Here is a 48,472-nt window from a genome sequence, read left to right as displayed (position 1 = left end):
TTCGCTCGACTTGCATGTATTAGGCACGCCGCCAGCGTTCATCCTGAGCCAGGATCAAACTCTCCAATAAAGTTAGTTTGTCTAGCATCTAAAATAAAAATTGACGTTTCACGTTGTTTGTTTCGTTCAGTTTTCAAAGAACTACTTTGTCGCTCAGAAGCGACTTTATCAATATAACATTTCGTTACACTTTCGTCAACAACTTTTTTCAATAAGTTGTTTTTCGTTTGTTTTGTTTGTTACCTTTCGTGGCAACGAATATAAATATACCAGTTTGATTATTAAAATGCAATAGTTTTTCTAATAAAATTTTTAACTTAGTAAAAAAGTATAAAAACAGCACATTTCTTCTATATAAATATAATTTCTCGCACTATCAAGATTTACTATACCCACGCAACTCATGCTCAAATAAAAAAAGCTTTGGAGAAATCTCCAAAGCTTAGTCTTGTTTATGGCGCATAGCAGGGAATAATAATACATCACGAATAGATGGTGCATTTGTTAATAACATAACTAGACGATCAATACCGATTCCTAATCCACCCGTAGGAGGCATACCGTACTCAAGAGCTTCAATATAATCGTCATCCATCATGTGAGCTTCGTCATTACCTTGTTCGCGCTCTTTTAATTGCGCTTCAAAACGTTCTTTTTGATCGATTGGATCATTTAACTCAGTGAATGCATTTGCATGTTCACGCGCAACGATAAATAATTCGAAACGATCTGTAAATCTTGGATCTTCATCATTCTTTTTCGCAAGCGGCGAGATTTCTACCGGATGACCGTAAATAAATGTTGGTTGGATTAATTTATCTTCTACTTTTTGTTCGAAGAATTCATTTATAATATGACCAACTTCCATTGTATCTTTAATTTCTACATTATGTTCTTTTGCAAGTTCACGCGCTTCTTCTACACTCATCGGATTCCAGAAATCAGCTCCAGAGTATTGCTTAATCGCATCTACCATATGAAGACGTGTCCATTCTGGTTCTAGATTAATTTCATAATCACCATACTGGATTGTTGTTGTACCCAGTACTTTTTTCGCGATATGAGCAACCATATCTTCTGTTAACTTCATAATATCTTTATAATCAGCGTATGCTTCATATAATTCAATCATCGTAAACTCAGGATTATGACGAGTTGATACACCCTCATTACGGAATACACGGCCGATCTCATATACTTTTTCTAAACCACCCACAATAAGACGCTTTAAATGTAGCTCAATTGCGATACGCATATATAATTCCATATCTAACGCATTATGGTGTGTAGTGAAAGGACGCGCAGAAGCTCCACCTGCAATTGCATGCATCATAGGTGTTTCCACTTCAAGATAACCGTTGTCATCTAGGTATCTTCTCATCTCACGAATGATTTTACTACGAGTAACGAACGTTTCACGACTTTCCATACTTGTAATTAAGTCTAAGTAACGTTGACGGTAGCGTTGTTCAACATCTTTTAATCCATGGTATTTATCTGGTAATGGACGAAGAGATTTCGTTAATAGCGTAAAGCCTGTTGCTTTTACTGAAAGTTCTCCAACGTTTGTTTTGAACACTTTACCTTCAATACCTACTAAATCACCTAAATCTGCTGTTTTAAATAATTCGTACTCGTCATCTCCAACAGCATCTTTACGAACATAAATTTGAACTTGTCCATGTAAATCTTGAACATGTGCAAATCCAGCTTTCCCTTTTCCGCGTTTTGTCATAATACGACCAGCGATAGAAACAGCGATTTCCTTCTCCTCTAATTCCTCTTTAGAGAACTCTCCATATAGACTCACTAAGTCAGTTGTTGAATTTGTGCGTTCAAATCTTTTACCGAACGGGTCAATTCCTTGTTCACGTAAATTATGTAGCTTTTCACGACGAACAATCAATTGGTCGTTTAATTCTTCGTGGTTCATGTTATCCATGATATTGATATCACTCCAGCTCTATTTAATTTTACAATATATACAGTATAGCATTTTCTACTCAACTAGAAAAACTGCCAGCAACTAACTGGCAGCTCTTCTTTCTTTCACGTAATTATAGGAAGTGTATAGAAGAATGTCAATCTCCTATGTCCATTATTAACCAACGTAAATTGTTTGTTGTTTCGCTTCCACTTCTTCTACAAATGTACCTAACACATTCGCAAGGTCTTCCCGTGTGTTACAAGCATTAATACCATTACGTACACTCGCATTACCACGAACACCTTTTAAATACCAAGCTGCATGTTTTCTCATCTCTCTTACAGCGACACTTTCATTCTTTAAGTCGATAAGACGATCTAGATGCAACATACATACATCAATTTTCTCGCGCACTGTTGGTTCCGGCATTAATTCACCTGTCTCCAAATACTTTACCGTACGATAAATCATCCACGGATCTCCAAGAGCAGCACGACCAATCATAACACCATCTACACCAATTTCATCAAGCATACGCTTTGCATCTTGCGGCGTTGCGACATCACCATTTCCGATAACCGGGATATTTACAGATTGTTTTACTTGTTTAATAATATCCCAATCCGCTTTTCCTTCATACATTTGCACTCGTGTACGTCCGTGAACCGCCACAGCTTGGCCACCAGCACGCTCAACAGCCCTAGCATTTTCTATTGCGAAAATATGTTCTTCATCCCAACCGATACGCATTTTAACTGTAACCGGCTTTTCAACAGCATCTACAACCGCTGCTACCATTTCATATATTTTATTCGGGTCTAAAAGCCACCTTGCTCCAGCATCACATTTAACGATTTTCGGCACTGGACAACCCATATTAATATCAATTATGTCTGCTGTCGTATATTTATCTACATATTTCGCAGCATCTACAAGAGTTTCTTTCTCTCCACCAAAAATTTGTAAACTTAATGGCTTTTCTCTCTCGTCGATATATAACATATCTAATGTTCTTTTATTATTAAGCAATATTGCCTTATCACTTACCATTTCAGCACAAACTAAGCCGGCACCAAATTCTTTTACTGTTAAACGGAATGCAGAGTTACACACTCCCGCCATCGGTGCTAGTACAACCGGATTTTTCATCTCGATATTTGCAATCTTTAACAATCAATCTACTCCTTCCTGTACAATCACTTTGGCATTAATTCCTCTATCGAAACATTTAATGCCTTAGCAACTTCTACTACAAAATCTTGAGAAGGCGATCTATTCCCTCTCTCAACCTCACCTAAAACAGATACAGATACCCCTAGTGCTTTAGCAAAACCTTCTTGTGTGTAACCTTTTAGCTTTCGAAAAGCACGAATGCGTCTTCCCCATTTTTCTGCTTCCATACCGTTACTCCCTCTCGCCTTTTCATTTCTTCTACTTGTGAACATGAAATGTTTTGTTTTATGTCTTGATTAATTTCTAACAACGGAACGATAACAAAAGCTCTTTCAAACATCCGCGGATGCGGAACAATAAGATTCTCTGCTTCAATATTCTCTTGATTATAAAGTAAAATGTCAAGGTCGATAGTCCTCGGCCCCCACCTAATTTCCCTTTTTCTTCCTAGGTCATTTTCTACTTTTTGTGTTACTTTCAATAATTCTTGTGGTGATAAATTGGTAGAAATTTTTATAACTAAATTTAAAAAGCAACTTTGGTCAGTATAGCCAACTGGCTCAGTTTCATATACAGATGAAATATCATCAACCTGAATATAAGGATTTTTATTTAAAAACTGAATCGCTTCGGTTAGATACGTATAACGCTCTCCAATATTCGACCCTAATGCAATGTAAGCTATATTGTTCATGGACGTTCTCTCGTAATTTCTACTGCTACAGCACGATAATGACCCGGTATCGGTGGATCCGGCTTAATTACCTTAATTGTACAGCGCGAAATACTTTCATATTGTTTTAATATATCTGCAGCAATATTTTCAGCGATACTCTCCACAAGCTTATACTTTCTATCCTCAACAACTTTTCTACATAATTCGAAAAGCTCTCCATAATTGACCGAATGCTCTAAGTCATCACTTTCCCCTGCACGCTTTAAATCCAACTCCACCGTTAAGTCAACTTTAAATCTCTGACCTAATTTATTCTCCTCTGGGAACACGCCATGATAACCATAAAACTCCATATCATGGATATAAATTTTATCCAATTACCTTACCCCCTTACCAATCATCGCATCCATCATTTTAGCCATACGCGCCATTTCTTTCACATCATGGACACGAACAAACTCACAGCCCTTTTCAATACCAAGACAAACAGTAGCTCCCGTTCCCTCAAGGCGTTCCTCTACTGGCAAATCTAATACGTGCCCAATAAAGGACTTTCTCGAAGTACCTAAGAGAACCGGATAACCTAGCACATTTAACTGTTCTAAATTACGCATCGCCTCTAAGTTCTGCTCAGGTGTTTTAGCAAAACCGATACCTGGATCTAAAATAATATTCTCATCTCGCACACCAGCATTTTTAGCAATTTTAATACTGTCATACAAATCAGCAATCATATCCGCCATTAAATTACGATAATTCATGTTATCGCGGTTATGCATTAAAATGATGGGTACATCGTAATGAGCTGCGACTTCAGCAATTTTCGGCTCCGCCTTCGCTCCCCAAATATCATTAATAATATGAGCACCAGCCTCAATTGCTTGCTTTGCAACTTCAGCTTTATATGTATCGATAGATATAGGCAATTTTACTTCTTTTGAAACTGCTTGAATCATCGGGACAACTCGCTTTATTTCTTCTTCTACTGATACTTTAGCAAAACCCGGGCGAGTAGATTCGCCACCAATATCAATAATATGAGCACCTTCACCTTGCATTTCTTTTGCGTGACGTACCGCAGCATCTACCTCGTTGTAACTCCCACCATCAGAAAACGAATCTGGTGTTACATTTAAAATCCCCATAATTAATGTCTTTTCATTTAAATTCAATGTATATTCGCCGCAGCGTAAATCATAATCCCACTTCAAACTACACATCTCCTCTTCGTAATTCATTTCTGCTCCATAATTTCTCTCTTTGCATTCCATAAAGGTACATTAAACTTTTTGTAACCACTCCTACTTTACCCGGGAAATCCTGCGCTTCTATACGATAAAGCGGAACAATTTCTTGAATGGAGTTTGTTACGAAGACTTCATCCGCTGAAAGTAGCTCATCTTTTGTAAAGAAACCTTCCTTTACTTCTATATTTAATTCTTCAGCACTCTTTATAATAAACGCACGAGTGATACCATTTAAAATCCCTGTCTCTAACGAAGGTGTATATAAAACATCACCTTTCACAAAAAATAGATTGGAAACAATACCCTCTGCAACATAACCTGCTTCAGTAAGAAAAATACCTTCCTTACTCACAACATTTCCAATTTCACGCTTCCCTAAAATATTATTTAAATAATGATGAGACTTCAGACGAAATGTTCCTTCCGGTGTATTTCGCACTTGTTTTAGAATAACACCTTCTTTTTCCACTACATCTCCTGGAGCTGTTAAAGGTTTTATAAAAACAATAACCGAAGGCTCTTCATACATTTCCGTTTGTAATCCTATTTCATCTATACCCGCTGATACATTAAAACGTACATATGCATGCTTCAATTCATTCTTAGCGAGTAAATCTTTCAAAATAAGCATCACGTCATTTTTTGTCATTGTCCATTTAATTTGCAATGTATCCAGCGCTTCTATTAAACGGTCATAATGATCATCCAATAAGAAAGGATGACCATTATAAATACGAAACGTTTCAAAAACTCCAAGACCATATAAATAACCATGATCATAAGGAGAAATTTTCGCTTCACTTGCTTCTACATACTGACCATTTACGTAAATTAACATAACGTTGCACTTGGACTGTATTTACAAATGAAATTCTGTAACAACTCTTTCCCATGAGAAGTCATAATAGATTCCGGATGGAATTGCACACCCTCTATCGGCAATGTCTTATGACGAAGTGCCATAATTTCTCCTTCCTCTGTCCAAGATGTTACCTCTAAGCAATCGGGTAACGTCTCTTTCTTAACAATAAGGGAATGATAGCGCGTCGCAGTAAACGGATTAGGAATATCCGAAAAAATCGTCTTTCCATCATGATGCATAAGCGACGTTTTCCCATGCATTAATCGTTCTGCACGGACAACCTCTCCACCAAACACTTGTGCAATGGATTGATGCCCTAGACAAACTCCAAAAATCGGAATCTTTCCAGCAAAGTATTTAATAACTTCCATACTAATCCCCGCTTCATTAGGACTACATGGACCTGGAGAAATCATTAGAAAATCTGGTTTCATATTCTCAATATCTGAAATGGTCACTTCATTGTTACGTTTAACAACGAGCTCTTGTCCAAGTTCTCCAAGAAACTGCACTAAATTAAATGTAAAAGAATCATAATTATCAATCATTAATATCATTTCTCTCACCTAACCGTTTCTTCGCTACGTTCTTTTGCACGCCATAAAGCAATCGCCTTTTTTAACGACTCTTTATATTCATTTTCTGGATTTGAATCAATTACAATTCCCGCCCCTGCTTGTACATGAGCTTTTCCATCTTTAGCAAGAAGCGTTCTAATTACAATATTCAATTCTGTATCTCCAGAATAACCAATCCAACCGATTGAACCTGTATAAATCCCTCTTCGAACAGGTTCTAATTCCTCAATAATTTCCATCGTACGTATTTTCGGGGCACCAGTAATTGTTCCCCCAGGGAATACAGCCTTCACTAAATCAAAAGCATCTTTATCTTCTTCCACCTCACCACGCACATTAGAAACAATATGCATAACATGTGAGTATTTCTCAATTACCATAAATTCATCCACTTCTACAGTGCCATATTTACAAACACGTCCTAAATCATTTCTTTCTAAATCCACAAGCATTACATGCTCTGCTCTTTCTTTTTCGTTCTCAATTAATTCTCTTGCTAATTCTTCATCCTCTTGCTCATCCGCGCCTCTAGATCTCGTTCCAGCAATTGGTCTTGTACTTACTTCAGTTCCTTGTTTCTTAATTAACAACTCTGGCGATCCACTAACAATTTGAAAATCCCCAAGCTCCAGGTAACCCATATATGGAGATGGATTAATTTCACGAAGACTTGTATAAATTTCTAGTGGGTGTGTCTGTAACGTTCTTTCTTGTCTCGTCGACAAGTTTACTTGGAACACATCACCCGCCCCAATATATTCTTGAATACATTCAACTGCCTTCATAAAGCCGGCTTCAGTAAAAGCAACTGCTTCACTTTTCTTTTCAGGACTTTCAAAGGGCACAGTCACTTCAGGCGCTTCTGTCATCCAAAGACTCTTCCACTCATTTAGCCGTTCTTTTGCCTCTTCATATTTATCTACATAATGCGTAATAACCCATAACACTTGTTCTTTTTGATCATAGACAAATACGTCATCAAATAATAAAAAGAAGATGTCAGGTATATTAATATCATCTTCCGCAAGAGAAGGCAGCTTTTCAATATAACGGATACAGTCATAACTGAAATAGCCAATTGCACCACCTTGAAAAGGCGGATACTCTGGGTTATAGTCCGTCTTCCATTGTTCCATATATTCTTGCATTAAATCTAACGGATTCCCTCGTTTTATTGTTTCCTTACCACTTTCACTTATATGTAACGTTTCATCCTTCCCTCGGATTACCGCTACTGGGTTCAGCCCTACAATGTTATAACGACCGCCACGGCCGCTTTCTAACAAAATATGTTGCGATTTACCCTGAGAAAGAAATTTATATTGCTTAAAGAAATCTAACTGATATGGAATAGAAAGCGCTAAAGATTTTCTTCGTTGCATATCAACACCCCGTCTTCTTTTATCCCACCCTCTTAGATTAACCAGCTCAAACTACATAAGTTATTTATATAGAGATTGATTATACTCGAAGGCTAGTGAAAATAATTTAATTATACTACCTCTTATTTTACATGAAGTTTTCTAGTCATTCACTCTTTTCCTATTTCCAATCCCAAAAGAAAAAGCACCCTTTTTCAAGGATGCTTTTTCAATCGCGTTTAATTATGATTCAAATTGATAAAGTGGTGTACTTAAATAACGTTCACCGTTACTCGGGATAATAACAAGTACCTTTTTCCCTTTACCTAACTTTTTCGCAACTTCTGTTGCTGCATAAATAACTGCGCCTGAAGAGATACCAACTAAAATACCTTCCTCTTTAGCCACTCTTCTCGCATATTCAAATGCTTGCTCTGTTTTCACTTGAATAATTTCATCATATACTTCTACATCCAACGTCTCCGGAACAAATCCCGCCCCAATTCCTTGGATTTTATGTGGACCTGGTTTCCCACCAGATAATACTGGTGAATCTGCAGGTTCTACTGCATAAATTTTAATATCTTTATACGCTTCCTTCAGTACTTCACCAGCACCAGTAATCGTTCCACCTGTACCAATACCTGCAATAAACGCATCTAATTGGTCACCCATTTGTTCAATAATTTCTGGACCTGTTGTTAAACGGTGAATTTCTGGATTCGATTGGTTTTTGAACTGTTGTGGTATAAAGTAGCCATGCTCTTTTGCTAATTCAGTCGCTTTACGAATTGCTCCACCCATTCCTTCAGGCCCTGGAGTCAATACTAATTCCGCACCGTAAGCACGTAATAAATTACGACGCTCAATACTCATTGTTTCTGGCATTACTAAGATTGCATTATATCCTTTAGCAGCCGCTACCATCGCTAAACCAATTCCTGTGTTACCACTTGTCGGCTCAATGATTGTATCGCCCTCTTTTAATAATCCATTTTTTTCAGCATCTTCAATCATAGCTAATGCGATACGATCTTTAACGCTACTCCCCGGATTCATAAATTCTAATTTTAAGTATATATCTGCGCTGTCTGATTCTACGATGCGGTTCAACTTAACGATCGGCGTTTTCCCGATTAATTCTGAAACTGATTGTGCCACTCGCATTCCTGTCACTCCTAACACCGAGTATTTTTATTGGTTTTATCTATATTTAGATTTTGTCAGAAAATTCCCTGTTTGTCAATTCATTTGGAGGATTGCTCCTCTTAATTCCCTTATTACAAATTCTCGATTAAATTTGTAATATCTTCTTTAGAGAACTTGTATCGTTCATTACAGAAATGACAGTGAACTTCTGTCTCTTCCTCTTCTTCACGAACTTGCTCTAACTCTGTTTTACCTAAACTAATTAATACACTCTCAATACGCTCGCGTGAGCATGTGCAATTAAATTGAACATCCATTGTTTCTAATACTTTTACTTTATCTTCTCCAAGAACTGCATATAGTAGCTCTTCCGGAGAAAGTCCTTGTTCAATCAACGTTGATACAGGTGGAATCTTTTGTAAACGGTCTTCAATAAATGAAATCGTTTCATCTTGCGCACCCGGCATAATTTGAAGGATGAATCCACCTGCCGCTAATATGCTATCATCTCCATTTACAAGAACACCAACACCTACAGAAGAAGGCGTTTGTTCAGAAACTGCAAAATAATACGTAAAGTCTTCTCCTAATTCTCCTGAAACGATTGGAGATTGACCAATAAACGGCTCACGCATTCCAATATCTTTAATTACAGTTACAAACCCCTCTGTACCTACCGCTTGATATACACGTAACTTCCCTTGTTCTGTTCCTTCAAAATCAACATGCGGATTCGTTACATAACCACGTACATCTCCATTTGCATGAGCATCTACTAAGATAGGACCAATCGGACCGTTACCTTCTACCTTAATCGTTAACTTTTGCTCACCTTTTAACATTGCGCCCATCATTGTACCCGCAGTTAAAGAACGCCCTAGTGCCGCTGAAGCTGTTCTCCATGTATCATGACGTCTTTGCGCCTCACTTACTGTATTTGTTGTACGTACACTATACGCACGCACTTCTCCATCAAACGCTAACGCTTTTACTAAATAATCTTTCATACGTATTTATTCACCTTTCTCATGCTGTAAATTTGCATTACGTTCATATAACATGTATAAACCTTTTAACGTTAAAAATGGATCTACAATATCAATTACATTCGATTCTTCGGAAATTAATTTTGCTAATCCACCTGTTGCAATAACTTTAGGTTCTTGTCTAGCTTCTTCTTTCATACGCTTAACAATACCTTCCACTTGTCCAACATAACCATAAAGAATACCCGATTGCATCGCACTTACTGTATTTTTCCCAACTACACTGCTTGGTTTTGTAATTTCGATACGAGGAAGTTTTGCTGCTCTGCTATATAAAGCCTCTGCTGAAATCATAATTCCTGGCGTAATAACTCCACCCATATAATGCTTTTCTTCGTTAATATAACAATATGTAGTAGCCGTACCAAAATCAACAATAATAAGCGGACTTCCATATAAGTGGATTCCTGCTACTGCATTTACAATTCGGTCTGCGCCTACTTCACGCGGATTTTCATATTTAATATTTAGCCCTGTTTTTATCCCAGGCCCTACTACAAGCGGTTTAATTTTAAAATATTTTTCACACATGCGCTCTAAAGCAAACATAATTGGTGGTACGACTGAAGACACAATAATACCTTTCACATCTTCAAACGAAAGACCTTCATGCTCAAGCAATTGCTTTACAAGCATTCCATATTCATCTTCTGTCTTATGACGATCTGTTTCCATGCGCCAATGCTGACGAAGTTCCCCCTCTTCAAACACACCTAGTACAGCATTTGTGTTCCCTACATCCAATACAAAAATCATATTCTCACCACTTATCTTATTTAATCTATATTTGTGCAGTATGTATAAAACTTATAAAAACATCATATCACACATACTTATATAATCAGCTTTCCTATCCTCATCATTTTACAAAAAGATTGCTCTCTATTTCAATTTTTAATACTAGTTTTACTTAAATTACTTTATCCACTAAGTTCTCAATAGTAATTAACAAAGGTTTTAACAAACAAAAAAGGAGTGACGATAGTCACTCCTTCGTTTCTTACTTATCTTCTTTATCTTCATCGTCTTTCTTCATGTTGATGTTTACTTTCACATCATCTGAAGATGTTGGACGTTCTGGCAATCTGCCGTAATCACATAAATGATTGATTTGCTCAGCATCTAACGTTTCTACTTCAAGTAACGTTTTTGCAATAAGATCTAGCTTATCACGATTTTCAGTAAGAATGTCTTTTGCACGAGCATAACATTCTTTCATAATCGTTTGCATTTCTACATCGATATCGTGTGCAATTGCATCACTGTAGTTTTGCTCTGAATGGAAGTCTCTTCCTAAGAACACTTGACCACCTTGCGAACTACCAAATTGCATTGGTCCAAGCTTATCACTCATACCGAATTCTGTAACCATACGTCTTGCAATGCCCGTCGCACGTTGGAAGTCGTTGTGAGCACCTGTACTCACTTCACCAAATACAATCTCCTCAGCTACTCGACCACCAAGTAAACCAGTGATTTTATCAAGTAACTCTGGCTTTGTCATGAAGTAACGATCTTCTTTCGGAAGCATTACTGCATATCCACCAGCTTGACCACGAGGGACAATTGTTACTTTATGAACGACATCAGCTTCATCAAGAACAACACCAATTACAGTATGACCCGCTTCATGGAAAGCAACGATATTACGTTCTTTTTCAGAGATAACACGACTTTTCTTAGCCGGACCTGCAATAACGCGATCCGTTGCTTCATCAATGTCACTCATATCAATTTTCTTCTTATCTTGACGCGCAGCTACTAAAGCAGCTTCGTTTAATAAGTTTTCAAGATCAGCACCAGAGAATCCTGGCGTACGAGTTGCAATTGCTCTTAAGTTGATATTTTCATCAAGCGGTTTATTACGAGCATGCACCTTCAGTACAGCTTCACGGCCATTTACATCTGGACGATCTACTGTAATTTGACGGTCAAAACGACCTGGACGTAATAATGCTGGATCAAGAATATCAGGACGGTTTGTCGCAGCGATGATAATAATACCTTCGTTTGCACCGAATCCATCCATTTCAACAAGTAATTGGTTCAACGTTTGCTCACGCTCATCATGGCCACCACCAAGACCTGCGCCACGTTGACGCCCTACTGCATCAATTTCATCAATGAAAATGATACAAGGAGCATTTTTCTTTGCATTTTCAAATAAATCACGTACACGTGATGCACCGACACCCACAAACATCTCTACGAAGTCAGAACCACTGATAGAGAAGAATGGAACGCCAGCCTCACCTGCAACAGCACGTGCTAATAAAGTTTTACCTGTACCTGGAGGTCCAACTAATAGGACACCCTTTGGAATACGAGCACCAACTTCAGAGAACTTACGAGGGTCTTTCAAGAATTCAACTACCTCAACAAGTTCTTGTTTCTCTTCATCCGCACCAGCAACATCTCTGAAACGAACTTTTTTCTTTTCATCATTATATAACTTCGCCTTACTTTTCCCGAAGTTCATAACACGGCTACCACCGCCTTGAGCTTGGTTTAATAAGAAGAAGAATAAAATGAAGATGATGACAAATGGAATGATTGAAGTAAAGAATGTTACCCAAGCACTTGTTTCTTCTGCTGGTTGATACTTAACTTCGGCACCTTTCGCTTTATCATTAATTTTCTTTTGTAATTCCTCAGTATTTGGTGCATAAGTAACAAATTGTTCTCCTTGGCTAGAGTTATTAAATTGTCCTTTTACCTCAAATACACCATTTTTCGGTTGAAGTTGCACATTACGCACTTCACCGCTTTCTAGTTTAGTAATGAATTTGTCGTAGCTAACTGATGTCGTTTTTTGTGTCGAACCATTAAAATAGCTCACGATTCCAATTACTACTAAGAATATCAGTAAATAAAAGATGGTATTACGGAAGATACGATTCATTCCTAACCTCCTCTCACGGCATAAACACTATAGTAAATCGTAACATAGAAAAACTTTCCTATACAATTGTGAAGCCTATATTTAATTAATTTGAGTAAACGCTTGGTTTTAATACGCCTACATAAGGAAGATTACGGTACTGCTCTTTATAATCTAATCCATATCCTACTACAAATTCATGTGGAACAGTAAATCCAACATAATCCGCTTTCAGATCAACCTTACGGCCTGTTGGCTTATCTAATAATGTAACAATTTTTACAGACTTCGCTTTACGATATTTGAATAAGTCTACTAAGTAGCTTAGTGTAAGACCACTATCAATAATATCTTCGACGATTAAAATATCGCGACCTTCTACAGAAGTATCAAGATCTTTTAAAATTTTCACTTCGCCTGTTGAAACTGTAGAGTGACCGTAACTAGATACAGCCATAAAATCCATTTCAAGATATGTATCTGTTCTCTTTAATAAATCTGCCATGAATGGCATTGCGCCTTTTAATACACCAATTGCAAGAGGTACTGTGTTTTTATAATCCTCTGCAACAATTGCACCTAGTTCGCGCACCTTTTCTTGTATTTGCTCTTCAGAAATTAATACTTTTTCGATATCTTGATTCATCATTTCATTATCCTCCCGGAAGACTCCTTGCTTTTGTAGTGAATAATCATATATTTATCCTTCTTTGCCATCTCTTTCGAAATTGCAAATGCAGATCGCTTCAACAAGGGTACCCAAATAATGGTCCCACTTGCATCACAAACGACCGGCCATTCTTCTCTTTTTTCTTTCGGTACTTTTGCTTCGATAAAAATAGCTTTTATCTTTTTCGTGCCATTCATACCTTGTATTGACATGCGATCTCCATTTTCCCTAGAACGAATACGAAGTGGATATGATATATCATTATACTTAGCAACAAATACTGTTTCATTCATGTTACTTGGTATATCTTCGCTCACCTCTGTTACAAATTCATCCCCGTTCAATAGCGTAATGGTCCCGGGTACTGATAAATCTTGTAAAAAAGGAGAAACAATTTCTTGTTTAAATCTAAAGCTACACTCCTCGTATGTACGAACAATTTTCAAATCACCTGGAAAATCAAGTGAACCTGAAGGTTGTGTCCGCTTAAAAAACTCAATCACCTTGTCAATATGTATGGAAGAAAGAGAAGATGGAATCTTATATTCATAAAGATAGTTTAATATTAGTTGAATCCCTCTTCTTTGTAAAGGCATAGACATGGATTCAAAGGCAGGAATTGATAAGCTAATTTGTTTATCACTTTTTTTTGTAATTACTTTATTCATTTTCTCAAAAGCTAATTCCTGCAAATAAGCCTCATCCTCTTGCATCTGCATGCTAAATTTTTGGAATTTCTCATGCACTTGTGGATTTTCTTCTTTCAAATGAGGAAGGACATATTTACGTAATCGATTCCTTGTATATACTTCCTTTTTATTACTCGGATCTATACGTGGCATTAAATTTAGCTTATTACAGTAATCAACAATTTCTTCCTTCGTTACCCCAAGTAACGGCCTAATTAAATACCCATTATGAAAAGGACGCTTCACTGCAATTCCTGCATATCCTTTCGGAGTACTCCCTCTTACAAGACGCATTAAAATTGTCTCGACTTGATCATCTCCATGATGTCCAAGAGCAACATATCTTGCATCATATTTCTTCATTATTCTTTCCAAAAATGCATATCTGCATTCTCTAGCAGCAACCTGTGCATTCATTCCGTATTGCTGTTGATATTGTGATACATTAATCCTTATCGTTTCACAAATAATTCCCAGTTCTTCACAAAGGCCCTGCACAAACCGTAAATCCTCATGAGATTCATCACCTCTAAACATATGATCCACATGAGCTACTACAATTTCCAACTGTTTTTCCGCTCTTTTTTCTAATAAATAATATAAAAGCGCTAACGAGTCAGGACCACCAGAAACTCCCACAACAATCGTTGAATCATTCTTTAATACATCATGCTGCTTTACAAAGTCATCTACTTTTTCAACAAATGTATCTTTCAACTTCGTAATCACCTTTCATTAAACAAGAACAGCAACGTTAGTTGCCTTGTCTACAATGGTACAACTTTTACAAACATTGTGCAAAAAAAAGATATACAAAAATTACATTTTTATCTTACATCCTCCGTGTATATTCACAAAATTAATAACATTACCTTTTTCCACAAAAAAACCTAGGTATTCACCTAGGTTTTTAAAATCAAATTATAGATAAACATTCCACTTACATTTTACTGCGCCTGCATTCCTACAATCGGAATCGTAGCCCACTTCGGCATATTTTTCTTCACTTTTGCCACTACAATAGTCATATCATCATTTATATAACCATCACAAGAGCGAATCACTTCTTCCATAATGATATCAGCAATTTCTTGCGGGTCTTCGGTTTGCAATTCTTTAATTTTTCGTTTCATCCACAATTCATGATTCTCCACATGCTGCGCTCCCTCAAAAATCCCATCGCTCATCATAATAAGAATATCGCCCGTTTTTAATTGTTCACCCACCACATCAACTTCAACATCTTCAATGATTCCCATCGGCAAATTACTTGCTTCAATTTTCAAAATATTATTTGCGCGTTTAACAAAACTCGGCGTCGATCCAATCTTTAAAAACCTTGCACTCGCATCCCGCAAATCTACCATAGCTAAATCTAACGTCGTAAACATCTCTTCTGTCGTTCTCAAAGAAAGAATTGAATTGATAGACTTAATTGCTATTTCTTCATCAATGCCCGATTGGAGTATTTTTTGTAATAATTTCACCGTTTCCTTACTTTCCATATGAGCCCTTTGCCCATTCCCCATACCATCACTAATTGCAAGTGCATATTTACCAACACTTAAATCCATCATCGCATAAGAGTCACCCGAAACAAATCCACCGCCTTTTGCAGCTGTAGCCAATCCTGTATCAAGAGAATACGTCTTCGCCGAACCAAATGATATTAAACTATGGCCATTTGGATAAGAAGACTTTTCTTCATGTTTAACGACAATATTTTCTTTAAGGATATCCGAAAGCATCGGTGCAACTAACTTTTCACATTCACCATGTTCATTAGATGCAACTGGAATTAACATTTCAATATCAATACTTCCTCTATCTAAACAATAAATATCAACATGCTCTACTTCGACACCAAAATCACGGAATGCTTGCATAATCTGTTCTTCCTGCACTTGATGATTTTCACGCTCTCGTTGTATCTCCTTAGCAAAATCCTCCATAACCTTTGATACACCTAATAGTTGCTCCGCTACTATTCTACGATTTTCCTTCATTTGTTTTCGTAATTTTTGTCCCTCATAGAAGTGATCTAATTCACCCGCTACTAAATCCGTCACTTTTTTCCCTCTCACACAATGCTTGTCCCACTCACGAACTAATTTACGATTATGTTGCAGGGTTCCTTCTTCCGTTTCATTCATTATTTGTTTCATATAATCGTACGTTTTATCAAAATTCACTACCCAGCATTGATCCTTTTTAAAGCATGTTTGACATGTTTTCGCAGTAATTGTACTCAAAAACAAATCTGCTTCTGTCTCTTTATCTTCTTCCTCTACATACCCATATACAGAAAAGCTATTAGATAAAGCAGCAAATACATTTGCAAATTGGTTGATTTTATTTGCTGTAACATCACGCATCCTTCTTAAATATTGTTGTTGGTCTTGCGAATGCTCTTGTGTACCTGGCATAAATTTAGCAATACGATCCAAAACAAGCTTCGGTGTTAATAAGAAGATAACAATCGCTACACCTGACTCAATTAAAGTTGTTACAATATTTGTCTGTTTGTCCACATATAATGTAATTAAGCTTGTCCCAATTAATAAACCTAAACTAACACCTAAACGCTTCCCTTCTTTTAACAATCCACCAAGCAATCCAGAGAAAGCAAGAAGGCTAAGCTGAGACAAGCTAGACACATTTGCTAAACTTAATATTAGTCCTGTTACAACCCCTACTGTGGATCCTGTGGCAGCACCTGCAATAAATGCAAATACTAGCACTAAATACCTTGTAAAAATATGTTGAATAGAAGCATCATATACAAACCAATCTGTTGTACCCGTTAAAACAGATGCTAGTAATATAATCAAACAAACAATTTCTTCCGTCTCTAATGCCTGTTGTTTTCCTTTCCTTTCCACTAAAAGCGGGACGCTTTGTAAAAATATCATAGTTAATACGAAACTAAGCCCAGCCTCAATGGTACTAACGAGTAAATCGTACATGGTGACAGTTTGTTGCGCAAAATATACAACAACTAAGTGTGCGGTTAATGCGGAGATAAATACTTGAAATGGAACAAGTCCAACAGTTTTACGTGTAAATCGACTAAAGAAGATATTATAAATGAAGAAGGTAAAGATAGATGCAAAGGTAAAAAACAAATTATCTATCGATACCGAAAGAGCTCCTCCCATTAGAGCTAAAAATGCTAGCGGCATCTTATCCCGCTTCATAACATAAACAGCAGCAAAAAATGGCAGTGCAAACGGTAAAATATTTGTTAATATATATGCTCGTCCCAAAAGAAAACCAATAACAACAATAATAAATCCCCATCTAAAGAAAACTTGCTCAAATTTCATTCGCAACTTACTCGTCCACTTTATTCCTCCAAGCTGACTCTCATTCATTGCCAATGCACTTGTATTCATAGTATTCCTTCCTGCTTTAGGCATATTTTTAACACCACCTGCATAGTTTAATTACTGTCATTATAAAAGATGATTGTTGGTTTTTTTGTCAAAACAACAGTTTTCACTTTTATAATCGTTCGACTTTTTATTCGAAATAACTCTACAGATATACACGGTATGTAAGTTATTTTTGAGATTTTAATTAAATATTCAGAAAATATAGGGTGATTTTGTAGAAGTGTTGTATATCTTAATTTATTTAACAAAAAAAGATCATGCAAATTTGCATGATCTTTTTAGATGACCCGTACGGGATTCGAACCCGTGTTACCGCCGTGAAAGGGCGGTGTCTTAACCACTTGACCAACGGGCCGTTAAATTAAATATAGCGGCGGAGGGGATCGAACCCCCGACCTCACGGGTATGAACCGTACGCTCTAGCCAGCTGAGCTACACCGCCATGTCGTCTTATTTAACGGACAATTAGTATCTTACATCAGATACTAATTAAAGTCAACACATCTCAAAAACTTTTTTAAAAATATTTTTAACATATAAAAAAGCACCCTGAGCCATCACTCTGGGTACCTCTCTATATGTTAAAAACTAAACGTCCTTATTATCCGCGACGCGCGCCACGGCCACCACGTTTAGACTCTGTGTTACGCTTTAAAGAAGTTAAACGATCTTCGCTATCTTTTAAGAAGCGTGCCATCTTTTGCTCAAATGTTTCTTTCGGAGCTCGGTCGTTACCGCCACCGCGATTATCTCTGTTGAAAGAGCGATTATTACGTTGTGGACGTCCAGAACGTTGTTGATCACCACCGCGTTGGTATTCACCGCGTGGACGATCTCCTTCTGTTTTTTCACGTTCTTTCGCTTTTTTGATAGATAAACCAATCTTTCCATCTTTTTCAACATTAATAACTTTTACTTCTACTTGGTCGCCCACTTTTAAGTGATCGTTAATATCTTTTACATAGTTATCAGCAACTTCACTAATATGAACAAGACCCGTTAAGCCCTCTGGCAGCTCCACAAAAGCCCCAAAATTTGTAATACCTGTTACTTTACCCTGTAACTTGCTGCCTACCTCGATTGACATAAAAAAAATGCTCCTCCTTAGTGGTTAAAAAGTCAAATTTTACTTTATTATATATAATCCTAAAATATAGTGTCAATAAGACATACTCTACTTAGAAACAGGAAAAATTATCTCCCCTTTACCAGAGAAGAAATAATCCCTTCTAGCAATCTTTAATACGTACTCTTCATCATTTAACTTTTGAACTTCGTCTTTTAGACTTTTTTCTTTATTCGTTAATGAATCCAGTTCTTTTTTCATGTCCTTAACTTTTGCTTCTTTTGCTTTAATGGAACTGTTTTGTTGATAAAACGTTACACCAATACTCGCAATAATTGTAAAAGTAAAGACAAGAAAAACCGCTAAACGGCGATAAAGTCGCTTCCTGTTCTCATCCGTTTGTATTATATGCTCTTTAACAGGATTTGGACTCTGTTTTTCGATTGTTCTTTGTCTCAGTTCCCTCATTTCCGAGGTCCCCCTAACTTCTTTTTTATATGCTCCCATAGTTGGAAGATATGTCCCTTCAATTTTGCTATATATTGCAGGAACCCTATATGTTTCACTATAAAAAGTTTAACACGATTAGGGAGAAGTTTCCATATGAGCGAAGCAATAAATCGAACAGGCCAGAAAAAAACTTTCCATATGAAAAGTAATATCCAAATCACCATTTTCCATAACACATGTCCAATTGAAAGCAGTATACGAAATAAGAATAATATAAATGCAATAAATAGCTGCGCTATAATAATAACAGGTTTTATCATGAGTAGCTGTATAATTCGAACAAAAAAATATGTTGTTTGCATAAAAATATAGATGAGAAAATTTAACAGCTTCATGTATAGTGCCTTCAGTAAGCTTTGATATGCCGCAAAACCACATAATAATGCCAAAAACACATATATACGTAGCTCAGCTTCATTTACGAGAAGCAATACATAAAAGACGGATAATGCTTGGACAATCCAAAATAATATATCATGTATAAATACAAGCCAACGTTTACGTTCTTGGCGCTTTAAAAAACGTTGATATGTATCTAAAGACGCTCCAATCCAAGCACCCATTCCAATCATTGAAAGCATTGTATACAACTGAATTGTTAAGCTCATTTAAACAACTTACTAAAGAAACCTTTAGTTTTTTCCCCTTGATTTTCATCAATATACAGCATCTCATTAACTTTCCCTTTAATCGACACAATACCTTTTTCCACATCTAAATTTTTCATTTGTAAATTTTGACCACGAATTGTTAAAAAACCCATTACGGTCTCTAGTAAAAACTCTTCGCTATCAAAACTCTCTACCTGCTTCACACCGGTAATATCAATTATACGCCTGCCACGCATAATAATGTCATGCTCTACAGAAACATTTTGTTGATTAGAAGACGTAGGTGAGTAACCATTATTCACGTAAATCCCCCCATAGGTTTTTACTAGCTAATAGTAATGTATGAGGGGATAAATGATTTTAGAACAAGCCTTCTTCCGCTTTTACTTTTTCTTCACGAACTAAGCTATACATATTTGCTGCATCTTCTTTTTTAGTTGTTTCTTTTAATTCATTTATTTTCACAGTCACTATTTTTTGACCAAAACGAATTGTTAATTCGTCAGCTACTTTCACATCAGAACTTGCTTTTGCCACTTGACCATTAATAGATATTCTTCCTTGATCAGCTACTTCTTTCGCTAATGTTCTTCTTTTAATTAAACGTGATACTTTTAAAAACTTATCTAGACGCATATCAAATCCCCCTATTAACGCTCTGTCTGTTTCGCTTCTTCCCATAAAACATCTAACTGTTCTAATGATAAATCTTTCATCTCTTTATTCATTTCAGCTACTTTTGCCTCCATGTATAAAAAACGACCAGTAAATTTCTCATTAGTTGAACGTAACGCCTCTTCTGGATCTATTTTGTAATGACGAGCTATATTAACAAATGCAAATAGTAAATCACCAAACTCACCCAGCATCTTTTTCTCATCCATATTTGTAACCTCTTGTTGGAACTCTTGCCATTCTTCCAAAGCTTTCTCTATCATCGGTTGCACATCAACCCAATCAAATCCAACCTTACCAGCTTTCTTCTGAATTTCATAGGCGCGTAGTAACTGCGGCAAACTTTTGGGAACACCATTTAAAACAGATTCTTTCACGAATCCTTTTTCTTGTTTTTTAATTTCTTCCCAATTTGCAATCACTTCATCAGCGCTGTTTACATCCGTATTTCCAAACACATGCGGATGGCGACGAACCATTTTCTCAGATAGAGTTCGAATGATATCATCTATAGAGAACCAACCTTCATCTTCTCCGATTTGAGCATGAAGCATAACTTGTAATAATATATCACCTAATTCTTCTACTAAGTGATCATCATCCTCTTCATCGATTGCTTCCAACACTTCATAAGCTTCCTCAATTAAATATTTCTTTAATGATTGATGTGTTTGCTTTTTATCCCACGGACAACCATTTGGACCACGAAGTTCCGCAATAATTTCTCTAAGAACATCAAACTGTTGATACAAGGACGCACGCTCCTGAACTGGCGGCACGTACACACTCGTTAAATTATTCAATTCCGTTTCATGATCTAACATGTACAACGGTACCTTCTTTACTTGTTCAAATGAAGTTCCTGCAGCTGTTACGATATACACTTCATAATCATCTGGTAACATCTCCATTAATGTTAATTTCACATCAGATGCAACGAATGCATCATATACTTGGCAAAAGATTAAATGTTGACGCAGTTCTAATTGCCCTCTTTCAAATGATGTAGCATCAAGTAATTGGAATCCTTCAATCGGATCAATCTTTAGACTTGCAAACATAGGATCAAGGAAACTTTGTCCACCCTCAATTCGCACTTCAACATTTGAAACTTCTCCTTTTTCCAACAGTAGCTGAACTGTTCTTTCTGCTACAAGTGGATGCCCGGGAACAGCATAGATAATTTCTGTACCTTCAGCTTGTTCTAGCAATTTATTCGCAATTGTTTCATATACAATTTCAAACGTATCATGTGCTTCATATACAGCATCAAAAGACGTATATTGTACGCCTTCTTTCTCCAATTCTTCTATAACTGGATGTTCTTTCGTTCTAACAAACAGATGGTCTGCTTCTTTTATTTTTCGATATACACCCATCGTTAGCTGATCTAATTCACCAGCTCCTAAACCTAAAATAGTAATGATTCCACTCACAACCAGTCACCTCTATCCACTCTTCTTCAATGAACCTTCTTTTTTCTCTTGTTTCATAACGGTTCCTAATTCTTTTTTTGTAAATACACGTAATTTCAAAATAAAAAACATATATGTCAATCCGCCAATGGCTACACCTAACAACGCTTCAAGTGTCGCGCTTCCTCTATGTTCCGTATCAATTACTAATCCAGACATCTGTAACACACGTGTGAATATCATTAATACAAATCCCATACAGATACCACTAATTACTATCCCTAACATATTTCGCTTATTGATAAGTGACCCTGATACAGCTCTCGTAAGCAACAAAGTATTTAGTCCAGAGATTATAATTAACGCACATAAAGTCGCAAAGGCTGCACCTTTCACACCCAAATAAGGCATGAATATATAATTTAACGCTAACTTTAAGCAACCTCCAAATACAACAAATAATGCTGGCTTAAACGTTTGCCCCAATCCTTGTAAAATAGAAGCTGTCGTAATTGACAATGAACTAAATAAAATAGATAACGATAAAATAGATAAAACATCTGATCCATCACTGTTTTCAAACAACATAATATTCGTAGGTTGAATAATACAAGTTAGTCCAATAGCTGCTGCAAGTCCAATAACACATGTTATTTTCACTGCTAACTTTACCTTTTCTTGAATAAAGGAAAGATCTCCTCTTTCCTTCGCCGCTGTAATAATCGGAATAAGTGACAACGAGAAAGAAGTCGTCACAACAGTACCTAATTGCATTAGCGGAATACTTCTATCATAAACACCCTTTAATACCTTTGCATTTTCAGCCTGTTCTCCCACACCAATAAGTAAGCTGTAAAAGGACACTGAATCAGCCATCTGTATAAAAATAAGCACTAAATTACTAACACAAATCGCTAACCCCTGCCAAAAAAGGATTTTAACTATCTTCCTTTTACCCTTAATTCTCGCTGCACTTTTGAAGAATATAGAACGAAAATCTTGACGCATATACAATATAAGTACAATAATCCCAATAAGACCACCCGCAATTGAGCCTAACATAGCCCCTGCACCAACTGTATATAAATCAAATCCGTGAGCAATTAGGAATAGCGATAAAAATACAATAATAGAAACTCGAATTGTTTGTTCTATTACTTGCGAAACAGCCGTTGGCATCATATTATTAAATCCTTGAAAATACCCTCTTGCTACAGACAAAAATGGCATCAATAAGAATGAAAATGAAATAACACGTAGTAACTTATCTAAGTGTATATCGCCCATAGCTACCGCAATTGTTTCGGCCCCAAAAAACAATGTAAAGAAGCCTATAAAACCAATTCCTAATAAGAACCAAAAAGATACACAAATAATTTCTTCTGCTTCTTTTTGTTTTCCCCGCTCTAATCGTTCTGCAACCATTTTCGAAATGATAACAGGAAATCCATAAGTAGCTAAAATTAAACAAAATCCATAAAACGGGTAAATTTGTTGGTAAATATAAAACCCAATATCCCCCGCTATATTTTGATATGGAATACGGTAAAAAGCGCTTAATACTTTTGTAACGAAACTTGCAATCGTTAATATAATAGCCCCACGCCAAAAGGCTTGATACTTCTTCGCTTCCATACAAGAAAACTCCTTTTTCTATTCTCACCTCTCGTATTATATCATAAAGAAAAGAACAAACTCCCTTCCCAACACGGGTAATAATGAGTTCCTACACGTTAAAAATATTCAACGAAAAAAGGTAGCAAAGTGCTACCTTCATTCAATATACATATATCTCCAAATAATTGATTTCTCAAAAAGAAAGATCATAATTAGGAAAGATTGCTACTTCTAAAATCAATATACCCTTACTGTTCCATTTGTTTCGCTAAGAAACTGGCAGCAGTATTAACCGCTTTATGCTCGATCTCGCTTATAATAGCTTCTTTTGAAAAAATAATGACGGCTCCAATCGGATCTCCGTTTGCAACAATTGGTCCAACTGTATAAGAATGAACCTTTTCTGTTACACCATCAATAATGGAAATATCACTTTCATCCGTCATAATAACAGACTTTCGTTCTTCCATCGTTTTTTCAATTAAATCGCCAACACTTTTATTTAAGTATTCTTTTTTCGATACACCTGATACTGCGATGATAGAATCTCGATCACACACAAGCACATTATGTCCTAAGCTGTCATATAAAGCATCAGCATATTCTTTTGCAAAATCACCTAGCTCACTAATTGGAGAATACTTCTTTAAAATTACCTCTCCATCGCGATCAACAAATATTTCTAGTGGGTCTCCTTCTCGAATACGTAAAGTTCTACGAATTTCCTTCGGGATTACGACCCTGCCTAAATCATCAATTCGACGTACGATTCCAGTTGCTTTCATTCTAATGCTGCCTCACTTTCTACTGATGATCAAAGTGGTGAATTTACCTGTTCATGTAAAAATCACCAACTGTTAGATATAGTATTTTACACATTAGTTCTTCTATGCACGTCGAATTGTATTTTTTTATCTTATTTTAGGCATTTATTACTTCTTTTTTTACATCTGGTAAGCCTTTTAATAAATTTTCAGCAATCGTTAACCACTTCGATGTCTCTAAGCCATTTGTTTTCATAACAATTTTCAATTGTGATCCTTCCATTCCTAAACCAATCATACGTCCAAAACTATTTCCGAGCATGAATAATTTTCCACCATCAATATTTTGACTTGCTTGTTCAGAAAACAGGAATGTTACTTCAAATTTATTCTGCTTAATTAATTCAATTTGTTCTTTCATTGCCAACACTTTAATATTTGCAATTTGTAATAAATAACCAACTTCTTGTGGATAATCGCCAAATCTATCGATCATTTCTTCCTGCAATTCTTCAATATCCTCAATTGCAGAAACACCTCTAAATTGTTTATACATCATAATTTTTTGCTTACTATCTGAAATATAAGCATCTGGTAAGTATGCATCTACCTCTAAGTCAATTTCAACATTAACTATATTTTCAGCCCCATCTGTTCCTCTACGCTGTTCAATTGCATCTTTTAACATTTGAGAATATAGATCAAATCCGACAGAATCAATAAATCCATGCTGTTCTGCCCCTAACAAATTACCTGCTCCACGAATAGATAAATCTCTCATCGCAATTTTGAAACCAGATCCAAGTTCCGTGAACTCTTTAATTGCTTGTAGACGCTTCTCTGCAACCTCTGACAGCACTTTGTCACGTTTATATGCAAAGTATGCATATGCAACACGATTAGAACGTCCAACACGCCCACGAAGCTGATACAACTGTGATAATCCCATACGATCTGCATCAAATACAATTAACGTATTTACATTCGGAATATCTACACCCGTCTCAATAATTGTTGTACTTACAAGAACATCATGCTGTCCTTCTAAAAATGATAGCATAACAGACTCTAATTCGCTTTCGTTCATTTTCCCATGTGCGTACGTTACGCGGGCATCTGGAACTAACATCGAAATTTCATCTGCTTTTCTTTCAATATCCTCTACACGGTTATATAGGAAGTAAACTTGACCACCTCTTGCAAGCTCTCGCTCTATCGCCTCTCGCATTAACGCTGGATTATACTCGACTACATACGTTTGGACTGGGAAACGATTTTCTGGTGGTGTCTCAATAACAGATAAGTCGCGCACACCAAGCATAGACATATGAAGCGTCCGCGGAATCGGAGTTGCCGTTAATGTTAATACGTCAACATTCGCCTTCAATTGTTTAATTTTTTCTTTATGTGTCACACCAAATCTTTGTTCTTCATCAATAATAAGAAGCCCTAAATCTTTATAAGTAACATCTTTAGATAAAATACGATGTGTTCCGATTACAATATCTACTGTTCCATCCTTTAAGCCCTTAATTGTTTCATTTTGTTGTTTCCTCGTACGGAATCTACTTAATAAGCCTATATTGATTGGATAATCTTGAAAACGCTCTCGAATTGTTTCATAGTGTTGCTGCGCAAGAATCGTTGTCGGTACTAAAATTGCAACTTGTTTTTCATCCATAATCGCTTTAAATGCCGCACGAATAGCCACTTCAGTCTTCCCATACCCTACATCACCACAAAGGAGCCTATCCATCGGGCGTCCGCGTTCCATATCTTTTTTAATCTCGTCAATAGAACGTAACTGATCCTCTGTCTCTTGGTATGGGAAAGATGATTCGAACTCTTGTTGTTCTGCCGTATCTGGCGTATATGCATAGCCTTTTGAAGCTTCGCGCTCAGCATATAGTTTAATTAGGTCATCCGCAATGTCTTGTACAGATTTTTCAACTTTCGTTTTAACCTTTTTCCAATCATTCCCACCTAATTTGTAAACTTTCGGATCCTTACCTTCAGATCCTACATATTTTTGAACTTGATCAATTTGTTCAATTGGAACGTATAGCTTATCATTACCTTGATATTTAATATTTAAATAATCTTTATGAACACCATTAATCTCTAATGTCTCAATACCTAAAAATTTACCTATACCATGATTTACATGAACTACATAATCTCCAACTTTTAATTCCGAATAACTTTTAATACGTTCAGCATTCGATAGCTTTTGTTTACGTTGTGATTTTTTAACTTTCTTATGAAAAAGCTCCTTTTCAGTAATGACAACAAGCTTTTGCATCGGCATTTCAAATCCTGCATGTAAATCACCTACAGCAATTTGTAACCTTCCAGGCAATAAAATATCTGTACCTTCTACAATATCTGCCTCAATATCATAATCACTTAAAATATGTTGTAATTTTTTCACACGTTCATCATCTGTTCCGAGTACAACAGTCGTAAAATGCCCTTCATTCCATCTATCAATTTCTGTTTTTAACAAATTCATCTGTCCATGGAAATCTTGCATTGTTTTACATGTTACATTAACAATGTTTTGCGGATGTGTGTGTGCGATATGACGCAAGAATAACGTTAAATATACAAAACTTCTTTTTTTATGATGAAGAAACCCCTCGAATGGGTGAGAGAAAGATAAATCTTGAATAATTGTTCCTTCACCAAGAAGTGATATATACCATTCCGCCTCTTCTGTTTCAAGATGTGATGCTGTTTCTTGAATACGGGAAATCTCATCTAAAATTACAACACCATCTTCTGGTAAATAATCTATCAGACTAGCAGGTTCTTTATAGAAAATAGATAAGTATTTAAACATCTGTTCTATACTTTGCCCGTTTTTCAACATCTCAATTTCATGACTTACCGTCTCAAGCACTTTAGTCTTTAGTTTATCATCAGAAAGTTTTTGCATCGTCTTAGTCAAGCCTTCTTCAAGATGCTGAATTCCTGATTTTAATTCTTCCTGTGAAAATAAAAACTCTGTTGCCGGACCAAACCTAACGTTTTCTTTTTTACCTTGAGAACGCTGTTCATCCACATCAAATAATCGAATAGAATCGACTTCTGTATCAAAGAATTCAATACGAAATGGTAGTTCTTCAGTTAAAGGATAAATATCTAATATTCCCCCACGCAAACTGAACTCCCCTGGAGCTTCTACCATCGACTTACGTTCATAGCCAATATGATGTAAAGTATGCAAGAGCGCATCTAAATCAATCTCTTGCCCTAGATTGATTTCAACTTGCTTTTGCTTCCACAATTCTTTTATTGGTAAAAATCTACGCAATCCTGCCACTGGCGCTACAATGATTCCATTCTCTCCCGCAGCCAAGCGATTTAACACTTCTATACGTTGCGCCTTCAATTCTGGACTTGCAACTCCAATTTCCGATGCTATCAGTTCATTCACTGGATATAACCACACATCTTTTTCACCAAGTAACGCCACTAAATCTTCATGTACTTTTTGTGCTTGGTATAAGTTATGTGTCACGATTAATTGTGATTTTTTTGTTTTTTTATATAAAGCCGCCATTAATAATGAACGAGAAGACGTTGCCATCCCTGATATAAGTTGTTCTTTTAACCCATCTTCTAACCCATTAATAACCGATTGTATCTCTTCATTTTTATAAAATTGCTCTAATAAACCTATCATTTTTAAAACTCCTCTCAACATAAAGAGCAAGTCATTCTATTTTATGCAAATATTTTGGAAAAGGAAAACAGAAAAATGCTTTGGACATGCCAAAGCGACAACATTTTATTGCAGAAATTTTTCATACTCATAATACTCAGGATAAGATGCGAGCGTTTCTTGACACGATTCACAAATCGTTTTTATATATATATTTCCATTCTCATGAAAATGAATCATTTCTACTACTTCTTGCTCCGTTAGTTGAAATAAAACGTCGCTATATACTTTTTCTGCGTTAATGGAGCCTACATTACCTCCGCAGTGTCTGCAATAATAATATCCTTCCATACTAGCCTCCTAAAAATTCAATTACTACTAGTATGGGTAAAACAAAAGAGAAATATTCCCAATCTCATTTTTAACTATTGAAAGTATTCATGATTTGAAGAAAAGGCTTATTTAGCCACTCTTCACATGCATCCGCTGCTTTTTCAATAGAATGGTTAACATCCGGAATCTCTTCAGATGTAAAGCGTCCTAATACATAATCGACTACCTTCATTCCATTTTTCGGGCGATCAATTCCCATACGGATACGTTGAAATTCTTGTGTTCCTAAGTGCGAAATCGTTGACTTTACACCATTATGTCCACCAGCACTACCTTTCATGCGAAGACGCAATTTACCTACAGGAATGTCTAAATCGTCGTACATAACAACGAAGTCCTCAACATCAATTTTATAATAATCCATAAGTGGACGAATACTTTCCCCAGATAAATTCATGTATGTTAGCGGCTTTAATAAGATTACCTTTTCTCCATTAACAAACCCTGCACCAAATACACCTTTAAATTTTTGTTCATTCAAAGAAATGTTCCAACGCTTCGCAAGTTCATCAATGGCCATAAATCCAATATTATGCCTTGTTAATTCATATTCTCTACCTGGGTTCCCAAGTCCTACTATCAATTTCATTCTTGTACCACTACTTTCTTTTTTCGATACGAAAAGACGTAACCAATTTTGGTTACGTCTCATTCTATCCAATTAATTGAATAATACACTCACAGATTCTTCTTCGTATACACGAATGATTGCTTCTCCGATTAATGGAGCAACTGAAAGTTCATGTACTTTGTCGATTTTCTTCTCTTCTGGTAATACGATAGAGTTCGTTACAACTAACTCTTTAATGTTTGAATTTTGAATACGCTCAATTGCTGGACCAGATAATACTGGGTGTGTACAGCAAGCATATACTTCAGAAGCACCGTTCTCAACAAGAGCGTTTGCTGCTAATGTAATTGTACCAGCTGTATCAATGATGTCATCAATTAAAATCGCTGTTTTGCCTTCAATATTACCGATAATGTTCATTACCTCTGAAACGTTCGGGCGAGGACGACGCTTATCAATAATAGCGATTGGCGCTTTTAGACGATCTGCCATTTTTCTCGCACGAGTTACACCACCATGATCAGGAGACACGATTACGATATCTTTAAGACCTTTTGTTTCAAAGTAATCAGAAAGAATCGGTACACCCATTAAGTGGTCGATTGGGATATCAAAGAACCCTTGAATTTGTGGAGCATGTAAATCTAGAGTGATTACACGAGTTGCACCTGCTGTTTCAAGCAAGTTTGCTACAAGTTTCGATGTAATTGGTTCACGAGAACGCGCTTTACGGTCTTGACGCGCATAACCATAGTAAGGAATAACAATATTAATTGTTTTCGCAGATGCACGTTTTAATGCATCGATCATAATAAGTAATTCCATGATATGTTCGTTTACTGGGAAGCTTGTAGATTGAATAATGAATACATCGCAACCACGGATACTTTCTTCAATGTTAATTTGAACTTCTCCATCACTAAAACGATCAACAGAACATTTTCCTAGTCCTACTCCAATATGCTTTGCAATCTGCTCAGCAAGTTCCTTATTAGAGTTTAAAGAGAATACTTTCAAATTAGAATTTAGATATTGAGTCGACATCTAGATTAACCCTCCACATTATTATGATTTTTTCTTATTCAGCAATTGATCAACATAGTCTTCTTTGTTAACTTGACGTGCACGTGCTACCGATAATGCTTTTGATGGAACATTCTCTGTAATTGTAGAGCCTGCCGCCACATAAGCACCATCTTCAACTGTTACTGGAGCAACAAGGTTTGAATTACATCCAATAAATACCCCATTACCAATCACAGTTTTGAATTTATTCTTACCGTCATAGTTCACCGTAATTGAACCACAACCAAGATTCACGTCTTCTCCAACTTGTGCATCCCCGATATAACTCAAGTGTGAAGCTTTACTTCTATTACCAAAGACAGTTTTTTTGATTTCCACGAAGTTTCCAACGCGTACTTCGTCTCCAATAACTGAATCTGGGCGAATATGTGCAAATGGACCAACCGATACTTCTGTACCAAGCTTACTATCATGTACAGTAGATTGTCGAATTGTCGTACGATCTCCAATTTCACTATCGCGAATTACTGTATGCGGTCCAATTTCACAATCAGAACCAATTACAGTGTTCCCCTCAATAATTGTTCCTGGATGAAGAACTGTATCGCTACCGATAATTGCATCAGCAGAAATATAAGTGTTACTTGGATCAATAATTGTAACACCATTTACCATGTTCTTTCGGTTGATACGGTTTTTCATAATAATTTCCGCTTGCGATAGAGCGACTCTGTCGTTAACACCTAACGTTTCATCGAACTGCTCTGTTTGATAAGCTGATACGATATGACCTTCATTTTTTAAAATCTCAATAACATCTGGAAGGTAATATTCACCTTGCACGTTATCATTTGAAACTTTAGAAAGTGAAGCAAATAAAGCCTTATTATCAAAACAATACGTACCTGTATTGATTTCTTTAATAGCTAATTCTTTCTCATTTGCATCTTTATGCTCAACAATCTTTTCAACATGACCATTCTCATTACGAACAATACGGCCATATCCAGCAGGCTCTTCTATGTATGCTGTTAGCACCGTCGCCATTGCTCCTGCTTCTTTATGTTGCTGAAGTAATGCTTCCATTGTTTCAGCAGTTATTAGAGGCGTATCACCACAAATAACTAAAGTTGTTCCTTCTTCATTTGCAAGTACACTTGCAGCTTGATCTACAGCATGTGCTGTACCAAGTTGTTCTGCTTGTAATGCAAATTCACTTACGTTCCCTAGCTGTTCTTGTACCATTTCAGCACCATGTCCAACAACCGTTACAAGTTTCTGCAATCCTAATTGAGATACTTGATCGACTACGTGTTGTACCATAGGTTTTCCACATACAGGATGCAGCACTTTGTATAGCTTAGACTTCATACGTGTGCCTTTACCTGCAGCTAGAATCACTGCAAATCTGTTTGACATATAGACCCTCCATCGCAACCTATTTATCCATTAAAGATATTATCCTAAATCATCATATATTTCAAGAAACACATTTTAACTATTAAATTTTACCATAATTCTTATAAGATGTTTTACTCTTTAGTATCTTTTTTAAGAAATAAGCTATACTATTTAAAATGATTTTGAAAAAATTAGTAGTTTCTTCTTTTTATGTTAATAAATTATGAAGTTTCCAAATATAAAACAAAAAAAACAAACCCCTGTAAATGCTTACAGGAGTTTGCTACAAAATTATAAGGCTTTTTGTCAAAAGCCCTTTTCATTCGAATTTTACGAAGCACCTGCTTCTTCAAACTCAACCTCTTCTAACTCGCCTAAACGATGATACTCTGTTAAAACCGCATCTTGAATTTTAGAGCGTGTACCAGAATTAATTGGATGTGCAATGTCACGGAACTCTCCATCTGGAGTACGTTTACTTGGCATTGCTACAAATAATCCATTATTACCATCAATTACACGAATATCATGAACAACAAATTCATGGTCTAGAGTAATAGAGGCAATTGCTCTCATGCGGCCTTCTGTGTTTACGCGGCGTAATCTTACGTCAGTCACTTCCATCTTGTGTTCACCACCCTTTTCTAAATAAGCGATATATTTGTATAAATTCCACAAATTTTCTATTTTCCCTTTAATTTTTTAAAAATTTTTAAGATAAAAATTTTTAAAGTAGTTGAATATAGAGATTAGTGGAGGTTATCGCTTACAAAAGGTTACTTAACTAGGGCGATTACTTCAATTTCAACGGAAACATCTTTCGGTAATTTTGCTACTTGCACACAAGATCGAGCTGGTTTATGAGTAGAGAAATAAGAGCTATACACTTCATTCACAGCATTAAAATCATCCATGTCCTTTAAAAATACTGTTGTTTTTACGACTGTATCAAATGAAGCACCTGCTTCCTCTAATACCGCTTGTAAATTTTGAAATACTTGTTCTGTTTGTACTGTTACATCTCCTGTTACAAGCTCCCCATTTGCCATCAATGGAATTTGTCCTGAGCTATAGAACATGTTATTTACAATAATCCCCTGTGAATAAGGTCCAATTGCTTGTGGTGCCTTGCTTGTTTGAACAACTTTCATACTTTTCACCCTTTTATTATTTATTTTACTCTTTAAAAATAGTGTACGAAAGGCAGTTTGTCCATCTATTTTATAATCTATAAATAAAATAAAAAAGATAGAGCTATCTGCTCTATCTTTTATTCCGCCTCTACAAGCCCTTCATCAAATGGTGCAAGAGAATAATTCCCTTTTTCCACTTGAATCGTTTTTTCTTTCACATCAACTTCCGATAGACGAATTAATGATACAAAATTATTAATTAGTCGTTCTTCAATATCTGTAGATTCTACTAATACACCGATACCAACAACATTAGCCTTGAATTCTTCTAGCATACTCATCATACCTTGAATTGTTCCGCCAGCTTTCATGAAGTCATCAATAATTAAAACATTCGACCCTTCTGGAAGACTGCGTTTTGCTAACGTCATTGTTTGAATTCGTTTAGAAGAACCCGACACATAGTTAATACTAACAGTCGGACCTTCTGTTACCTTATTATCTTTCCTTGCAATTACAACTGGTACATCTAAGTAATTTGCCACTGCATAAGCAAGTGGAATCCCCTTCGTTGCCACCGTCATAACTGCATCAATTGGTTGCCTAGCAAAAACAGAAGCAAACAAACGACCTGCGCCATTAATATGGCGAGGATTACTCAATAAATCTGTCATGTATAAGTAACCGCCAGGCAAAATACGATCTGGGTTTTCAAATAAGCCACAAAGCTCATCAATAATTAGATCTGCCTCTTCTTCACTTATATACGGTATATATTTCACTCCTCCTGCTGCTCCTGGTATCGTTTGCAATGTGCCGACCCCTTGTTGTTCAAACGTTTGCTTAATAATAACTAAATCTTCACTAATGGAAGACTTAGCCGATTGATACCTTTCAGCAAAAAAAGTGAGAGATACTAGCTGACGAGGGTTTTGTAGCAAGTAATAAGTCATATCGACTAATCTTGTACTTCTTCTAATTTTCATACTCTCACCTCAAATCACGAATATTCTAAACAAATCATAACGTATTATACGTCTTTATTCAAGCGTTTCTCGCTCTCCTAATAAACGTACCGCATAGACTTGTTCACAAAATCCTTTTAATCCGTTATAAATGCGATGCATTCGTGAATCATGGTGTACAAGTCCAAATACAGTTGGACCACTTCCACTCATTAATACAGCATCCGCTCCAAATCGCTTCATCTGTGATTTAATACGGGCAACTTCAGGATGCATTCCAAATGTTACATCTTCTAAAACGTTACCAACAGTATCACAAATTCCTTTATAATCACCAGAATTTATGACATCAACCATTTTATCTACATTTGGATGTGTAACTCGATTTAACTTTAAATTTCCATACACATCAGCAGTAGATACACCTATATGTGGTTTCGCTAAAATAACCCAACAAGAAGGCGGAGTCTTTATATGTTCAATTTTCTCTCCTCTTCCAGTGGCAATTGCTGTGCCTCCGTATACACAGAACGATACATCTGATCCAATTTCTGCACCAAGCTCTGCTAACTCATCAATTGTAAGCCCTAAATTCCATAATTTATTAAGACCACGTAATGTCGCTGCTGCATCACTACTTCCACCTGCTAATCCAGCTGCTACTGGAATCGTTTTTTCAATAGTAATAGATACACCTTTTTTTACATTAAACTTCTCTTTTAATAATTTCGCTGCCTGATAAGCTAAATTTCGTTGGTCGTCTGGGACATACCGATTATGGGATAAAATTTCAATACGGTCTTCTGCTAATTCCGTTAGTTCTAGACGATCTGCTAAATCAATGGTTGTCATAATCATTTTCACTTCATGATATCCGTCTTGTCTTTTTCCCAGTACATCTAACGACAGATTAATCTTTGCTGGTGCTTTCACTAGTAGCTTCAATCTATTCACCCACTCTATGTACTCAATCTTTTATCGTTTATTTTACCATAAATTTATAGTAAGACGATGACACTTCCCTAATTATAACGAAAAGCATTCAGAATGAAACTACTTATGTAAAATGATGGCACCTTTTAGAGTACAAAAAGCCGAGGAATGTCTCCTCGGCTACCGTAGCATAGAAAGTATCTTACAACTACTGGTTTCGTTTCATTAATTGCTGTTCTGCAATTTCTATAGCACGTTTCACCATGTTACCAGCATCTTTCGCACGAATTCCGCCCCATCCTTCTTTCTGAACAACATCATAAAAGCCAAGCTCTTTTGCTAGCTCTTCTTTAAATTGGTTTGACATGACACCTCTTCGTCTACTCAATGCAGAGTCCCTCCTTATTTTGCTACGGTATAGTTAGTATGCAAAATAATATAGCTTTTCATTTATGGGAATATATGTAATGATATATGGATTATAAAATGACCTCATTATGAGGGTCTCCATAAAATGTTAACTCTACTGTCTCTGTTAAAACATCTGCATAACTATAAGATACACGTTGCAACGCATCTTCTTGTTGATCCAATTGTACAACAAAAACGGAACGGTATGTTTCTGCTAGTACACCTGATTGCTCCACAGTTTTTCTTCTTCCACTATTTGCTTTTAACATAAGTCGCTGTCCAAGATGGTGATCTAATTCGCTTTTAATTTCATCTAAACGTTTTGACATATACTTCGCTACACCTCGCTGTAATTTAGATTGAACACTTAAAGCACGATAATATCTATCCTAATTATTAACCGCGATTCACAGCTAATATCATCCTGCGTTTGAATAGATAGAAGAAATACTATATTGTAAAAGTATCATTACGTAGTCTTTACGTTCTTACCTCTTTTTATCCAAATTCATTTAAATCCTTCCATACAAAAAAGCAAGATACATATGTACCCTGCTTACTCTTCGTAATGTTGAAAAGGTAATCCCGTTCGTAAAATCCCTCTCGTTTCAATTCCACCTAGTCCCTTTTCACCAGTAATTGTATTACGTACGACATCCCATACATTGACTCTCTCCATAAATGAAGTAAAACTAATTTTACCAACTACATATACAGGATCTAGTGCATGAATATTAATTCTAGATGGTGAACTAGCGAAATTGGCCCCTGCACGAATTAGTGCCTCAAAATGTGATTGACATGCCCCAGCAAAAATAACAAGTTGATCCAATGATGGATATTTTTTTCGCACTTCACGAACAGCCTGTACAAAATGCCTTGAATGCCTATATGCCGCTAAATCTCCCTTCACTCCTTTTGATTTTGTATATGCATCATGCCCTGTAATAACGAGAATGTCTGGGCGAAAGTGATCTATTAAGTCTACTACTTTTTCATGCATCTCCGTTTCTTTACAATGAATACCTTGAACAGGAACGCCAATTTTATTATATAAATCTAAGCACTTGCGCAAATATAAAGGGTCTCCATCTATATGCAATACACGTCCCGGCATTTGAAAATAATTTACCTCACTTGTGTATCCACCAGTTGAAGTATGTTCATGCCTTTGTTTCATCAGTACATAATCTTGTTGAAACAAACGATACGTGCGCTCCATTGTTTCTTTCTCACGCTTCACCCTTTTTTTATGTTCTCTTTGATCTATACTAATTAAATCTTCAAGTGGCGCATCCGCCACCAGTCTAATTTCCTCTCCAAACAATATAGCTATCTCGCCTTTTATTTCTATAATACGAAAAAGAATATCCCTCTTATGAGAATATCGTTCCACTAATTCTCCAACATGTAAAACCATTCTCCTACCTCCAAACTCATTAGGCCATCTTACCTGTTTTTAAAGTATGAATTTAGAGAGAGAAAGGTGACAAAAGGGACAGTTCAACTTGAACTGTCCCTTTCATATTCTTATGATAATTTATGAAGAACTAATGCATTACTTAATGTTGCAAACTCTTCAATAGATAGCGTTTCGCCTCTTCGCTTTGGATCAATTCCTACTTCTGTTAAAATTCGATCCAATAACTCCTTATCTTTCGGGAAACCATTTAAATTATTTGATAAATTATTCATTAAAGTTTTACGGCGCTGTGCGAAACTTGCTCGTACTACTTCAAAGAAAAACGTTTCATCTGTCACCTCTACAACCGGTTTAGGACGCTTTAGAAGGCGGATAATTGCAGAATCAACGTTTGGCTGTGGTACAAACACTGTACGCGGTACAGTCATAACTGTTTCAACCTCTGTATAGTACTGAATGGCAATCGATAAAGAACCATACTCTTTCGTTCCAGGTTTAGCAGCTAAACGATCTCCAACTTCTTTTTGCATCATAACAACAAATCCACGAACTGGTAACTTTTCTTCAAGCAATTTAAATAAAATTGGCGTTGTAATATAGTACGGTAAGTTAGCTACTACCATTACATCTTGCCCTTCTTCAAATTGCTCATTAAATACTTCATGTACATCTGCTTTTAGTACATCTTTATTAATAACTGTAACATTACCATATGGCGCTAACGTCTCATCTAAAATTGGTAATAGTCTTTGATCAATTTCAAAAGCCACTACTTTTTTAGCACGCTTCGCTAATTGCTCTGTTAATGCACCAATACCTGGTCCAATTTCAATTGCACCACTTTCTGAACCAATTTCTGCATGATCGACAATACGATTTAATACATTTGTATCAATTAAAAAGTTTTGTCCTAAACTTTTTTTGAATGAAAATCCATACTTTTCAACAATGTCTTTTGTACGATTTGGCGTTGCGATATCCTTCATTTTTTTTCCTCCTGTATTACTTGCTTATAAGCTTCTGCAAATGATTCCTTTGAAACTTGAAACATCTGTAATCTTTTATGTAACTGTTTTGCATTTGTATAACCAATCTTTAATAGCTTACCCATTCTTTCTCTGCGGCTCTTTGCCATTTCTCCGCCCACTAAGCCTGCATCGACTAAATCACTCCAACTAATTTCACTTGTGTAAGCTTCCATTTCTTCATGTATATTCTCTAGAGCACGGCGAATCGACTCATTAGAAGCATGTTCAATCCCAACACCCTTTTTCCTTTTAGCAAGCGCTTCTTCCTTCGGTAAAAAAGCATGCTTACAGCCAGGAACCTTGTCAGAAATAATTTTTCGAATACGCTCTCCAGGATAATCCGGATCTGTGAAAATAATAACGCCCCTTTTTTGCTGCGCTAATTTAACTTGCTCAATAACATGATCACCGATTGCTGAACCGTTCGTTTCAATTGTATCCGCATCAACAGCACGCTTAATCGCAACTGTATCATCTTTACCTTCTACAACGATAATCTCTTTTATTTTCATGCTTGCCTCCACACTCATTTCGTCTCTACTTAGTAAAACAAAAAAATGACGACTTTTCCATTATTATTTTCCCCATTCTTATATTTTAAAAAATAGAATAGAAAAATCTTTGTTCTCTGTCCTTATTGTAACACTTCATCATTCACATTTATTTTCTTGATTACTTCTACTAGTTTTTCTCAAAATAAAAAAGAACAGGTTTCACCCGTTCTTTTTATTCAACTCCAAATAAAACTTTTGCATTTTTAGTTGTCATTTCTGCTACTTCCTCATAAGAAATTCCTTTTAAATTCGCAATTTCTTCTGCTACGAGTTTTACATAACTCGGTTCATTTCGTTTCCCGCGAAATGGATGCGGCGTTAAATAGGGACAATCCGTCTCTATTAACAATTTCTCTAATGGAATCTCCGTAGCAACTTCTTTCGGTTTCTTAGCGTTTTTAAATGTAACTGGTCCACCTAATGAAATTAAAAAGTTCATATCAACACATCGCTCTGCTACTTCTACGCTACCGCTAAAGCAATGCATAATGCCTCCTACTTCAGCTGCATTCTCTTCTTCTAGAATATCGACAATATCTTGAGTTGCATCGCGGTTATGTATAATAATCGGCAAATTTACTTTTTTCGCTAATGCAATTTGTTTACGAAATACTTCTTTCTGTATTTCTTTTGGAGACTTATCCCAGTGATAATCTAAGCCCATTTCTCCAAGTGCAACGACTTTAGGATGAGAAGCAAGTTCTTCTAACCAAGCTAAATGTTCTTCTGTCATGTCGATTGCATCAACTGGATGCCAGCCAACCGCAGCGTAAATAAAATCATAGGCTTCAGCTAATTCCATCGCCTTTTTTATCGTTACTTCATCAAAACCAACAACAACTGTATAAGTAACTCCCGCTTCTTTCATTCGGGCAATAACCTCTTGCAAATCTTCTTCGAATTGCTCTGCATTCAAATGTGAATGTGTATCAAACAACATAATACATAACTCCTTTTATATTGAAATCAAGTTTATTCTGCAAAAATAAGTTCTTTAATAACTTAACGATAACAATACTACAATCTTAATGCAAAATAGAGAGTGTAAAAAGAAAAAAGACGCTTCACACATGTTACACGTGAAACATCTCTTTTCTTGTCTTAATTACTTGATTTTTGTACCATTTGGTAGATTTTGGTCAATTGATGCTAATGACAATACGCCATTCTCTTCACCCGCTAAAATCATACCTTGCGATAATTCACCACGTAATTTTACAGGTTTTAAGTTTGTTACACAAATAACCTTTTTACCTTTTAAGTCTTCCGGCGAATAGAATTTTGCAATTCCAGAAACAACTTGACGCTTTTCTGTGCCTAAGTCTAGTTGAATTTTTAACAACTTGTCTGCTTTTTTCACAGGTTCAGCAGATAGTACTTCAGCTACGCGTAATTCTACTTTAAAGAAATCATCAATTGTAATTTCTTCTGCCTTCGGTTCTTCTTCTTTTTTCTCTTCTACTTTAGGAGCAGAGCTTTTCATTTGTTCTTTAATGTACTCTACTTCCACTTCCATTTCTAAACGAGGGAAAATTGGGTTTCCTTTTTCTACTTTTGTTCCAGCTGGAATGCAGCCAATTGTAGATAGACTTTCCCAAGATTTATGAGCTTCATCAGTAAGGCCAAGTTGAGCAAACATCTTGCTTGGTGCTACTGTTAAGAATGGCATAAGCATAATACCTGTTTGACGAAGTACTTCTGCTAAATGAGCCATTACAGAAGCTAACTTTTCACGATCATTCTCATCTTTTGCTAATACCCATGGTTGTGTTTCATCAATATATTTATTCGTACGACTAACTAGTTGCCAAATAGATCCTAACGCTACAGAGAACTCCATATTCTCCATTGCTTCTTCTACTTTTTTCAAAGTATCTTGTGCAAACGCTACTAACGTTTCATCAAATTCCGTCACATTTTCTTTAAATGCAGGGATTTCTCCGTTAAAATACTTATCAATCATAGCTACTGTACGATTTAATAAATTACCTAAGTCATTTGCTAAGTCGAAATTAATACGCTCCACAAATCCTTCTGGTGTGAATACACCATCAGATCCAAATGGAACTTCACGAAGTAGGTAATAACGTAATGCATCTAATCCGTAACGATCGATTAATGTAACTGGATCTACTACGTTTCCTTTTGACTTACTCATCTTTCCATCCTTCATTAAAATCCAGCCATGAGCAAAGACTTTCTTCGGAAGAGGTAAATCTAATGCCATTAAAATTATCGGCCAATAAATTGTATGGAAACGAACAATTTCTTTCCCAACTAAATGCACATCTGCAGGCCAGAATTTTTTATATTTCTCTTCATTTGCTGTTCCATAACCTAACGCTGTAATATAGTTAGATAATGCGTCAACCCATACGTAAATAACATGTTTTGGGTTACCAGGAACACGAACTCCCCAGTCAAATGAAGTACGAGAAACCGCTAAATCTTCTAATCCTGGTTTAATAAAATTATTAATCATTTCATTTTTACGAGACTCCGGCTGAATGAAATGTGGATTATCTTCATAGAACTTTAATAGTCTGTCGACATATTTACCCATTCTAAAGAAATAAGATTCTTCACGAACAAGTTCTACATCATGACCACTATCTGGGCTTTTTCCTCCAACTACTTTGTCGCCTTCCATAATTGGATCTACTAATTGATGCTCTGTATAGAACGTCTCATCTTGTACAGAATACCAACCTTCATATTCATCAAGATAAATGTCACCTTGATCTACTAATTGCTTAAAGATTTTTTCGACAACATCTTTATGACGATCTTCAGTTGTACGAATAAAATCATCATAAGAAATATCCATCTTCTCCCAAAGCTCTTTAATTCCTGCAACAATGTTATCAACATATGCCTGTGGCGTAATATTTAACTCTTCTGCTTTCTTTTGGATCTTCTGTCCATGCTCATCAGTTCCTGTTAAATAATGCACATTATAACCTTGCATACGCTTATATCGTGCCATCGCATCTCCTGCTACTGTCGTATAAGCATGTCCAATGTGTAATTTTCCACTTGGATAATAAATTGGGGTAGTAATATAAAAGGACTTATTTTCCTCTGTCATTGTTTTGGACCTCCCGAATAACCTCATATGTATTTATAAACAGTATATCAAAAACTCATATATAAAGTGAAACTTTAATCAGTAGGGTTTTGTTCCTCCCCACTAATTATTAGCCCACATTAATTGGGCTTTTACGAGCAGCCCAAATCTAACTTATCTTCTTTACGCCAACCTAATTTTAAATTTAGGTCTTAATGCTCGATATCTTTATCATCTATTGCTCATATTTCACAAAAATATACAATCTTCACTTTTAATTTATTATTTTTTCAGAAAATAATGTAAATAATTGTGGAATTTCCTCTCAATCTATTATATATAAGAAATAAGAAATCTATAAATCTTTTTAAAAAATATAGAATTTAAGAATTGACGGAAATGTAAATGATTGGTATCATATGTCCATAGGGTATTTTGTCGAAAAATGACGAATCTAAAAATAGACTCGAAACTTATAAACTATTTATTTAGGAGGAAAAAAATTATGAAATCTACTGGTATTGTTCGTAAAGTTGATGAATTAGGTCGTGTAGTAATTCCAATCGAATTACGCCGTACTTTAGGTATTGCAGAAAAGGACGCTCTTGAAATCTATGTTGATGACGAAAAAATCATCTTAAAGAAATATAAACCAAACATGACTTGCCAAGTAACTGGTGAAGTATCTGACGGTAACCTTTCTTTAGCTGAAGGTAAAATCATCTTAAGCAAAGAAGGCGCTGAGCAAATCTTAAACGAACTTCAAGATTATATCGAAACAGCAAAATAAGCTTCTCAATTATGAGAAGCTTATTTTTTATCGACATGATAGATTTGATATACATCTCTTTTCGACAAATCTCGATCTTTAGCGACTGTTTTAATCGCTTCTTTTGAATTCATACTTTTTTCATTTATATAATGTTCAATATGGTCATATACCGAAAGAGATTCCCACCATTGTTCTTCTGGAGCAGGTTCTTCTGTTGAACCAGCTACTAAAATACAAAACTCACCACGTACTTCATTTTGCTTCGTCCACTCAATTGCTTCTTCGATTGTCCCTCGAATAAATTCCTCAAATTTTTTAGTTAACTCTCGACATAATACAATCTCTCTATTTCCCAACACTTCCTGCATCGAAATTAAAGTATCGTCTAAACGATGAGGCGCTTCATAAAACATCATTGTAGTTTGTACATAACGAAGCTTTTCTAACTCCATCTTTCGTTCCTTTTTGTTTCTCTGCAAGAAACCATAGAAATAAAACTGCTTTGTTTCAAGACCGGATGCAATTAATGCTGTAAGGGCTGCATTTGCTCCAGGAAGCGGAATTACATGATATTGCTCAGCTACTGCCTCAACGACAATATCGTAACCTGGATCAGAAATACACGGCATACCAGCGTCGCTAACAAGTGCTACATTCTTTCCATCCTCTAATTTCTCTAATAGTTTCTTCCCACTTACTTCTTTATTGTGCTCATGATAACTCGTAACAGGTGTTTCAATTTCAAAATAATTACAAAGTTTTTTCGTTTGTCTCGTATCTTCAGCAGCAATTAAATCCACTTCTTTTAAAATTCGGATTGCACGAAATGTCATATCTTCTAGATTTCCAATAGGAGTTGGTACTAAATATAAAACTCCCTTTTCATTTTGTTGAAAGCTTTTTTGTTGCCACATAGCGTTCTCCTTTTTGCATATATGCCTCTTTTTGTTTTCTCGTTAATTGCTTAAAGTAATACTCCGCTTGCATAGCTGTACGCTTATCATCGTGGGTCTCTACATATTTTAAAACAACAGGAAGCCTGACGCGTGTATACTTAGCCCCTTTGCCGCTATTATGAGTCTGAATTCTCTTTTCTATATGGTTTGTATATCCAGCATAATAACTTCCATCAGAGCACTCTACCACATAAAAAAAGTGCTTATTCTTCTCCATATAAAATCGAACGTAGCTCCTTTGTATATTCGTTATTGTTCTCATATACAACGAGAGGCGGTAAAATTTTCAAATCTGCATTTCCATCCTTAATTCCTTCAATTAACAATGTATTTGCTTCTTTTCCAACCTTAGGATAAACAAATTGCACACGCTTTGGTTCAATTTTATATTTACGCATTAATGTGACAATGTCTAGTAATCGCCCTGGACGATGTACAAACGCTACTTTCCCACCTTGTTTTACTAACTGACTACTTACAGATACAACATCTTCTAATGTACACATAATTTCATGACGAGCTATCGCTAAATGTTCATTCATATTTTTCTCTGAAGTTTGAGGTGTTTGAAAATATGGTGGATTACATGTAACAACATCATATTGATGACGCCCAAGTTTCTCTGGCATATCTTTCAAATCTCCATGTATGAGGTGAATTCTTTCCTCCAACCCATTGTATTGAACACTTCTTACTCCCATATCATATAAGCGTTCTTGAATTTCCACCCCAGTAATATTTCCTTTTGTTCTTGTACTTAATAGAAGGGGAACAACCGCGTTACCTGTACACAAATCAAGTAAATTCCCCTTTTGAATTGGTACCCATGCAAAATCTGCAAGTAAAACGGCATCTAAAGAAAAATTAAATACTGATGGGCTTTGTATAATCTTCATGTCTTGTGCTAATAAGTAATCTAAACGTTCATCTTCATATAAATTCATATACTGCTCCTTTTCTTACCCTTAACCTACCCTATTTCATGTATAAAAAATTACCTTTCCAATTATAATTGGAAAGGTAATTTCACTTTTTATTTAAGAATGACAGACAGAATAAACAATCTCCCTCTTTACGTACACTTCCATAATGTAGATTGCAAATATGAAAACCTTCTTGATACAGTCTCGCTAAATTGTCATAGCCTTCACCAATATCTGTTTTCGGCTTCACTTCTTTACGTTTTTGAGTTTTTTGTTTTTCTTTATTCTGCACTTCTTCAAAACGGTGTCGCAAATTGTTATTTTCCATTTTTATATGCTGGTTTTCTTCCAACAACTCTGCAAGATGCTGTTTTAACTCTCCCAACTGTTTATATAAATGTCCAATTTGCTCTTCCATACTAGAAACCGATTCAAAAATATCTTTTTTCTCCACAAGCACCCACCTCATTAATCTGTGGTTTGACTCGAAACGACCCCTTTATTCACTAACTCATCTAACGTATATTCTACTATCCGTTCCTTGTCTACTAGTTCCACTTGAATTAATCTTTCTAAAATATTTAATCCGATAACACGGCCAGTACCATGCGGGGTTTGTATACGTTGATCTAAATCAGGAAGTTGTTCCTTTGCTGCCTCATATTCATCATTCTCATATTTTAAGCAACACATTAAGCGACCACATAAACCAGAGATTTTTGCAGGATTTAATGATAAATTTTGATCCTTTGCCATTTTAATGGATACAGGTTCAAAATCCCCTAAAAAAGTAGAACAACAAAGCATACGACCACATGGACCAATACCACCTAGCATCTTCGCTTCATCACGAACACCAATTTGTCTTAGTTCAATTCTTGTTCTAAAAATTGCGGCTAAGTCCTTCACTAGTTCGCGGAAATCGATCCGACCATCCGCAGTAAAATAGAAAATAATCTTATTACGATCGAATGTATACTCTACATCTACAAGTTTCATATCAAGATTATGCTCTACTACCTTTTGTTGACAGACTTGATATGCTTCTTTGGCAGCATGTTTGTTCTCTTCAACAATGGTACGATCATTTTCATTTGCAATACGAATAACCTTTTTTAGCGGTAATACAACGTCGTTTTCATCAACTTGTTTTTTGGTAATAACTACTTTTCCGTATTCAATACCTCTTACCGTTTCTACAATGACAAACTCATTTTCAGAGATATCGAACTGATTTGGATCAAAGTAATATACCTTTCCGGCCTTCTTAAAGCGAACACCTACTACATCATACAAAACGGTCATCCCTCCTGCAACCGCAACACTAACTGTTCGAACACAAGCTGCGCATTTACATTAGCGTTGATTCTATTTTTTGCCTCTAATATATTAAAGAGAGCTGATACAATGCGCTTCTGAGCATAGGAAAACGATTCAAACATCTCTTTCTGATCATGAAAAACAAGACGATCTTCTTCTCCAAGTTGAACATATAATAAATCCTTATAAATAAGGAGTAACATATCTAAACCTTGCTGTAATTGTTCTTTCTCTCCAAAGTGTTTTCCCCATTTTTCTTGTACAAAAAAAATAGAGGTTTTATCTTTTTCGAGCGCTTCACATAATTTTATCACTAAAGCTCGTGCTTGTGCAAACCATTCATCACTACATAAAGCTAAAGCTTCATCAAAACTATTTGTAAGTTGAGCAGCAAGTGTCGATAAAGATGCTGTAATCCCTTCATCCTGTAATCTTCTAATTAAAGATTCCGTAGGTAACGGTCTAAACGTAACAACTTGGCAACGAGATAAAATCGTATTTAAAATTTGATGACTTTGTTCAGTAAGTAAAATAGCAGTTGTATCACTACTTGGTTCTTCTAAAAATTTCAAAAGTGTATTTGCCGCATTTGCTGTCATACGATCTGCGTGCTCAATAATATATAATTTTTTATTTGCCTCTAATCCTGTTTTTGAAAACTCTTCTTGTAAATCATGAATTTGCTGCTTTTTAATAGATAATCCGTCTGGTTTTACAATATGTAAGTTAGGGTGGTTACCTGAATCAATTCGCTTACAGTTTGTACATACATGGCAGGGCTCTACCCCATTTCGCTCAGAACAGAGGAAACTCTTTGCCATTTGAATTGCTGTCGCAAACTTTCCTGTCCCTTTCCCTCCCTCTAACAAGTAAGCGTGGGATATACGCTCTTTTGCAATGCTATTCATCAACATTTTTACACCGATGGGTTGTATAGCAGAAAGCTGCTCCCACGTCTTCGTCATAATGCATACCTCACTTATTTCATTCTTTCCTTCTATTATAACAATTTATCTTCTATAATCTGAACAACTTCTTCTATAAGTTTTTCCATCGGCTGATCAGCATTTACCAATACAATACGATCCGAGAAACGTTCTACAACTTGTAAATACCCTTCGCGCACACGTTTATGGAAAGAGATATCTTCCATATCTAGTCGATTTACTTCACGTCCTGCATCTTTTTCAATCCGAGCCAAACCAACCTCAGGCTCAATGTCTAGATAAATTGTTAAACTAGGCATACAGTCCTCTGTTGCGAAACGATTTATTTCAAATACCTTATCCATACCCAATCCTCTTGCATAGCCTTGGTATGCTAAAGAGCTATCTATAAAACGATCACATAACACGAGGTAGTTCTCATTAAGTGCTGGCATAACTTTTTCTACTAAATGTTGTCTGCGCGCAGCAGCATAAAGAAGCGCTTCTGTACGTGCTTCCATCATCGTATATTCTTGTTTATGTAAAATCGTCCTAATGTCCTCAGAAATTGCAATACCGCCTGGTTCTCTTGTCGCCATTACCTTTTGTGCTTTTTTTTCAAAATATGGCAATAAGCTTTTAATTAACGTTGTTTTACCTGAACCTTCTGGGCCCTCAATTGTTACAAATAATCCCTTCATCCTAAAACCTACTTTCTATATCATACACTTTCATATATTTCGTATTACATTGAAAACGAGCCCCTGCTCTCTCTAAATACATAATTTGCTCTTTATGCTCTGAAGTAATTCTCTCTCCATACATAATCAATGGAATTCCAGGTGGATACGGAATCACCATTTCCGCCGCTATCATTCCAACAGCATCTTCTATAGATACTATCTTTGTTTCATATCCATCTAGTTGTTTATACGTATACGGTAAAAGAGAGAATTCACCTTTATAAGTATAACGAATAGATTCCCTCTTGTCTTTCACCTCATAATGTTGCAATGCTACTCGGATCATCTCTATAACCTTCATATATCCCCCATTTACTTGTAAGGGTAAAATAAATAGGACATTGTACGGATCAGCCATCTCTGTATATATACCGACCTTTTCAAATACAGACTGTAATTCGTACCCTGATAACTGACAACGAGTTTGTACGGTGACCTTTAACTCATCTTGCAACGGATATTCTAAAATGGCGATTTGAGGAATAGAACGTAATTGTTCCTTAAATTTTCGTAAGAACTCAACAATTTCACTGTGACCTTCTTCTTTTATACGCGCCATTGTAAAGCGTGCTATATCCAAGGAAGCCATAATTGGATACGATGGACTACTAGATTGTAGCATACTTAAATAAGTAGTAACCTTCTCTTCGTCTACTAAGTGACTATTTATATGTAAATAGGAACCCATTGTCATTGCGGGTAATGTTTTATGTGCAGAATGAACTACAATATCTGCACCATATGTTAATGCTGACTTCGGGAATGGTTCTCCCAAGCACAGATGTGCCCCATGTGCCTCATCTACCAAAACAGGTATTTTATGTGCATGTGCAAAAGCGATGCTTGCCTCTAGATCCATCCCCATACCATAATAATTAGGATGCGTTAAAATGAGCGCTTTCGCATTTGGATACTTTTCAATTGCTTTCTTAATAATTTCGTTACGAACTCCCACCGGTACGTTATAAGCTTCATCAATCCATGGATCTAAAAAAATGGGATTTGCTCCCGCAAGTTTTAAAGCATTAATAATTGATTTATGGCAATTTCTTTGTACAAGAACAATATCATGTTCCCCGCAACAAGACAAAATCATTGCTAAGTTCCCGACTGTTGAACCATTAATTAAAAAATAGCTCCTCTTTGTATTATAAACTTCAGCCAATAATTGTTGTGCCTCATCTATACATTCAAACGGACTATGCAAATCATCTAGTCCTGCTAACTCAGTTACATCAATAGATAGAATATCTTTAAACTCTCTTATTGCCTCCTGAGGGAAGTTTAAACCATTCTTATGACCTGGAACATGAAAAGATAACGGCCCTCTTTCTTTAAACTCTATTAACGCCTCATATAAAGGCATACGATTTTGATTCATCTACATCTCTTCCTTATTATTCATTCTCTATCTATTATACAGAACAAAAAAAATAATAGGCATATGCCTATTTAAAAATATGATACTTCTAATTTTCGAAGCTGCTTTAAATAATGTATATATTTCGGATCATCTGTCTCTGTATTCACCATATCCTTTTCACATTCATAGCATATTAAATTATTATAAACATATATACCTTCTTTTCTTTTCGTCTCACAAACAATACAAACTTCACTTTGTAATTTCATAACCTTCCCTCCCTATTTAAGTGAACCTATTTTATACTTCTAATCCTTAACAATTTACAGAAAAATATACACCCATCTTTTATATAATATGATTAACTCTTGGGCAACGTGTTTGTATTACCATTACTTCTTTCCCATTCTTTTTAACAATACAAAAAAACACAAGTCAAATGACTTGTGTTTTTAGTTGCTTGGCGACGTCCTACTCTCACAGGGACAAGGTCCCAACTACCATCGGCGCTAGAGAGCTTAACTTCCGTGTTCGGTATGGGAACGGGTGTGACCTCTCTGCCATCATCACCAAACTATGAAGGCA

Annotated in this window: 50 protein-coding genes, 2 tRNA genes and 2 rRNA genes; 1 reads left to right on the top strand and 53 read right to left on the bottom strand. The window is 36.0% G+C overall.

Annotated features, from left to right (window positions below):
• The 43 genes from AU379_RS28125 to metG form a co-directional block, all read right to left on the bottom strand.
• Positions 1–70, bottom strand: a 16S ribosomal RNA gene (locus AU379_RS28125); the annotation flags it as partial.
• A 372-nt stretch (positions 71–442) separates the two neighbouring features.
• Positions 443–1,942, bottom strand: coding sequence for a lysine--tRNA ligase (gene lysS, locus AU379_RS28120; RefSeq protein ID WP_000369668.1), 1,500 nt, complete (start codon positions 1,940–1,942; stop codon positions 443–445).
• A gap of 159 nt (positions 1,943–2,101) precedes the next feature.
• Entirely contained in the window at positions 2,102–3,100 is a 999-nt protein-coding gene (gene dusB, locus AU379_RS28115) for a tRNA dihydrouridine synthase DusB (protein ID WP_000912251.1), read from the bottom strand.
• Between the two features lie 23 nt (positions 3,101–3,123).
• Positions 3,124–3,327, bottom strand: a complete 204-nt coding sequence (locus AU379_RS28110) for a helix-turn-helix transcriptional regulator (RefSeq protein ID WP_000387024.1) — start codon at positions 3,325–3,327, stop codon at positions 3,124–3,126.
• Positions 3,279–3,794 (bottom strand): 2-amino-4-hydroxy-6-hydroxymethyldihydropteridine diphosphokinase, encoded by a 516-nt coding sequence (folK, locus tag AU379_RS28105; protein WP_001059447.1) that lies wholly within the window; start codon positions 3,792–3,794, stop codon positions 3,279–3,281. Before folK ends, AU379_RS28110 begins: the two co-directional genes overlap by 49 nt.
• Positions 3,791–4,153, bottom strand: coding sequence for a dihydroneopterin aldolase (gene folB / locus AU379_RS28100; RefSeq protein ID WP_000358062.1), 363 nt, complete (start codon positions 4,151–4,153; stop codon positions 3,791–3,793). The genes folK and folB overlap by 4 nt, the downstream gene beginning before the upstream one ends.
• Entirely contained in the window at positions 4,154–5,014 is an 861-nt protein-coding gene (gene folP / locus AU379_RS28095; RefSeq protein WP_002103948.1) for a dihydropteroate synthase, read from the bottom strand.
• Positions 4,989–5,861 carry an aminodeoxychorismate lyase gene (gene pabC / locus AU379_RS28090; protein WP_000909873.1) on the bottom strand — a complete coding sequence of 291 codons (873 nt, stop codon included), beginning with the start codon at positions 5,859–5,861 and terminating at the stop codon, positions 4,989–4,991. The genes folP and pabC overlap by 26 nt, the downstream gene beginning before the upstream one ends.
• Positions 5,855–6,442, bottom strand: a complete 588-nt coding sequence (gene pabA, locus AU379_RS28085) for an aminodeoxychorismate/anthranilate synthase component II (RefSeq protein WP_000602309.1) — start codon at positions 6,440–6,442, stop codon at positions 5,855–5,857. The genes pabC and pabA overlap by 7 nt, the downstream gene beginning before the upstream one ends.
• 5 nt (positions 6,443–6,447) lie before the next feature.
• A complete protein-coding gene (gene pabB / locus AU379_RS28080; protein ID WP_001189719.1) occupies positions 6,448–7,845 on the bottom strand; it encodes an aminodeoxychorismate synthase component I in 1,398 nt (465 codons plus the stop codon).
• Between the two features lie 222 nt (positions 7,846–8,067).
• Positions 8,068–8,991, bottom strand: coding sequence for a cysteine synthase A (cysK, locus tag AU379_RS28075; protein ID WP_001261719.1), 924 nt, complete (start codon positions 8,989–8,991; stop codon positions 8,068–8,070).
• 113 nt (positions 8,992–9,104) lie between these two features.
• On the bottom strand, positions 9,105–9,980 hold the full coding sequence (gene hslO, locus AU379_RS28070) for a redox-regulated molecular chaperone HslO (protein ID WP_000656372.1): 876 nt from the start codon (positions 9,978–9,980) through the stop codon (positions 9,105–9,107).
• 6 nt (positions 9,981–9,986) lie between these two features.
• Complete coding sequence (locus tag AU379_RS28065) at positions 9,987–10,775, bottom strand: type III pantothenate kinase (protein ID WP_000578368.1); 789 nt, start codon at positions 10,773–10,775, stop codon at positions 9,987–9,989.
• 244 nt (positions 10,776–11,019) lie between these two features.
• Entirely contained in the window at positions 11,020–12,921 is a 1,902-nt protein-coding gene (ftsH, locus tag AU379_RS28060; RefSeq protein ID WP_001079672.1) for an ATP-dependent zinc metalloprotease FtsH, read from the bottom strand.
• 85 nt (positions 12,922–13,006) lie between these two features.
• A complete protein-coding gene (gene hpt / locus AU379_RS28055) occupies positions 13,007–13,549 on the bottom strand; it encodes a hypoxanthine phosphoribosyltransferase (protein ID WP_000981844.1) in 543 nt (180 codons plus the stop codon).
• Positions 13,546–14,976: a tRNA lysidine(34) synthetase TilS gene (gene tilS / locus AU379_RS28050; RefSeq protein ID WP_057528123.1), complete on the bottom strand. Its 1,431-nt coding sequence runs from the start codon at positions 14,974–14,976 to the stop codon at positions 13,546–13,548. The genes hpt and tilS overlap by 4 nt, the downstream gene beginning before the upstream one ends.
• A gap of 230 nt (positions 14,977–15,206) precedes the next feature.
• Positions 15,207–17,678: a stage II sporulation protein E gene (gene spoIIE, locus AU379_RS28045; RefSeq protein ID WP_001123552.1), complete on the bottom strand. Its 2,472-nt coding sequence runs from the start codon at positions 17,676–17,678 to the stop codon at positions 15,207–15,209.
• A 259-nt stretch (positions 17,679–17,937) separates the two neighbouring features.
• Positions 17,938–18,009: transfer RNA gene (locus AU379_RS28040), tRNA-Glu, on the bottom strand.
• A gap of 13 nt (positions 18,010–18,022) precedes the next feature.
• Positions 18,023–18,096 (bottom strand) — tRNA-Met (locus AU379_RS28035).
• A gap of 159 nt (positions 18,097–18,255) precedes the next feature.
• Positions 18,256–18,741 (bottom strand): S1 domain-containing RNA-binding protein, encoded by a 486-nt coding sequence (locus AU379_RS28030; RefSeq protein WP_000021451.1) that lies wholly within the window; start codon positions 18,739–18,741, stop codon positions 18,256–18,258.
• An 87-nt stretch (positions 18,742–18,828) separates the two neighbouring features.
• On the bottom strand, positions 18,829–19,188 hold the full coding sequence (gene divIC, locus AU379_RS28025; protein WP_001208738.1) for a cell division protein DivIC: 360 nt from the start codon (positions 19,186–19,188) through the stop codon (positions 18,829–18,831).
• Positions 19,185–19,838 (bottom strand): spore cortex biosynthesis protein YabQ, encoded by a 654-nt coding sequence (yabQ, locus tag AU379_RS28020; protein WP_000059777.1) that lies wholly within the window; start codon positions 19,836–19,838, stop codon positions 19,185–19,187. The genes divIC and yabQ overlap by 4 nt, the downstream gene beginning before the upstream one ends.
• Positions 19,835–20,143 (bottom strand): sporulation protein YabP, encoded by a 309-nt coding sequence (yabP, locus tag AU379_RS28015; protein ID WP_001059104.1) that lies wholly within the window; start codon positions 20,141–20,143, stop codon positions 19,835–19,837. Before yabP ends, yabQ begins: the two co-directional genes overlap by 4 nt.
• Before the next feature lie 58 nt (positions 20,144–20,201).
• Complete coding sequence (locus tag AU379_RS28010; protein WP_001234876.1) at positions 20,202–20,477, bottom strand: RNA-binding S4 domain-containing protein; 276 nt, start codon at positions 20,475–20,477, stop codon at positions 20,202–20,204.
• Positions 20,478–20,491: 14 nt separating this feature from the next.
• Complete coding sequence (mazG, locus tag AU379_RS28005) at positions 20,492–21,952, bottom strand: nucleoside triphosphate pyrophosphohydrolase (protein ID WP_000014241.1); 1,461 nt, start codon at positions 21,950–21,952, stop codon at positions 20,492–20,494.
• A gap of 12 nt (positions 21,953–21,964) precedes the next feature.
• The gene (locus AU379_RS28000) at positions 21,965–23,566 is read right to left on the bottom strand and encodes an oligosaccharide flippase family protein (protein WP_000387592.1); all 1,602 of its coding nucleotides are present in this window, start codon (positions 23,564–23,566) and stop codon (positions 21,965–21,967) included.
• Between the two features lie 230 nt (positions 23,567–23,796).
• Positions 23,797–24,333: a stage V sporulation protein T gene (spoVT, locus tag AU379_RS27995; protein WP_000648302.1), complete on the bottom strand. Its 537-nt coding sequence runs from the start codon at positions 24,331–24,333 to the stop codon at positions 23,797–23,799.
• A 136-nt stretch (positions 24,334–24,469) separates the two neighbouring features.
• On the bottom strand, positions 24,470–28,000 hold the full coding sequence (gene mfd, locus AU379_RS27990; protein ID WP_000579678.1) for a transcription-repair coupling factor: 3,531 nt from the start codon (positions 27,998–28,000) through the stop codon (positions 24,470–24,472).
• A gap of 105 nt (positions 28,001–28,105) precedes the next feature.
• Positions 28,106–28,330, bottom strand: coding sequence for an anti-sigma-F factor Fin family protein (locus tag AU379_RS27985; RefSeq protein WP_000399438.1), 225 nt, complete (start codon positions 28,328–28,330; stop codon positions 28,106–28,108).
• Positions 28,331–28,400: 70 nt separating this feature from the next.
• Positions 28,401–28,961 carry an aminoacyl-tRNA hydrolase gene (gene pth, locus AU379_RS27980; RefSeq protein ID WP_000767702.1) on the bottom strand — a complete coding sequence of 187 codons (561 nt, stop codon included), beginning with the start codon at positions 28,959–28,961 and terminating at the stop codon, positions 28,401–28,403.
• Between the two features lie 72 nt (positions 28,962–29,033).
• Positions 29,034–29,987: a ribose-phosphate diphosphokinase gene (locus tag AU379_RS27975; RefSeq protein WP_000107420.1), complete on the bottom strand. Its 954-nt coding sequence runs from the start codon at positions 29,985–29,987 to the stop codon at positions 29,034–29,036.
• A 21-nt stretch (positions 29,988–30,008) separates the two neighbouring features.
• The gene (gene glmU, locus AU379_RS27970) at positions 30,009–31,388 is read right to left on the bottom strand and encodes a bifunctional UDP-N-acetylglucosamine diphosphorylase/glucosamine-1-phosphate N-acetyltransferase GlmU (protein ID WP_000071039.1); all 1,380 of its coding nucleotides are present in this window, start codon (positions 31,386–31,388) and stop codon (positions 30,009–30,011) included.
• Positions 31,389–31,700: 312 nt separating this feature from the next.
• On the bottom strand, positions 31,701–31,994 hold the full coding sequence (gene spoVG / locus AU379_RS27965; RefSeq protein WP_000454041.1) for a septation regulator SpoVG: 294 nt from the start codon (positions 31,992–31,994) through the stop codon (positions 31,701–31,703).
• Between the two features lie 152 nt (positions 31,995–32,146).
• Complete coding sequence (locus AU379_RS27960) at positions 32,147–32,521, bottom strand: RidA family protein (RefSeq protein WP_000869811.1); 375 nt, start codon at positions 32,519–32,521, stop codon at positions 32,147–32,149.
• Positions 32,522–32,640: 119 nt separating this feature from the next.
• The gene (purR, locus tag AU379_RS27955) at positions 32,641–33,489 is read right to left on the bottom strand and encodes a pur operon repressor (RefSeq protein WP_000702466.1); all 849 of its coding nucleotides are present in this window, start codon (positions 33,487–33,489) and stop codon (positions 32,641–32,643) included.
• Positions 33,490–33,543: 54 nt separating this feature from the next.
• Complete coding sequence (gene ispE, locus AU379_RS27950; protein WP_000772104.1) at positions 33,544–34,413, bottom strand: 4-(cytidine 5'-diphospho)-2-C-methyl-D-erythritol kinase; 870 nt, start codon at positions 34,411–34,413, stop codon at positions 33,544–33,546.
• 196 nt (positions 34,414–34,609) lie between these two features.
• Positions 34,610–34,768, bottom strand: a complete 159-nt coding sequence (locus AU379_RS27945) for a small, acid-soluble spore protein, alpha/beta type (RefSeq protein ID WP_000070633.1) — start codon at positions 34,766–34,768, stop codon at positions 34,610–34,612.
• Positions 34,769–34,880: 112 nt separating this feature from the next.
• Positions 34,881–35,141, bottom strand: a complete 261-nt coding sequence (locus tag AU379_RS27940; RefSeq protein WP_000044347.1) for a Veg family protein — start codon at positions 35,139–35,141, stop codon at positions 34,881–34,883.
• Between the two features lie 227 nt (positions 35,142–35,368).
• Positions 35,369–36,232, bottom strand: coding sequence for a sporulation peptidase YabG (gene yabG, locus AU379_RS27935; protein WP_000242868.1), 864 nt, complete (start codon positions 36,230–36,232; stop codon positions 35,369–35,371).
• 110 nt (positions 36,233–36,342) lie between these two features.
• Complete coding sequence (rsmA, locus tag AU379_RS27930; protein WP_000651548.1) at positions 36,343–37,221, bottom strand: 16S rRNA (adenine(1518)-N(6)/adenine(1519)-N(6))-dimethyltransferase RsmA; 879 nt, start codon at positions 37,219–37,221, stop codon at positions 36,343–36,345.
• Positions 37,218–37,775: a ribonuclease M5 gene (gene rnmV, locus AU379_RS27925; protein WP_000692835.1), complete on the bottom strand. Its 558-nt coding sequence runs from the start codon at positions 37,773–37,775 to the stop codon at positions 37,218–37,220. The genes rsmA and rnmV overlap by 4 nt, the downstream gene beginning before the upstream one ends.
• Before the next feature lie 214 nt (positions 37,776–37,989).
• On the bottom strand, positions 37,990–38,757 hold the full coding sequence (locus tag AU379_RS27920; protein ID WP_000895843.1) for a TatD family hydrolase: 768 nt from the start codon (positions 38,755–38,757) through the stop codon (positions 37,990–37,992).
• A 165-nt stretch (positions 38,758–38,922) separates the two neighbouring features.
• Positions 38,923–40,932 carry a methionine--tRNA ligase gene (gene metG, locus AU379_RS27915; RefSeq protein ID WP_071699964.1) on the bottom strand — a complete coding sequence of 670 codons (2,010 nt, stop codon included), beginning with the start codon at positions 40,930–40,932 and terminating at the stop codon, positions 38,923–38,925.
• A gap of 457 nt (positions 40,933–41,389) precedes the next feature.
• On the opposite strand from metG, the gene AU379_RS27910 reads away from it, so the two are divergent.
• Positions 41,390–41,674 carry an AbrB/MazE/SpoVT family DNA-binding domain-containing protein gene (locus AU379_RS27910; RefSeq protein ID WP_000843036.1) on the top strand — a complete coding sequence of 95 codons (285 nt, stop codon included), beginning with the start codon at positions 41,390–41,392 and terminating at the stop codon, positions 41,672–41,674.
• A gap of 20 nt (positions 41,675–41,694) precedes the next feature.
• Here AU379_RS27910 and rsmI read toward each other — a convergent pair whose 3' ends face one another.
• The 10 genes from rsmI to rrf all read right to left on the bottom strand — a co-directional run bounded on the left by rsmI (position 41,695) and on the right by rrf (position 48,461).
• A complete protein-coding gene (gene rsmI / locus AU379_RS27905) occupies positions 41,695–42,570 on the bottom strand; it encodes a 16S rRNA (cytidine(1402)-2'-O)-methyltransferase (RefSeq protein WP_000267820.1) in 876 nt (291 codons plus the stop codon).
• Complete coding sequence (locus AU379_RS27900) at positions 42,539–42,829, bottom strand: GIY-YIG nuclease family protein (protein ID WP_000414350.1); 291 nt, start codon at positions 42,827–42,829, stop codon at positions 42,539–42,541. The genes rsmI and AU379_RS27900 overlap by 32 nt, the downstream gene beginning before the upstream one ends.
• Positions 42,816–43,556, bottom strand: coding sequence for a tRNA1(Val) (adenine(37)-N6)-methyltransferase (locus AU379_RS27895; RefSeq protein WP_001055367.1), 741 nt, complete (start codon positions 43,554–43,556; stop codon positions 42,816–42,818). The genes AU379_RS27900 and AU379_RS27895 overlap by 14 nt, the downstream gene beginning before the upstream one ends.
• Before the next feature lie 82 nt (positions 43,557–43,638).
• Complete coding sequence (gene yabA / locus AU379_RS27890) at positions 43,639–43,989, bottom strand: DNA replication initiation control protein YabA (RefSeq protein WP_000412063.1); 351 nt, start codon at positions 43,987–43,989, stop codon at positions 43,639–43,641.
• Between the two features lie 14 nt (positions 43,990–44,003).
• Positions 44,004–44,831, bottom strand: a complete 828-nt coding sequence (locus AU379_RS27885) for a stage 0 sporulation family protein (RefSeq protein ID WP_000272429.1) — start codon at positions 44,829–44,831, stop codon at positions 44,004–44,006.
• 5 nt (positions 44,832–44,836) lie between these two features.
• Positions 44,837–45,820, bottom strand: a complete 984-nt coding sequence (gene holB, locus AU379_RS27880; protein ID WP_000169563.1) for a DNA polymerase III subunit delta' — start codon at positions 45,818–45,820, stop codon at positions 44,837–44,839.
• 35 nt (positions 45,821–45,855) lie between these two features.
• Positions 45,856–46,482, bottom strand: coding sequence for a dTMP kinase (tmk, locus tag AU379_RS27875; protein WP_000677214.1), 627 nt, complete (start codon positions 46,480–46,482; stop codon positions 45,856–45,858).
• A gap of 1 nt (position 46,483) precedes the next feature.
• Positions 46,484–47,905 (bottom strand): aminotransferase class I/II-fold pyridoxal phosphate-dependent enzyme, encoded by a 1,422-nt coding sequence (locus tag AU379_RS27870; protein WP_001075294.1) that lies wholly within the window; start codon positions 47,903–47,905, stop codon positions 46,484–46,486.
• Between the two features lie 71 nt (positions 47,906–47,976).
• Positions 47,977–48,156, bottom strand: a complete 180-nt coding sequence (locus AU379_RS27865) for a sigma factor G inhibitor Gin (protein ID WP_000776279.1) — start codon at positions 48,154–48,156, stop codon at positions 47,977–47,979.
• Between the two features lie 189 nt (positions 48,157–48,345).
• Positions 48,346–48,461, bottom strand: a 5S ribosomal RNA gene (gene rrf, locus AU379_RS27860).
• Between the last annotated feature and the right edge of the window lie 11 nt (positions 48,462–48,472).

Origin of the sequence: Bacillus sp. JH7 (assembly GCF_001563515.1) — a bacterium.
Lineage (GTDB): Bacteria > Bacillota > Bacilli > Bacillales > Bacillaceae_G > Bacillus_A > Bacillus_A cereus.
This window is presented reverse-complemented; position numbering and strand designations above follow the sequence as displayed.

Bases quoted from the DNA above. Each gene is read 5' to 3' on its own strand.
- AU379_RS27960 (WP_000869811.1), bottom strand. From the start codon at position 32,521: ATGAAAGTTGTTCAAACAAGCAAGGCACCACAAGCAATTGGACCTTAT.
- AU379_RS27975 (WP_000107420.1), bottom strand. From the start codon at position 29,987: ATGTCGACTCAATATCTAAATTCTAATTTGAAAGTATTCTCTTTAAAC.
- pabA (WP_000602309.1), bottom strand. From the start codon at position 6,442: ATGATATTAATGATTGATAATTATGATTCTTTTACATTTAATTTAGTG.
- AU379_RS27865 (WP_000776279.1), bottom strand. From the start codon at position 48,156: ATGAAATTACAAAGTGAAGTTTGTATTGTTTGTGAGACGAAAAGAAAA.
- hpt (WP_000981844.1), bottom strand. From the start codon at position 13,549: ATGATGAATCAAGATATCGAAAAAGTATTAATTTCTGAAGAGCAAATA.
- mfd (WP_000579678.1), bottom strand. From the start codon at position 28,000: ATGATAGGTTTATTAGAGCAATTTTATAAAAATGAAGAGATACAATCG.
- AU379_RS27945 (WP_000070633.1), bottom strand. From the start codon at position 34,768: ATGTCAAACCAATTTAAAGAAGAGCTAGCAAAAGAGCTTGGCTTTTAT.
- AU379_RS28065 (WP_000578368.1), bottom strand. From the start codon at position 10,775: ATGATTTTTGTATTGGATGTAGGGAACACAAATGCTGTACTAGGTGTG.
- tmk (WP_000677214.1), bottom strand. From the start codon at position 46,482: ATGAAGGGATTATTTGTAACAATTGAGGGCCCAGAAGGTTCAGGTAAA.
- yabG (WP_000242868.1), bottom strand. From the start codon at position 36,232: ATGGTTTTACATGTTGGAGAATTAGTGGAACGATATTCTCATAAGAGG.
- holB (WP_000169563.1), bottom strand. From the start codon at position 45,820: ATGACGAAGACGTGGGAGCAGCTTTCTGCTATACAACCCATCGGTGTA.
- cysK (WP_001261719.1), bottom strand. From the start codon at position 8,991: ATGCGAGTGGCACAATCAGTTTCAGAATTAATCGGGAAAACGCCGATC.
- lysS (WP_000369668.1), bottom strand. From the start codon at position 1,942: ATGGATAACATGAACCACGAAGAATTAAACGACCAATTGATTGTTCGT.
- spoVT (WP_000648302.1), bottom strand. From the start codon at position 24,333: ATGAAAGCAACTGGAATCGTACGTCGAATTGATGATTTAGGCAGGGTC.
- glmU (WP_000071039.1), bottom strand. From the start codon at position 31,388: ATGTCAAACAGATTTGCAGTGATTCTAGCTGCAGGTAAAGGCACACGT.
- divIC (WP_001208738.1), bottom strand. From the start codon at position 19,188: ATGAGGGAACTGAGACAAAGAACAATCGAAAAACAGAGTCCAAATCCT.
- rnmV (WP_000692835.1), bottom strand. From the start codon at position 37,775: ATGAAAATAAAAGAGATTATCGTTGTAGAAGGTAAAGATGATACAGTT.
- AU379_RS28000 (WP_000387592.1), bottom strand. From the start codon at position 23,566: ATGGAAGCGAAGAAGTATCAAGCCTTTTGGCGTGGGGCTATTATATTA.
- hslO (WP_000656372.1), bottom strand. From the start codon at position 9,980: ATGAAAGATTATTTAGTAAAAGCGTTAGCGTTTGATGGAGAAGTGCGT.
- AU379_RS28110 (WP_000387024.1), bottom strand. From the start codon at position 3,327: ATGGAAGCAGAAAAATGGGGAAGACGCATTCGTGCTTTTCGAAAGCTA.
- pth (WP_000767702.1), bottom strand. From the start codon at position 28,961: ATGAAATTGATAGTAGGACTTGGGAACCCAGGTAGAGAATATGAATTA.
- purR (WP_000702466.1), bottom strand. From the start codon at position 33,489: ATGAAAATTAGAAGAAGTACAAGATTAGTCGATATGACTTATTACTTG.
- AU379_RS27920 (WP_000895843.1), bottom strand. From the start codon at position 38,757: ATGTTGTTTGATACACATTCACATTTGAATGCAGAGCAATTCGAAGAA.
- folP (WP_002103948.1), bottom strand. From the start codon at position 5,014: ATGAATTACGAAGAGGAGATGTGTAGTTTGAAGTGGGATTATGATTTA.
- metG (WP_071699964.1), bottom strand. From the start codon at position 40,932: ATGAGGTTATTCGGGAGGTCCAAAACAATGACAGAGGAAAATAAGTCC.
- AU379_RS27910 (WP_000843036.1), top strand. From the start codon at position 41,390: ATGAAATCTACTGGTATTGTTCGTAAAGTTGATGAATTAGGTCGTGTA.
- AU379_RS27895 (WP_001055367.1), bottom strand. From the start codon at position 43,556: ATGAATTTATATGAAGATGAACGTTTAGATTACTTATTAGCACAAGAC.
- yabQ (WP_000059777.1), bottom strand. From the start codon at position 19,838: ATGAGCTTAACAATTCAGTTGTATACAATGCTTTCAATGATTGGAATG.
- AU379_RS28010 (WP_001234876.1), bottom strand. From the start codon at position 20,477: ATGCGTCTAGATAAGTTTTTAAAAGTATCACGTTTAATTAAAAGAAGA.
- pabC (WP_000909873.1), bottom strand. From the start codon at position 5,861: ATGTTAATTTACGTAAATGGTCAGTATGTAGAAGCAAGTGAAGCGAAA.
- AU379_RS27900 (WP_000414350.1), bottom strand. From the start codon at position 42,829: ATGGAGAAGAATAAGCACTTTTTTTATGTGGTAGAGTGCTCTGATGGA.
- pabB (WP_001189719.1), bottom strand. From the start codon at position 7,845: ATGCAACGAAGAAAATCTTTAGCGCTTTCTATTCCATATCAGTTAGAT.
- spoIIE (WP_001123552.1), bottom strand. From the start codon at position 17,678: ATGCCTAAAGCAGGAAGGAATACTATGAATACAAGTGCATTGGCAATG.
- AU379_RS27940 (WP_000044347.1), bottom strand. From the start codon at position 35,141: ATGTCAAAACGTTTAGATGAAATTAAAAGCGAATTAGATCACCATCTT.
- folK (WP_001059447.1), bottom strand. From the start codon at position 3,794: ATGAACAATATAGCTTACATTGCATTAGGGTCGAATATTGGAGAGCGT.
- spoVG (WP_000454041.1), bottom strand. From the start codon at position 31,994: ATGGAAGTGACTGACGTAAGATTACGCCGCGTAAACACAGAAGGCCGC.
- rsmI (WP_000267820.1), bottom strand. From the start codon at position 42,570: ATGTGGCAACAAAAAAGCTTTCAACAAAATGAAAAGGGAGTTTTATAT.
- AU379_RS28030 (WP_000021451.1), bottom strand. From the start codon at position 18,741: ATGTCAATCGAGGTAGGCAGCAAGTTACAGGGTAAAGTAACAGGTATT.
- AU379_RS27870 (WP_001075294.1), bottom strand. From the start codon at position 47,905: ATGAATCAAAATCGTATGCCTTTATATGAGGCGTTAATAGAGTTTAAA.
- ftsH (WP_001079672.1), bottom strand. From the start codon at position 12,921: ATGAATCGTATCTTCCGTAATACCATCTTTTATTTACTGATATTCTTA.
- AU379_RS27985 (WP_000399438.1), bottom strand. From the start codon at position 28,330: ATGGAAGGATATTATTATTGCAGACACTGCGGAGGTAATGTAGGCTCC.
- rsmA (WP_000651548.1), bottom strand. From the start codon at position 37,221: ATGAAGGATATCGCAACGCCAAATCGTACAAAAGACATTGTTGAAAAG.